Source organism: Sphingobacterium corticibacter, from assembly GCF_003076635.1.
Lineage (GTDB): Bacteria > Bacteroidota > Bacteroidia > Sphingobacteriales > Sphingobacteriaceae > Sphingobacterium > Sphingobacterium corticibacter.
The window spans coordinates 1-57,671 of the sequence record NZ_QDKG01000002.1; the positions used below are offsets into that span (position 1 = coordinate 1).

Sequence of the window (57,671 nt, forward strand, 5' to 3'; positions counted from 1 at the left end):
CACACCTGTTCTTTAACTTGTCTGATGTAAGAGATCTTACCGATGAATGGATTCAGGAGTATAACAATCATAGGCCACACGAAGGGCTGGGTAATCGTACGCCGATTGAAGCAGCAAGAAAAATATCTAAAAAAGAAGCTGAAGAAGTACTAAAATAAATTAGAAAATAGCAGATTTTGCTGTCTGAAAAACGGGGTACTTACAATATTTAAAAATAATTACTACAAATCACAGAAAACAAACATTAAGAATCGAACAATCATACATAGATTGTATGTAGCGAGAAAAATAAACAAATCCGAATAAACAGTAAACTAGAGTATACAGGTAAGGCTAACCACATAGGAATAATGATCATTATTAAGCTTTATACCTTTAGCTCCGGTATGATGTTATTAAACTTTATTTCATTTTCAAAATATCTTATTCCTAAGAGATCTATCGGTTAGATTTACGCGCTATGATAACCTTAAATAATAGAAAAAGCTATCATTGGATTAAGTCTGTATTATTGCATCTTTCGAATCAATACTACATGTGAATCTGTAAATCGAATATAAAACCCTTACTGCTCGAACTTCAACCTTCATCGACTTATCCAGCTCCTAAACTGAGCATAATGACGTGCGCAAAAGCATGGGCAATCATGGCTGACTCCAATCCCTTCTTCCAATACAACCATCCAAATATTGATCCGCCAACCATATTTCCAAAAACGATATACAATATTACCGCGAGAGAAGGATCTGCCATAGCATTAAAAACTACTGGCAAATGACCCAACCCAAATAATAGCCCCGCCAAGAGTATTCCTGCCCAATAAATCCAATTAGGCTTACTCTTAAATAACAAGCTTAGCAGCCAAATGAATAGACTCATTACACCAAATCTTAACAAAACTTCCTCTGTAACACCTCCGTAAAACAGGCGATTTAAAATGTTTGGCGTAAAGTAATCAATTTCGAGTGTAATATATTTGGACGAATAGAATGAGAAAAAAACCAAGAATAGTCCCGTTGCGATACCACCTTTGACACCATATACCACTAAACTCCGATAATCAATATTTTTACTCTCTTTGTAAACTAGTTTTTCAAAAATGGGTATTGGAAGACCAACTCGCTTGTAAGTTAAGGTACCTATCACTACCATAATTAATAGTAAGACAGTCGGATTTATAAGAGCAATCAATTTAAACTCCCTCAGCGTAAGCGAACGGCCTGTTTTTTCTAAAACAGAGGGAGGGATAGACATCTCCATGGTTAGCAGAGTAAGGATTCCAATAAATCCCAAGCCGAAAATCAAGAGGCCTAGTTTGAATGTATTCGACATTTTCATCACAATGAGCGTTTAGGTTAAATCATTTTGTGGAATATTCGATGCGAAGGCTACGCTATTCATATTTATTTTCGAGAGAATGATAGTTTCAATAACATGTGGCCTACAACTATTCTCCAGAGAAAGATTAAAAAAGAAATTACATCCAAAAGTTCTAAAGCGGAGGTAATAGAAAACCTTTTAAAAGATTGCCGCACCTTCGTGCCTCAGGTGCGCAATAATGACGCGTTTCAATGAAAGTGAACTTCAATCATAACGTCCTCAGGGAGTCAATACGACGTGATCTGATTTGACAGACTGCCTCTTCGTACGAATATGATTCTCCGGACCATTGCAATTATTTGAGCTTCATCAACTTATTGAAAACCCCAATAACTTCACTTAATCATAGCAACAAATGTAATAAAAATTAAATATAAGTTTAATAATTAAACTTAACAATCTCGCAGATTTGGTCGTAAGTATCTACTCTGCCGAATCGCCTTCCTTCCAATCATCTTGCAAATCATCAATTTCCCGACGATCTTTCTTGGTTGGACGTCCCGTTCCGCGATCTCGCTTCAACACTGGCGCGTGGAAAGCCGATTTGTACGCGTACGTTTCTTCTTCTGGCGTATGATCTTCGTAATGTTTCTGTGCGGTAGTGGCATCAGCGCGTCGTTCCAGTAATCCGGTCACGAGGATGACCTTGCGTTCGATTCCTTTTTGGATAGAAAACGTTTCTCCTACTTTCACTACGTACGAAGGTTTCACATTTTGCCCTTTCAGCTTCACGCGCCCAGCCTTACAAGCCTCTGTCGCCAAACTTCTGGTTTTGAAAATGCGAATCGCCCACAGGTATTTATCAATACGTAATTTTTCGGATGCTTCTGCCATATGCAAACTTACTTATCCTATGATTTAAATGCAAGCAAGCCATTACCTCTTCCCAATCACAGCACAACAAGCGTAAAATGAGAGGATCGTTTAACCTATTTTGACAGATCGCTTAGCACAATTTTTCGCTAAAATTTGACATCTTTGTAGTACAAGTAATAATATAGTTTTAGAATACGACAATCCATGTTAGAGAATTACAAAAAATTAGTTGAGGAGGCTTGGGAAAACAGACAGCTTCTGGAGTATAAAGAATATTTTGAAGCCATTCATACCGTGATTCAGCGTTTGGATTTGGGTGAATTGCGCGTGGCAGAACCAATTGGTACGCGTTGGCATGTGAATGACTGGATCAAGAAAGCCGTGATTTTGTACTTCCCGATTCGTGAAATGAGCGTGATCGAAAACACTCCATTTATCTACCACGATAAAATGGCGTTGAAAACGAACTACAAAGAATTAGGCGTGCGCGTCGTACCTGGAGCTTCAGCTCGTTATGGTGCTTACTTAGCCAAAGGTGTGATCATGATGCCTTCATATGTGAACATTGGTGCTTATGTAGATGAAGGTACAATGGTCGATACGTGGGCAACGGTTGGTTCTTGTGCTCAAATCGGTAAAAATGTACACTTATCGGGTGGTGTTGGTATTGGTGGCGTATTAGAGCCGGTACAAGCTGCGCCAGTTGTGATTGAAGACAACGTGTTTATTGGATCTCGCGCCATCGTAGTAGAAGGTATTCGCGTAGAAACGGAAGCCGTATTAGGTGCTAATGTGGTATTGACCGCATCAACTAAAATCATTGATGTATCTGGCGATGAGCCAGTAGAATACAAAGGTTTCGTTCCTGCGCGTTCAGTGGTGATTCCAGGATCGTACACCAAGAAATTCCCAGCAGGAGAATATCAAGTGCCTTGTGCTTTGATTATTGGAAAGCGTAAGGAATCTACAGACAAGAAAACTTCGTTGAACGACGCTTTACGCGATCACAACGTAGCGGTATAGGTAATACATGCGACAAAATAATACATATTTAGATCGGGATGATGTCTCCAAAGCATTGGAAACTTTGCAGGCTGGCGGCATCATCCTGTATCCTACAGATACCATTTGGGGAATCGGTTGTGATGCGACCAATCCAGAAGCGGTAGAAAAGGTCTTTGCGCTGAAAGGACGCGATCAAGCCAAAAGCATGATCTTGCTATTGCACAATGACAACCAATTGGCGGGATATGTCAATGATATTCCAGATGTAGCCTACCAACTGATCGAGGTGACGGATCGTCCGCTCACGATCATCTATTCCTTGGCAAAGAACTTGCCGGCGAATGTAATGGCTGCCGATGGCACGGTTGGTATTCGGGTTGTAGATCATCCATTTTGCCAACAATTATTACAGCGCTTTCGCAAACCCATCATTTCCACCTCTGCAAACCTGAGTGGACAGCCTTCACCACGTAATTTCTTGGATATATCTCCCGAAATTACCGAAGGAGCAGATTATGTGGTGCAGTTTGGCCAACAAGATACGGAAGAACGAGAGCCTTCCATGATTATTAAACTGGATCCCAGTGGCAAATTTGAGTTTATTCGCAAATAGTACTTTTTAACATCACGAAATATGAAAAAGTTATTCACCTTATTATTCAGCGTCGTGGCATTCGCCACGATCGGATCTGCACAACAAGCCGATATTCCGGCTGCACAGCCAGGCGTGCAATATGGTCAAAAAGTGGATGCGCAGGGCGCCATTTCTGTAAAAGCTTTGGAAACTGCGCTGACCAAATCCAATGATTTCACAGGAAAAGTGCAAGGCGAAGTCGTGCAGGTATGCAAGAAAAAAGGCTGCTTTATCACGTTGAAACGCGAAGGCAATGCTGAACCCATCATGGTGCGTTTCACGGATTATGGTTATTTTATGCCGCAGGATATCGTCGGCAAGACCGTCGTATTAGAGGGTAAAGGCAAAGTAAAAGAAACCACCGTAGCGAAGTTGCAACACGATGCGAAAGATCTGGGCAAAAGTGAAAAAGAAATCGCTGCGATCAAAAAACCAAAACGCGACATCACGTTTATCGCAGATGGCGTCGTCGTGGTAAAATAATCCATGAAGCATTTCTCCACGCATTCCGCACCGAGCATTCGTTTGGGAGGTAAACTGATGAGTTTTGAACTTCCCAAAATTATGGGAATCCTCAACCTCACGGCGGATTCCTTTTACGATGGCGGACAAAACACGACCATAGACGCGGCATTGCGCCATGCTGAAAAGCTCTTAAAAGATGGCGCGGATATCCTGGATATAGGTGGACAATCCACGCGCCCCGGTGCAGCGCTCTCGCTCGAAGAGGAAGAATTGGAACGCGTAGTTCCAGTAGTTTCGGCTATTTGCCAAGCCTTTCCACAAGCAATAATGTCGGTAGATACTTATCGTGCGCGCGTTGCCGAAGAAGCGATCGGCGCGGGCGCGCATATTATCAATGACGTATCGGGCGGACAATTGGATGAGCACATGTTTGCCACGGTAGCCAAATTGCAAGTGCCTTATATATTAATGCACATGCGTGGCACACCGGATACCATGCAGCAGCACACCGATTATAAAGACATCGTGAATGATGTTGCTGTGGAATTAGGACATGCCATTGCATCTTTACGCGCTTTGGGCGTGCGAGACATTATTCTCGATCCAGGTTTTGGCTTCGCCAAAACAAGTGCTCAGAATTATGAATTGCTGTTGCGCGTGGCCGAATTGCATTACCATGGATTGCCGATTTTGGGTGGTATTTCTAGAAAATCAATGATCTATCGCAAATTAGGTCTTTCACCAGCGGAAGCACTTACCGGCACCATTGCACTCAACACCTTACTATTGGAGCGCGGCGTACAATTGCTCCGCGTACACGATGTGCAGGAAGCCAAACAATTAGTCGACCTGCTGTATTCGTAAAAAGAAAAGACTATCTAAAGTTGAAATTATAACGTCCTTGCGAGAAGGAGGAACGACGACGAAGCAATCTAAACTTGACAAACCTAAGATTGGTTTCCTTCGGAGCTGCCTTCGGCGGTCGTCATGCTTCCTCGCAATGACGTATGTTCGATCTTTCATGACCATCGAGTAGGTCACATTTTGCTTTACTTTAATCTATCAACCGATTCTCGTCGGATGATTTTAAGATGTGTGCTTTTAAGTCGTTTTCAGCTTGCACCAATTCGCCTTCGGCGACTTTACGTTTCTCGCGGCCTTCGCGCTGAATGCGCAATACCTCGTCGATCGTAGCAATAATATCCTGATTTGCTTTCTTGATGGTATCGATATCTACAATACCGCGCTCTGTTTCCCGAGCGATCTGGATCGTCGATTCTTTGAGCATCTCGCTATTACGACGCAATAATTCATTGGTGGCATCGGTCACCGCCTTTTGTGCTTCCAAAGCGCGCTGCGAATGCGCAATACCTAACGTTAACACCATTTGGTTCTTCCACAATGGCAAGGTATTGACCAAACTAGACTGAATTTTTTCCATCAAAGCGCTACTATTACTTTGAATCATGCGGATCTGCGGTGCATTTTGCAATACCACCATACGTGTCAGTTTCAGATCGTGTACTTTGCGTTCGAAGCGCACGATATGCTGCTCCATATCCTTATATTCTTGGATCTTGTGCTGGTCGTTGCTACTCTCCGCTTCTTGGCGCAATCTCGGCAAGATCACCTCATGTGCTTCTTGCAACTTTTCCGTTCCGGCTTGAATATGCAAAGAAAGATCTTTGAAATATTGCTGGTTTTGGGTGAACAGTTTATCGAAGATTACCACATCTTTGGCTACATTCTTATAATGCCCTTCCAGTTTCAATTCGATCTGGTGAATATTCTTCTCCACCGATGCATATTCTGTCTTGATCCGGCTGATACGCTTTTTCAAGTTGTCGAAAAAAGGAATCAATGGCTTTTTGCGCGTTCCTTCATCAAACGAACGAATATCCGACCGCAGGTTGATCAATATATCTTCCGCGCCGCCCATATCTTTGGTGCGCACTTGTTTTAGTATTTCGCTCGAGAAATTACCCACTTGCGACTGACTGCCCACACCAAATTGGATGATATCCATGGTGGATGTCAGGTTAATTTTATCCTTATACTGTGCTATTTTGGTGCGTTCTTCGTCCGAAAAGTTCACCGACATATCCATCGACGTGTCTTTCGGCTTTTCGCTATCACCGCCGTACTGTGCTAAATCCAATTCTGCCATAATTATACTTTTTTAATCTTTTAATAGATTTCTGCTTTTCAATGTTTGTAGATACACATCCGTTTCGGCGGATATTTCCAGCATGCCCATTCGGAACTGCTCAGTTACTTCTTGTTCGATGGCTACTGCAGCCTGCCGCACTACATGCACCAGTTTTTCTTTCGATTTATCGGTTACTGCATTTCGCAGATTCGAGTTTTCCAATTCATCGTATTGTATCAATACATTCACCACGGTCGAGTGCCTGACCAGAAATTTTTCCGCTTCGCGAATGTCTTTCTTTTCCATCAGGTGAAACAGACGAATGATCTTGTCAATATCCTGATGCAGCACACGGTTATTGATCTGCTTGCGCCAATGCAACAAGCGTTCGATGAACAACTGCGGCGTATCAAGCACCGGAGCTTTCAACTCGCGTTGCTTTTGCCCGTTCGGGCTACTGATCCACTTTAGTGGCCGCACCTCACCCAGCTCTAATCGCTGTAGAAAAGGTTTTGCCTGATTCAGCAACATCCCATTCCCCACAATATAAGAAACAGAAGATCCTGCAATCGTGAGCAACATGCCTCGGCTAAACGAACCGAAGAAATAAATGAAAGAACCAAATAGCGCCACTTCGACGGCCAAAAGCACCCATGCCATCACATACCAAAGGCGTACTTTACTTTTGGAAGCCTGGCTCATCATCACAAACGGATGGATGTGTAAGAACGGTACAAACATCAGGATAGACAGAAAGGTCAACGTAAGTTGCCTTAGCTCCCATACCCTACTTTTTTTTGTCGCCCATCCCATAGTATTTGCTGTTATTTTTATATAAATATACTGGGTAAATATCCAAGTCTAAAATTTATGTTGATGCAAGATACGGGCTGTTGCTGATTTTCGAGAAACCGAATCGGTCACGCGATAGAAAAGATCGGTGAAGCACCCAAAAAAAAAGGCGAATATCGTGGGATATTCGCCTTTTTATCAATCTGCATTCTTTAGAATGGCAAATCATCATCGTCCGAACCGGAAGAAGAAATGTCTACTGGAGGCATATCACCTACATTGTGCTGAGGTGCAGCGGCTGCTGTTCCTGCCAATTTGGTTACGCGCCATGCGACCAAGGAGTTAAAATAGGTTGTTACGCCTTCTTTATTTGTCCAAGGACGTCCACGTAGATTAAATGATATCTCAATATCCTCTCCCACTGTCAGGTTATCAAAGATGTTTACCCGATCTTGTGTCGCCTCAAAGCGGATGTATTCCACAAACTGTGGATTTTCCGCATGTGCAACGATCAGATCTCTCTTCTTAAACGACTCCGTTACTTGCTGAATGCCACCAATTTCGTGAACTTTTCCTCTTATTTCCATAGTCAAAATTATTAAACCCTAAAATTACACATTTTTTACGTCTTAGAATCCCTAACTTTGCACAAATATGATGGAAGTTTTCAACACACCGGCCAAGATAATCATTACCTGTAACAGAAGATTATCGCCTTATTTGCAAGAAGAAGTAGAAGAATTGGGCTTTAAAGTAGTACGCCCGTTCAACACCGGCGTGGAGATCAAAGCCTCTATCAATGAGTGCATTAAACTCAATCTCAACTTGCGCGCTGCCAGCCAAGTGCTGTACCAATTGCGCTCGTTCAAAGCCAACGATCCGAAGGAATTGTATGATGAGTTGGTGAAGATTGCCTGGGAAGAAATCCTGCCTTTCGACGGCTATTTTACCGTCACATCGCACGTGCATAATGAGACCGTTACGACACCATTATTTGCCAATGTAAAAGTAAAAGACGCGATCGTAGATCGTATCAAAGATAAGAAAGGTATGCGCCCTAATTCTGGGCCAGGCTTGGACAAAGCCGTGATCCACTTACACTGGATGGAAGAGCGCGCAGAAATATTTATTGACACCTCTGGTGAAACATTAGCGAAGCACGCTTACCGTAAAATCCCCGGAAAAGCTCCGATGTTGGAAGCCTTGGCTTATTCAACCATTGCCGCCAGTAAATGGGATGGCAAATCACCTTTCATCAATCCGATGTGCGGATCAGGCACTTTAGCTATTGAAGCTGCGCTAATCGCGCAAAATCGCAGACCGGGATTGTTGCGCATGAACTACGCATTCATGCACCTGATTGGTTATAACGAAGAAGTATTTTTCCAAGAACGCCGCGTGCTAAAGGAGCAATCCGACAGAGCTATTATGCCGGTAATTGTAGCTTCTGATATCTCGGCCGAAGCCGTGGAAGTATCGCGGCAGAATGCGCGCACCGCTGGTGTGGAGCACTTAATTCAGTTCGAAACAGGCGATTTTGAAAAAACCACCGTGCCGGAAGAAAAAGGCGTGATCATGTTCAATCCTGAATACGGCGAACGTTTAGGAACACATTTTAAACTGGAAGCAACATACAAACGTATTGGCGATTTCTTGAAACAATCGTGCAAAGGATACCGCGGTTATGTATTTACTGGAAATCCTGATCTGGCCAAAAAGATTGGCTTGAAAGCTTCCCGCAGATTCGAATTCTTCAACGGAAAGTTGGATTGCCGTTTATTGCAGTACGAATTGTACGACGGGTCTAAAGATTAATACGCAACTCACCGTTATATGGATATCATCGAAAGAACGGTTGCCTTCGTGCAACACACCTTATCGGGTGCAGAATCTGGACACGATTGGTGGCATATATTGCGCGTGTGGAACAATACCAAATTGATTCTGCAAACGGAGCAAGCTGATCCGCTGATCTGCGAATTGGCGGCGTTGCTACATGATATTGCGGACAGCAAATTTCATAATGGCGATGAAAGCATCGGCCCGCGCATTGCGGGTGAATTCCTTGCTAAAGAAGGTGTGGATGCGGCGATTATCGAGCATGTGCAGCAGATTATTCTGAATATGTCTTTCAAAGCTTCATTAGGTGAGGTCACTTTTGATTCTCCTGAGCTGCGTGTGGTACGCGATGCAGATCGCTTGGATGCGATCGGTGCAATTGGCATCGCTCGTGCATTTAATTATGGCGGCTTCAAGAATCGGGAAATCTATAATCCCACGATTCCGGTAGAGCAAAACATGAGCAAAGAGGCGTACAAAAATACGACTGCGCCGACGATCAATCACTTCTACGAAAAATTGCTTCTACTGCAAGATAAAATGCATACGGAAACTGCCAAACGCATTGCCGCCCAACGGCATCAGTATATGGAAGGATTTTTGCAACAATTTTATGCAGAATGGGACGGTTTGGCTTAAAATTGTTTAGATCCATGATTTCAGTGCTCAAGCCGCACGGGCTTATACTTTTTTTCCGCAAAAAAGTATACAAAAAACTCCTCGCTTAAAATTTTTGCAACAACGGATTTCTATTTGTGCAATTTGCAAAAATTTGGAGGCGAGAATTGATGTAGAACAACGAGTATTGCATCCTTATAAAAATTAGACTGACGGTACATTCTCAAATTCAAATAAATTGCATCTGAATTGCTACTAAGAAATTAATATGCTTTTAATATGGGATTGTTATCTTAGCGATCATCAGGATGCCAAATCCTGATCCATAAAACACAATCACATGAGAAAACACTTTTTATCCTTATTGGTCATGACGGTAATGGGATTATCAGCGATCGCGCAAACAAAAGTAATTGCCCATCGCGGAGCTTGGAAACAAAATAATTTGCCTCACAACTCGATCGCTTCTTTATTACAAGCTTCAGAATTGAAAGTATGGGGATCAGAGTTTGATGTACACATCACTAAAGATGATGTATTGGTAGTAAACCACGATGCGGATTTCTACGGGACGGACATCGCCACGGCTACGCTCGAAGAGCTTGCTACAAAACTTCATCCTAATGGAGAGTATATTCCAACGTTAGAAGAGTTCCTCAACATCGGATTGCAGTTAAAAGATCTAAAACTGATTTTGGAATTGAAATCTAGCGGAGCTGGCAAAGAACGTACGATAGAAGCTACATCTATGGTGATAGATTTAATCAAAAAGCTGAATGCCGAGCAACAAGTGGAAATTATCTCGTTTGACTACGATGCTTGCTTAAAAGCACGCGAATTGAACGCTACGATCCCAGTGCATTATCTGATGGGCGACAAATCTCCGCAGCAAATCAAAGACGCAAAACTAACAGGCGTAGATTATCACTACAGCTTATTCCAAAAGAATCCAACTTGGATTCAGGAATTCAAAGCGTTGGGACTGAAAACCAATGCGTGGACAGCTAATAAAAAAGAGGATATCCAATTCTTGATTGATCAAAAAATCGACTTCATCACTACCGACGAGCCTGAATTGGCGTTGAAATTGGTGAAGTAAGCGAATATACATTAATGGGAAGGCTGCCAGAGGAAAAGACTCCGGCAGCCTTTTTCATTTCGCGGCAGATGACCTGTTTTCCGTTATAAAATCTTAATTTTGAAAGCAGCGCGCTTCTCCTGCCGATAGCTATTATCGGTGGCAAAACAGGGATTGACTGAACAGCATTTTGCTTTCGCTGAAAGCGCTCATCATACAACAAAAACACATGACGATAAACGACATCACCACCTATGAAGTTGCGGATCGCTTCACGCGATACGTACAGATAGATACGCAATCAGATCCCTATGCAACTAGCTTTCCTTCTACGGAAAAGCAGAAAGATTTGAGTAGAATATTAGTGCAAGAACTGTTAGATCTCGGCATTAGCGATGCGCATTTGGACGAGTTTGGTTACGTGTACGCAACTATTCCAAGCAATACCGATAAGCAAGTGCCCGTGATTTGTTTCTGCTCGCACGTAGATACTTCGCCAGATAGTTCAGGCACACATGTAAAACCCCTGATTCATCACAATTATCAAGGTACGGATTTGGTATTGCCCGAAGATCCGAGCGTAGTGATTCGCTTTGCGGATCATCCGGATTTGGCGAATCAGATTGGCAACGATGTGATTACGGCCAGCGGCAAAACCTTGTTGGGTGCCGATGATAAAGCCGGCGTAGCCGAAATAATGGATGCGGCGCGATTGCTCATGCAAAACCCAGAAATCAAGCACGGCACGATCAAAATCTTATTTACGCCCGATGAAGAGATTGGCCGCGGTGTCAACCACGTAGATATTGCCAAGCTGGGCGCAGATTTTGGTTACACGATGGATGGCGAACGCGCTGGTACAATTGAAGATGAAACATTTAGCGCGAACGCGCTGACGGTAACGATTCAAGGCGTATCGGTACATCCTGGCTTCGCCAAAGGAAAGATGCAAAGTGCGGTGAAGATCGCGACGGATATTGTAGCGGCCTTGCCGAATGATCGCTTATCGCCGGAAACGACCCGCGGAAAAGAAGGCTTTGTGCATCCCAACAGAATCAGCGGAACGGTGGAAGAAGCGACGATTGAGTTTATCATTCGCGATCATAATACGGCCTTGTTGGACAGTCACCAGAGAGAGGTGGAAGATATCGTAAAATCGGTGATCGCCAACTATCCAAAATCCACCTACCAAATCGAAGTGCAGGAACAATACCGCAACATGAAAGAAGTGCTCGATCAGCATCCACAAATTATGGAAATCGGTATGGAGGCGATTCGTCGCGCCGGCATGGAACCTGAGCGCCGTAGCATTCGTGGCGGCACGGATGGTTCACGCTTGTCGTTTATGGGATTGCCGTGCCCGAATGTGTTCGCCGGCGGACATGCTTTTCATGGCAAACAGGAATGGGTATCGCGCCAAGATATGGAGCAGGCCGTGAAAACGATTTTACATATTGTCGCACTTTGGGAAGAGCGCGCGTAATCGATAACATTATATTTAAACATACATACAACAACATACGATGAGTAAAACCAATGAGGTGTTGCAGGCGATCCAGAACAGAAGATCCTTGATGCAACCTAGTTTTTTAGATAAAGAAGTAAGCCGCGAAGATATCGAGCTATTGCTCGAAGCTGCGAATGCAGCACCAACGCACAAGAGAACGCAACCTTGGCGCTTTGTGGTATTCAAAGGCGCTGGATTGGAGCGTTTAGGTACAGAGCTAGCACGTATTTACAAACAAGTAACGCCTACGGAGAAATATGCTGAGCAAACGGAAGTAAACATGGCTAAAAAAGCGACTACTGCTCAGGTGGCAATCGCGATCGTGGTGAACTACACCGGCGAATTGCCAGAATGGGAAGAATTAGCTGCAACAGCCTGTGCGGTGCAAAACCTTTGGTTGGCTGGTCATTCGATCGGCATCGGCGGTTACTGGGCTTCTCCAGGTTTGATCAACCACATGGGTGATTTTCTACAACTAGAAGAAAAACAAAAATGTATTGGTCTGTTTTACCTTGGCTATGCCGATACGGCACACGAACGTGAGCCAGTACGCTCTCCTATCGCAGAAAAAGTTCGCTGGGAAGAGTAAGGTTTTATTGGCTGCGACTGATTTGTAGATACTAGAAAAAGAGACGCTGAAAGGTGTCTCTATTTTGTTTGAGGAGGGGCGGAAATGTGCAATCATCGCTAACTTTGTGTTATATTAGTTAATATATTTTACAACAAAACGCAAAAGTTCGGTTTATATCATAACTTTAAAATGTATGACAGGGAATTAGAGGATAATGAAAACACATTTTGCCACAGAAAAAATAGTGGAAAAAGGCGTAATTAACAATGAGTTGGATTACGATAGAGCGCTTATTGCCGATCGAAAACTGCGTTTGCTTTCTAAAGAAAATCCTCCGCTTAAAAACTTACGCATGAAATTGCGTGAAATCATTGCTAACTATGAAAATCTGGAATGGAGCGATCCCAACAAAATCGATGACAACAAGTTAGCAGAAAGCGAGAAATCGGAAGCGGTAGCTGAGCAGGAAAGAGTGTTTATCGAAAACAGAAAACAAACTATAAGGCCAAAGCTCAAACAACTGGATTTAACGCAAGAAAACTTGGGTTCGATTTTAGGCCATAAAAGCAAAACTCATATGTCTGAATTGATGAACGGCATCAAATCTTTTACTTTAAAAGATCTAATTGTCATCCACACGCTACTTAAAATAGATATTGCTCTCCTGATTCCGGTATTTCTATCTGTGGAAGATCAAGAAAAGATTATCGCCGTGGTGGTAAAGCTCAACAAACCAAATGTAATTAGCACTATTGCTTTGGCAAAGAGGTAATCGGTAAATGGAAATGATGACCTGTTGCTGAGTACTTTAAAAAATCTACAGAATTCATAATACTTAACCATTATTTATATCAATATAGACATCCATCTGGTAGTATTTTGTTGACTACAATAGAACAATAATTTATCTTTACCACTATTTAAGCTTTCAAAATTCCTCAACCAATTAACTACCATGAATGTCAAGAAAAGCGTTTTAGAAAATAAAACAGATCAAGAGTTAGAACAGTATTTAAAAGAAGGAAACAGGTTTGTACCACAAGCCAATCAATATGCTTTGGAGATTCTGAAATTGCGAGGAAGAAACTTCAGTGATGTGGAACTCGAAAAGATCAACACGATGATTACTGAAAAGCGGAAAAGTGAAGAAATCGTCGTAAGCAAAAGTCAAAAAAAATCAGCTAATTTGATGTACTTATCTGCTGGATTAGGTGTGATCAATATTCTTTTATTACCTAATACGCTTAATACGACCGCGGATATCATTACTGTAATTTTTACATTCGCTGTTCTAATAGGAACAGCAGCTTTAATCGGCAAAGGTGTAGATTGGATAAAGTATGTACTTTTAGTTTTAGTACTTTTTGGATTACTAGCTTATTCCTACACCATACAACTGTTTTATATCAACCCTATTGTGGGACTTATTAATATCGTTCAAGCTGTATTGCAAATATATGCGTTGGTGTTGCTGTTTCGAATACCGAATCCAACTGTCGAATAAGCACCATAACAAACTATTAACGACTTGGCAAGAGAAATATACATCTTCAGTGGACTTGGAGCAGACGAACGAGTTTTTCAAAAGCTTGATTTTTCAGGGCATAAGATTGCTTTTATAAAATGGATTGCACCTCAGAAAGATGAAACAATCGAGCAGTATGCCACAAGGCTTCGAGAGCAAATCCCAACGACAAAACCAATCCTAATAGGACTTTCCTTTGGTGGAATTATGGCCGTAGAAGTTGCGAAACAGATAGAAACTGAAAAAGTCATTTTGATCGCATCCGCAAAGACAAAACATGAAATTCCAATTTACTATCGTGTTGCAGGGTCGTTAAGATTACATAAAATTTTGCCAACGGCCTTATTGAAGAAATCAAACGCGATCACCAACTGGCTTTTCGGAGCTGAATCTACATCTGACAAAGCTCTTCTAAAACAGATTGTAATAGACACAGATCCTTTATTCCTACGCTGGGCGATCGACAAAATAGCACTATGGAAAAATCAAGATGAACCACATAATCTCATTCATATTCATGGTACACGCGATAAAATACTTCCTTATCGGTTTATAAAAAATGTGATCAAGGTGAAAGGTGGCGGTCATTTCATGACCTTAAATAAAGAGGATGAACTAAATCGAATATTGAAGCAGGAACTGATGAAAGAATCAGAATAATAAAACCTACTATAAATTTTACAGCAAGTCGCGCTCACTTTGCCTCACATCTAACTAATCGCACTAAAATAACAGCATCTAACCACATGGAGAACTATAAGACTTTAATAGCGCACCTTCCCGTACAAGAGCAATCCTTTACAACAAAGCGAACTACATGGTTAAAGGCCGAGAATCATATTAGCTGGCTGAAAAATCTTAATGACAGACTTTTTGAGAATAATCCTACTTTGACGATTAGCCGTCATGATATATTTGAAACACAAGATATTCGCGAAAAAATCATTCTTACTATCTATTGGGGCTATACTGCAGGTATGCGGGGCAATCATTTTGTCAACATCTTACACGAGATAGAAGTCATTGAAAATAGGTTAATCACATTAAGCCAGACCTCAAATCTTACAACGGCGGACTACGAAGAATTGAGAACTACATTCAAAAAGATTAATGGACTTGGACTATCGACTTACAGCAAGTTGTTATATTTTTTTAAAATATCATTCAACAACGCACCATGCTTAATTCTAGACCAAAGACTCATCGATACTTTTGTAGGCCAAGCTCATATTGAATTCCATTTGCTCCGCAATATAAGGTACGAGAATGCCGAAAAACTATATCTGCAATTCCTTGATCTCACACAAGAGCTGGCGATCAGACTAAGCACGACAGGCGAAAACATCGAGTTATTTTTATTTACGTTTGGTAAAAACCTAAAAACTACCCCTCTACCAACTCCGACACCGAAATTTCTAAAGCTGTAGCGATCTTCAAAAGAGTACTGAGGCAAGGATTGGTTTTACCGTTTTCGATCATGTGCAGTTGGGTTCTGCCGATCTCACAATAGAAGGCAAAAGACTTTTTGTCGAGCCCTTTCCTTCCTTCATTTTTCTCACCTATTTGTAAGCTTTTTATGTATTTTTTTCCACGTGTTCATTATACCGAACACATCACAAAAAATAAAATTGGATATTCGTGTTGACGAACACACTAAATGAAGTCCACACGAAAGTTGAAAATACAGGGTAAATTTCGCAAGAGGCGCTGGGACAGTATCTCCGTTCCAGAAATTAGACTAGAAGGGAAATGGATGGAAGAAGTTGGGTTTAAGCAAGGTCAATACGTTAACATACAAGTAGCCAAAAATAAATTGATCATCCGCATCGACAAAACCTAAAGAGACCTCTTAGTAGAGAACCTCCGTCTCATAATGTGCTTAAGAGTAAATATTTTTATCTTTGTGTAGTCACACCGTTCACCATTCGGCAACCTCATTTATTCAGACATGCACTACGCAACATTTGTATTCATCACTCTCCTACAGCTCGTCTTAATCTCTGGCCAATCAAATCATGAGAAGAATATCGTAGCCATAAACAAAGATCCAAAGGAACTGCTGGACAGCCTAAAAAAGCACGTAGATCAAAGTTGGATAAGTGAAAACCCCAGTTTTCAGCCAACGCAATCGTCATTCTTCAATAAGGAAAACGAGAAGAATTACTATGTAGCGGGACTGCAGATAAGTGGCGTGGGTGTACCATTCATGTGGGATAGCAACCTGTCATTATTAAAACGCTTATTAGAAGCAGACCCACAAATACAAGTAAAACAAAATGCTGATGCCGACCCGATGTATGCCGGAACCAAAGTGCATTGGAATAAACCGATTTCCGCTCTCATTTGGATCGAAGGTGCCGCTCAGGAAGCAACAGTCGATCACTGGTATTTAATTTCGAATACCGACTGCCCAGGAACCATTACTTTCCCAACTATTTCCTTTGACAAGGAAGTAGCCATTCCTGCTCCGCATGAAAATAGCTTAGACGGATTGACCATTTTCCCTTACGACGATCGCATCCATATTACAAGCCATGAGATAGCCCTGACTACGATCGACAATCAATCGATGACAGGCATTGGTTATGATTTAAATGATGATGACATCCTAGATATATTCACCTACACAGAAGAAATCAATGAAACCACGAGCTATATACGGCTATACATCAACGTGAATGGCGTGTGGAAATGCACATGGATACATTTGGATGAGGTTTGCATCTAAAAGCGTTTATCCCTCTTGCCAACACATTTATTAGCTCGAATCGGCATGTGAAAAACAAAGCCATTATTTCGGATGCCATCTTCTTAATCAGGCTAAAAATGAAACTTCCGAAAAAAAATTAAAAAATCTACTAAGATTTCCAGCACAAGGTCGTTATAGCAGTACTAACCCTATAAACCTATGAATGCTACGGAACGAATAGCCGAGCTAATAAAACGATATATCGAAGGCAAGCTAACGCTGGAGGAATCAGAGACCTTAACGCGTTGGCGTAAGCTGGATGATACCAACGAAGCTTTTTTCCAGCAGGTTACGCAGGGCGAAGAGGTTTTTGGGGATGCGTTGCAATGGATCGACATGGAAGACGAGCATGCCGAGCAGCAACTCGATCAGATCAAACAGCTAACGTTCGATAAACTTCATCAAACACAATCCATCCCTTTACGCCGCAATAGGATTCGCCCTTTTATATACAAGGGAGCGGCAGCAGCTCTATTAATTTGTGCTTCCGTATTTGGCTACTTCCAGTTACGTGAGCACGCCACATCATCCGAAAACATCGAAGCAGCCAGCATCCTTCCCGGCGGCAATAAAGCCGAATTGGTCTTGTCTGACGGACAAAAGATCAACCTGCGCAGCGACAAAGACGGTATTGTACTCGATCAAGAATTAAACTATTCTGATGGCACGCCATTACTCGCTATCGACAAAGAAAAGTTGGCACAAACTACCGCTAGCATCACCGTTCCGGTAGGTGGTAAATACCGCGTAACGCTAAGCGACGGCACGCACGTACACCTCAATGCACAGTCGAAATTAACCTATCCACTGTTGTTCAACAGCCAGAAGAGGCAGGTGAGTATAGAAGGCGAAGCTTATTTCGAAGTGGCACAACAATATGTGAATAATCGCCGCGTACCTTTCGAGGTAAACTGCCAAGATCAGATCATCCGCGTAACGGGCACTAGCTTTAATGTATCCGCATATGCCGATGATCCGCAAACGCTCACCACATTGGTGGAGGGTTCTGTAGAAATCGAAACTACCCAAGGTCGGCTATCCTTGCGCCCAAATGAGCAAGCCGTAGTGCAGCACGATCGGATCAATAAAAAGCAAGTGGACGTAGCGTCCTATGTTGCATGGAAAGACAACAATTTCCTGTTTTTTGAAACAGAATTAAAAGACCTCATGAAGCAGATCAGTCGTTGGTACGCTGTGGAAGTCAGCTATCCGAAGGCGATCCCGCCCACCTATTTTTATGGCGAGATTACACGCGAAAAAAATCTTTCCGAAGTACTCCGCATCTTGGAGAAGGCGGGCGTAAAATTTGAACTAAGCAAAGCAGGCGGCAAAGTCCGTCTTCAAGTAAACCAGTAATAAACAAAATCTACACACTATGAAAACATCTGCTAAAAGCTATCCAACATAAGCCGCTGGGCAAGAACAGAAAAACCGAACTGGATTCTCACACCTCAGTTCGGCCAACTGTTTACATGCCAGATAAGCGCTACTGACCACAATAAACCCTTATTCATCAACACATGTAATTGTACAAAAATATGATTTTTATACAACAGGTCGATTATGCCCCGAGTGCGGCTAGATCTAAAATTAAACGTTGGGTAATCATTATGAAATTAACCATACTATTTACCGTTTTAAGCATCCTAAAACTCACTGCCAGTGGATTTGCACAGCCAATCTCCATCAAGGCGGTCAACACGCCGCTGGTCAACATCATGCAATCGGTACAAAAGCAGAGCGGCATGCCATTCTTACTCAATGGCAAAGACATTGCGGCAGCAAAACTCACCGCCGACATCAAGGATGTACAATTGGAAAAAGCCCTCAACTTGTTGTTCGTAGGACAACCGATTGCATGGGAAATCTCCGATGGCACCATTATCTTGCGTCGGCAAGCAGCCGCGAACGCAAAAAACGGGGTTGCGCCCACTGCGCGGCAAGAGCGTAGGATCAGTGGAACAGTGACCGATGAGCGTGGCGTGCCTATCCAAGGTGCTTCCGTACAAGTTGTGGGAAGCAATGTAGGCACGAATACCGACGATCAGGGAAACTTTCAATTGGTGCTACCAAGCGGCAACAGACCTGTACTGCGCGTAAGCTATATTGGTTTTCTAAGTACGGATATCAATGTCGGTGATCAGCAGACCTTGAATGTGACGCTCAAAGCTAGCTTAGGCGACCTTGATGAAGTTGTCGTAGTAGGTTATGGTACACAAAAGAAAAAATTGGTTACCGGTGCCACGGTAGAAATTAAGGGCGAGGATCTGGAAAGATTAAGCACGCCCAACATCTTGGAAGCGATGCAAAGTCAATCTCCCGGAGTGCAGATCACGCAAAACTCTGGTATGCCTGGCGAAAGTTTTAAAGTCACGATCCGTGGTTTAGGAACGATCAACAATTCATCGCCGCTCTACGTGATCGACGGAATTCCGGGTGGCGACATTAATGTTTTAAACCCTTCGGATATCGAACGTATCGACGTACTGAAAGATGCCGCATCTGCTGCGATTTATGGTTCGCGGGCTGCCAATGGCGTTGTGCTCGTGACTACAAAACAGGGACGTGCAGGCAAGCTTTCCTTGCATTTGGACAGCTATGTCGGCTTCCAAAATGTATACAAAATGCCCTCATTGCTGACGGCAAAAGAGTACATGGCTATTCAGGATGAGCGACGCTTTAACGAAGGTGCCGCGCCATTCAACTGGGAACAACTTATTCCAAAACAGTACGAGCAAATCATGAATGGTAGCTGGAATGGTACCAACTGGATGCGGGAAATCCAAAACGAAAATGCGCTATTGCAGAATACTTCACTCAACTTGATGGGTGGCAATGAACAATCGCGCTTCTCAATGGGCTATTCGCACACCAATCGTGATGGTATCTTGGGCGCTCCGGTTCAACCTGACTTTCAGCGCCAAACTGCTCGTATCAACTCCGAACACATCTTATTGAAAAATGATGAGTTTGATATCGTCAAATTTGGTGAAAACCTCAACTACGCGTACACAAAACGTTCGGGAATTGGTATCGGTAATATTTATTGGAACGACATCCACAACATGTTGGTGGGCAATCCACTGCTTCCTATTCGCAATGCGAATGGTGGCTACTATGATCACGCTAGCAAGGTAGCCGATGGTTGGGCACTAGATGGTGCGACTGCCAATCCGGTCGCAGATATGGATTATCGCCGCGGACAAAATTTGAGCAAAAACCACGCGTTATCAATCAATGCTTATCTAGAGGTACAACCTATCAAAGACTTGGTATTCCGCTCCAGCTTTGGCTATCGGCTAACGGCTTCTTCTTACCGCCAATATACGCCTGCCTTTGAGCTGTCGACCACCACGGTTAACGCGATAGATGATATCTCTCAAAACCAAGGTTTAGGCTATAAATACCTATGGGAAAATACGTTGAGCTACAAACTGCATCCTTTCCAGAATCATCAATTAGATGTCGTCGTTGGTCAATCTATCGAGAAGAACGGATTGGGTGAAGATGTGGGCGCTGCCACGGCAAACTCCTCTTTCCCTGGACAATGGGACAAAGCTTGGCTGAGCAATGGACAAGGCTATGATGGCTTTGTACCAACGGTCAACGGTGCACACTGGCCACAGTTCAATATCGCATCCTACTTCGGCCGTTTGAATTACAATATCAACGAGACCTATTTAGCTTCCTTTGTACTACGTGCCGACGGTTCGTCCAACTTTGCCCCCGGGCATCGCTGGGGTTACTTCCCTTCTGCATCGTTGGGCTGGGTTGCCACTAACGAGGACTTCCTGCAAGATCAATCTTGGTTGAATTTCTTGAAGTTTCGTGGGAGCTGGGGCCAGAATGGTAATGCTGAGATTCGTCCATTTCAATACTTAGCGACGGTAGCTATCGACGCGAGAAACGGTTATTACTTTGGCAATAGCAAGAGTACGCTGTTGCGTGGAGCTTATCCTGAAATCTTACCAAATCCTAATGTAAGCTGGGAAACTTCAGAGCAGCTCAACATTGGTTTCGATTCCCGTTTTGCGAATAATAGATTGGCGGTGGTATTCGATTGGTATCGCAAATCTACGATCGACTGGTTGGTGCAGGCACCTATTTTAGCCATCTATGGTACACAAGCACCATTTATCAACGGTGGTGACATTGTGAACAAAGGTTTTGAGTTGGGCTTTAACTGGAATGACACCAAAGGTGATTTCCGCTATGGCATTGGTATTAACGGTGCGTACAACAAGAATGAAGTAACTCGAATTGCCAATAATGAGGGTATCATTCATGGTAATCCAGATGTATTGAGTCAAGGTACGAAAGAAATGTACCGCGCACAGGTGGGCTATCCTATCGGATACTTCTTCGGTTTCAAAACCGATGGGATCTTTCAGACACAAGAGCAAATCGACGCCTTGCGTGCATCCGGTCATGGCGTTCTTCCAGGTGCGCAGCCCGGCGATGTATTCTTTCGTGATACCAATGGTGATGGCGCTATTACCGATGATGACCGGGTGATGATTGGCAATCCGCATCCAGCCTTTAGCGGCGGACTAAACCTTACATTTGGTTACAAAGGGATAGACCTTGCGGTTACGGCTATTGGTTCATTTGGCCATCAAATCGCCAAATCTTACCGTTCCTTCGCGGATAGTCCATTGCAAAATTATACGACGGAGGTTTTTGGCCGTTGGCATGGCGAAGGCACTTCCAATCGTTTGCCTCGCTTAACTAGCGGAAGCCATACCAATAATCAGTATATCTCTGACATCTATATTGAGAATGGTGATTTTGTCAAGATTCAAAACATCACATTGGGCTATGACCTAAAACAGATTTGGAAAAATGCACCATTCAGCCAAACTCGTATTTACGCTACGGTACAAAACTTATTCACCTTCACCAACTATAGCGGTATGGATCCCGAGATCGGCTACGGTTACGACGAGCCTTGGGTAAATGGTATTGACTTAGGTTTCTACCCACAACCGCGTACGGTGATGTTTGGAATGAACTTTAAATTCTAATGAAAGACATGAAAAAGATCTTATTTACCTTACTCGCCGCGGGTCTATTGACCTCCTGCGATAAGTTTCTAGATACGGAAAGCTACGATAAAAAAAATACTGGCAACTTTCCGGTCACGGTGGCAGATGCCAATAGCATGCTTACGGGCATTTATTCGAGCTTGAGTGCCGCCATTTCGAATGTGCAGAACACCCATTTCTACATGGCAGAACTAGCTTCTGACGACCGTTTTGGTGGTGGTGGTGAAAATGACCGCGACATGCAAGGGCTAGATCACCTGATGAATACGCAGCCCGATCGTTTTCTAACGTTCTGGACAGCACGCTACCAAGGAATATTCCGTGCGAACACCGCTTTAGAAACTTTGGATCAAGTGGAGGGCTGGACGAATGAAGCGCAGAAAAATCAGGTTTTGGGGGAAGTTTACTTTCTTCGGGCACTTTATTACTTTGAGCTATCTCAACTCTTTGGGGAAGTGCCTTTGGTAACGAGCACATCCGTCTCCAATATACCGAAAACGCCAGCGGATGAAACTTACGCGCAGATAGCGGCTGATCTTCAACAAGCGATCAACTTAATGCCGGCCACTCCTTACACCAGCGTAGCGTCAGGACACGCCACGAAATGGGCTGCTCAAGCGCTGCTAGCACGTGTGTATCTATTTTATACCGGTTATTATAGCAAGAGCGAGTTGCCTGTTGCATCAGGTGGCAGCATTAACAAAGCACAAGTACAGCAAGGATTGGAAGAATGTATCGCTAATAGTGGTCATGATTTGGTAGCCGATTTTCGCAATCTGTGGCCTTACTCTAATGAGTTTACCAAAAAGGATTATCCCTATGCTCAGGATAACAACCTAAGCTACGCTGGCGATGGTCACAAGGAAACGGTTTTTGCGGTCAAGTTTGGCACCTTGGTCGACTGGGGAGACCAATATATGTTGGGCTATTCCAATCAATACAATCTTCACTTTAGCTTACGCAACAATAATGGGCAAGCAGGCACGTTTCCATTCGGCCAAGGTTGGGGTGCAGGCCCTGTGAATAGCAGTTTGTGGAACGAATGGCGACAAGCTGAACCAACCGATGTTCGTCGTGCAGGTTCGATTATCAATGTAGATACCGATCTTGATAATTATATCTACGGCGCCGATAATCAAATGGAGGAAACTGGTTTTTGGCAAAAGAAATACATTGCCGTTACCGCATACGATGATGGTCGTTTAATCCCGTCCTATGCTATCTTGGCCGATGCGGCAGCAGCCGAATACCAATTGGCACATACACAAGATATGGTGCTTATTCGCTTCGCGGATGTACTATTGATGCACGCCGAGCTTTCGGAAACCAACACCAACCTCAATCGGGTGCGCGCGCGCGCGAATCTTGACCCAGTAGGCTATTCGTTAGCCGCGCTCAAGCGAGAACGCCGATGGGAATTAGCATTTGAAGGATTGCGCTATTTCGATTTGATGCGTTGGCAAGAAGCGGCCACAGCGCTTGGTCGTCAAGAAGGTGTATCTATCCGCAATAAGGGAATTGATACGCAGATGCGCGGATTTGGCGGTGGATATGCGGCTCGATTTGAAGCTACGGGAGGTTTTTGGCCTATTCCAATCTCACAAATCGCACTATCTGACGGTGTCTTAACGCAGAATAAAGGTTGGGGTGAGTCTACACATGAATTCCCAGGTTGGTAATCTTTTAGAAAAACACATTATGAAAAAATTCTGGTATACCCTCTGTATTAGTCTCACGCTACTCACCGTAGGTTGTGACGCGATTGAAGACAGAATGGAATTAGGTTCGGCCATCAGCGCCGAACAACTACAGCTTACCGCAACACCAGTGATCGTTGACGGTAAGAAAAGTAATAAAGTCGTATTAGACAATAAAAGTCCGGTACTCTCTTCGTGGGATTACGGTGTTGGACTGACGCAACGCAAAACCGATACGGTTTTGCTGGTATCTACGGGCGACAATGAAATCATTTTTACAGGTTTAAACCCTGATGGTAGCAAAATCACCAAAACCTTACAGGTTACGGTAGATGAATTGACTTTTCCAGTTCCGCTGGAATGGGGATTCTTAACTGGTGGCTCGGAGAGAACTTGGGTTTGGGACACGACGAAGCCTGCAGTTTGGGGTAATGGTGGTTACATGGGCAACTCCGCTCCAGCGTGGTGGACTTTAAAAGAAGCCGACATCAATGGCCAGGCGGCAGGTGAAGGTGTGGGTGCCAAGATGGAGTTTGCGCTTCGCGGAGCTCGGTTATCGAAGATCAAATCAACTGGGCAGACAGAAGACGGTTCGTTTTCTTTTGATATGACGAAAAAGATTACGTTGGACGATGGCACGGTTTGGGCCAAGGGAAAATTGACGACAAAAGGTGTTACCGTACTTTGTGGCATATCGCCGAATGAAAGCAATGCTCCCGTATACGAATACGATATCTTAATCATCAATGATACTGAAATGGTTCTTTCCTATCCTGAACCCGGAGTAGGCGCATGGGGAACAGCCTGGTTTTGGGTGTTTCGCGCTGAATAAACAGTGATTCGGAATTTAGTACATGAACGCCTGATCTTTCGATCAGGCGTTTTTGTTTTGCATGAGCGTCGGCAGCATCTCAACCGTTAAATTTCCCATCACAAATAAATGAAGACTTGTACTTTTAATTGTATAATATTTACAGTAGATTTGGATATCAACCTAGATAGTACAACCTACTATAAACCGGCTACCTATATGGATAAGTTTGACAAACAGATTTCTGATTTGCAACAGGGCAAAGAGACGGCTTTATGTTTCTTTATGGATCAGTATGCCAGCGCACTTCAGTTCTTTGCTTTCAAACTCATCAAAGACAAGGAAGCTAGCGCCGAGATTGTTTCAGATGCCTTTGTAAAGTTATGGGATCGGCGACTAAATTTCCCAGCAGCCGATGGACTAAAATCTTTTCTATACTTAGTAACCAGAAATGCTTGTCTAGATCACCTCAAGCAAAGCAGAAACAAATTTGCGCACGATGACGCATTGCTGCTCGATATAGCGACGTCTGACAGCGACATTCTTAAGAAGATTATTTACAATGAGTTAGTAGAATTGATCGTGCTTGAAATCAAAAAACTACCTAAACAACAGGCGCAAGTATTTCAACTGGCCATAATGGAAGGTCGAAACACGCAGGAAATATGCGACGAACTACATACCAGCCCAAGTACAGTCTATTTTGCGCGCTCGAAAGCTATTGCTGCCCTGAAAAAAGCTTTTGAACAGAGAAAAATATCTGTGCATTACATTTCTTTATTACCGCTAGCCGCAGCTGGCGGTTCATTTATTGTTTAAAGGCATCTTGAACCTTTAAAGTGACCCTAGCTTTCCTTATTATATTGTGCTATGAAAGCCAATAGCTCGGTAGCACTCTGCACATTCAGTTTCCTGTTGATATTCTTACGATGAGTTTCAATCGTGTACGTACTCAGGTCCAAGTCGGCCGCAATCTGTTTGGTCGCTAACCCTTTTTTTATCAATTTAATAATCTCGACCTCTCGTGGAGTCAATTTAAATTGAGACAAAAATGGATCGATAATTTCGTTTGCTTGTTGAGTCTCAAAATCATTCTCTGGACAAGAAAACACTTTCTTCCCATCTCGTATTTGAAGGAGTATCTCTCGCAGTTCGGGAGCTGTTGTATCTTTCATGATATACGCATGCGCCCCCATCTCCTTGGCTTTCTCCACCAGCTTCATATCTTTATACATAGAAATAAAAACGACACGAATGTTCGGATGATATGTTCGAATGGAAGTAGCAGCTTGCAGACCATCAACTATGGGCATGTTAATATCCATCAGAATAAGATCTGGCAGTTGCGTGTTTATAAGTTGCAGTAATACCCGACCATTGGGTACTTGTGCAATAATATCAAACTCAGGCATAGCACCAACAATTTGCGCCAAACCATCCGCAAATAGCAAGTGATCGTCTGCTATTATAATCCTTGTTTTTTCCATTTTATGCTTTTTGAACATTAGGTATGGTAATAATCACAGTCGTTCCACGCGCATTACTATCCATATTGACCGTACCTCCCCAAAAAGCGACTCGCGATTCAATATTTCGTATTCCCATTCCGAGATGTCTATGATCTACTTTAATACCCTTCCCGTTATCCTCTACTACCAAAATGATTTCATCGCCAATGAAAGAAATATCAATCGATGCCCTTGTGGCCTCGGCGTGCTTTATCACATTGTTCAATAATTCATTGACTACTCGATAAAGGGTTAGAACAAGTTCCTCTCCGATAGCACGATCATCCCCATGAGTATATAGATCCAGGTGTAAAGATGTGATACTACGCAGCGATTGTAATCTTTCATTTAGGGTACCAAACAGCCCATTAACTTGCAAATCACGAGGTAAAAGATCGTGCGCTATATTGCGTAAATCTGCTAAAGCCTTCTTACCAATGGAAAGACTTTTTCGATTATAATTTAATGCAAAATCCGTTTGCCACTCCGGAAGTTCGGGCACGTTGGAAATATGCAGAATCAATGTGCTCAACGTAGCGCCCACATCATCGTGTAAATCCTGCGCTAACCGCCGCCGCTCATCTTCTTGTGCTACAATAACTTGCCGGTTCATATCGAGCTCTTGCTTAGCCAACTGTTGCTTTAGATGAATCCGTTCTCCCTTCATCAGATTGTATCGATATATGATCCCTAAGAAGATGATCGTAGTCTCGACTAATAGGCCAAGCTGCACATTCGTCGGGGTAGAAAAAAGTTCCGTAAGATCTCCATACCTCAGTATCCTATAGCAGGCAAAGAGAATGCTAATCGTAAGATAACACATCGCCGAAAGGTAGAACCACGCAGGTGTGAATCCCTGTCTTATCCTAACAATGGCGACCCATACAATGCCTACTGCTATACCAGCAACCGACAAAAGATAGGAATACAATAAGAATTCTTTTAGGTGACTAAAAGAAGGGAAAAAAGATTCAACCGCTAATTTGACAGGTAATGTAATCAGTAGTAATCCTGTGGCACATTGCAGCACAAACTTTGCTTTGATGCGTAGGTCTTTTAGTTGCAAGAATACGAATGCCAGAAGAGACATTAGTATCATCGTTATCGCGCCAGTGATGCTCTGAGACAACATAAACCATTCTGGATGATTCGGGAATACAAACTGAAATTCAGCACCCACACTACAGAACATCCACGACATAGCAGCTAGCACATAAAGCGAATATAGATAATGTATACGATCACCTAAAGTAACTCCCAAAAAAAGATTCACAAAGACATTGAAGAGCATAAATCCTAAAAAAAGCCCAAAAATGGTGTAGAGCCGCTGCTCTTTCCCTTTAAAATAGTCTTCATCCATTAACTCTGGTTTGATGCTAAAAATCTTTCCTTCTTTTTTTGTGTGAATGATAAAATACTCTGTCGCACCAGCAGTAAGTTTTAAGGGCAAAACGAAATCATGATATGGGTAAGGACGCGTGTCAAACGGAAGTGTCGCACCAGTCTCCCATAACTGCTTCATGCCATCAGGTGTTTGGTAAAATACCCGCACGCTGTCCAAATGCGGATTATTGAGCTGAAAGTAAATCGTGCGATTGTCGGAACCAGAATTTTGAAGCTTCAGGCTCAACCAATAATGATCGTTCCCAAAGGTAGAATGAATGCCAGACGAGGGCGCAAGACTCTTTCCACCCATACCCGAAAATAGAGAAAAAACACTGTCTGGATCTAAAATTTCGGATGTCCGAAACCAGTGTAGGTGGTCGTTAATGACATACCTATCGCCTCCCCCTATCTGCAATACTATGATGCTGTCTCCTGCAGCTTGAGCTCGAGAATAACCCACTATAAATAGTATTATGACAGCGAGGAATATTGATCTATAAGACAATTGCAGGCATTTCATTAAGATAAAGATAACAAAGTATACGACCGCCACGCCATACCCATTACTGGGTATTGTATAACGACAACTCGGGCAATACCTTTACGTAATTTCGTAACGCGATAGATCACATACTTTTTTAGGCGTATCGATAAATCTATGAAAAAACAATCAATATCAACCCTACAATTATGAAATACAAAACACAAAATACCCGATCCACTACTGCCATTTGCACATCTAGGAATTGCTTCTGGAGAACTAAATAATTTGGACCATACCACCAACGACCTTTACATGGATGAATAGTAAAGTCTAGCATGCCAAAATCGTTCTGCTGTGTTATTCCACCAAACTTAAACCACATTTCCAAACAATCCATCCCTACCACTAAGATTATGGTCATGCGTTATATCTGTATATTGTATCTCATTTGTTTTTTACCATTTACCGTGCTAGGCCAAGATGAAGCAAAAACACGAGAGAGCGTATTTTATGGTGGATTACATCTAGGCACGCCCTTATTTTGGGGAGATCTATATTCCATTGGCGACAAAACTCGATTGGGCTATGGAGGAGGTCTTCTTGGGGGCGTGCAGCTCAACCAGTGGGTTGGCGCAGAGCTCAATATAGATTACGCGATCGGTAGATTAGGCACCCGCAGCTGGCAAGTAAACGATCTGTTGGATGAGCACGGTATCATTCGATATAGATCTGGCTCACATCGACTAGGTGATCTATACAGCGAGACGCGATTTTTTCGAACAGGTATCCGGATTCCCATTCAATTGCTAAACTTACTTACGGGTACGGATCAAGCTTTCAATCTGGAATTAGCGCCACACTATTATTTAAACAAGTTCGATCCAAATATTAAGGATAGAGATACGAAGGAAATACTTCCTACTGGAGCAAGGCCTAAAAATTGGAGTCATTCCTTGGGAGGTGATTTTGCCATGAACTACCGAATGTCGCCGAGAAGCCACATTTTCCTGCGCACCTCATTAAGTTGGCTAGCCGACGATCAATTTGAAGGCATCCGTACTATACCGGCTTGGCGCGTCAATCTCAATCTTTACACTTCAATTGGTGTTCGACTTGCTTTTGGAAAAAAGACTGTTAACACCCCTGTTAGTACAGCGACACTGGTCTCACCAAATGGTAACACCTACATTTCTCTACCGAAAACTAATGCAAACGAACAGGAAAGTGTACCGATCACTACACCAATATCAAACGCCGATTCCATCGGCAAAGAATCACTAAACGCGATCACACCCACAACAAAATCATCGGAAAAACTTCCGACAATCTATTTTAAACTTAATAGTTCGGTTTTGGACGTGGAACTGCACAAAACTCAACTTAACCGCGTCATCCAATCTGCCATTAAATCCATAGATTATACAATACAAATCGAAGGCTGGACGGATCCGAGCGGCCCTGCGATATTCAACAAGCGACTTGCGTTGGAACGAGCCAAGAGCGTAGCGAATTACTTAATAAGTGCTGGTATTGATCCTGCGCGAATATATTATGTGGGAATGGGCATAGACCGAAGCCAACGCAACTTTAAAGATGCTCGTCGCGTAGAAATTACCATCATCTTTGATCAAGACAAAAAAGACTAATAGTACCATTATGAAACGATATGCTATACTACTAACCTCTCTTCTGATGCTGCTGGGCGCTTGTGAACGGACCGCATTTGACGAACTACTGCGACGCCAAGAAGATCTGCAATCACAGCTTGATGAACACGCTGCGCGACTCGCTGCATTAGAAAACGCCGTGTTGGCCATTAATAACGATATCACCTCCCTTAGTGCTATCGCGAAGGCATTACAAGAAAACATCAGTATTGTTTCTTATAACACCATTAGTGCGGGCTATCTACTAACAATGAGCGACGGCACTACCATCACCCTCACGAATGGTAAAGATGGAAAGGACGGGCAAAACGGAAATAACGGTACCGATGGTAAGGATGGAAAAGATGGTATAAATGCTCCACAGATCAGTGTGAAGCAAGATACCGATGGTATTTATTATTGGACGCTTGATGGAGAATTTATAATCCATAACGGATCAAAGTTGCGAGTCACGGGAAAAGATGGTGAGGATGGACAGAGCGGCAATAATGGTACAGACGGGAAAGATGGCATTACACCACAACTACGTGTGGACGAAGCCAATAATCAGTGGATGATGAGCTACGACGGTGGAAATTCTTGGCTCATTGTACGTGACAGCAAAGGTATTCCGGTACCTGCTACAGGTCCGCGTGGCGAAACTGGCCCGGGCGGCTCCCAAGGGCCCGCTGGTCCTCCGGGTGCCGAGGGAACTTTTGATTTTGCTATTAGCGAGCAGAATGGATTCATTACGATCACGTATCAAGGCAGTTCCTACAGTTTTCCTGTTGCTCAACTCAAGATCAGTTCTTCATCTTCAGCGACCTTCTTTGTTACCGAAACAGGTGCACTTTTTGGAACTGGGAGTAACGTTTATGGGCAACTGGGAAACGGAGATGGAACAAATCGAAATATACCGTACTTCATCATGTCGGGTGTGAAAGATGTTTCTAATTCCGGCGCATTATCTATTATATTGAAAAGCGACGGCACAGTCTGGGTCGCCGGATATAATTATTCCGGCGAACTCGGCTTGGGATATCCAAATGGCCATGCATACACGTTTACCAGAATCACGGATAATGCAAAAAAGATATATGCTGGCCGCAATGTGTTTGTCATCAAAAATGATAATAGCCTTCATGGCACTGGGCCTAATGAATTCGGGCAATTGGGCCTAGGCGACCGACAAAACCGTCATTCGTTGACCAAGATCATGGATGACGTGTCAGATGTTGTCCAAACCTATGCCCACACGCTCATTTTAAAAACTGACGGTGCAGTATATGGTACAGGAGACAATAATAATCATCAACTAGGACTACCACACGAGCAGACCCCTGAGATAAGTGGTCATGGGACTTTTATAACCACAACCCCGTTAAAATGTATTGAAAATGTTTCTGCGATTGCCGCTGGCTACAGCGCCTTTTCTATCGCCCTGAAAAAAGATGGAACAGTATGGGGGACCGGAAGTAACAGTAACGGGCAACTTGGCACCGGCGATTTGGCCGATAGAAGTACTTGGACAAAGCTGACTGACAATGGAAGAAGCGTGGCTGCTGGAACAGCGAGCACGCAAGTATTGAAACAGGATGGTACATTGTGGGTAGCTGGAAGCAATTATTATGGTGAACTCGGTTTCGAATCTCCTCAAGACCAATCTAGTTTTGTGCAAGTAGCAACCAGCGTGAAAAGCATATTTTCGGGTAGTTATTCTAATTCGACATGGTATATTAGGCAGGATAATACGATATGGGCCACGGGAAGCAACACGTACGGACAGCTAGGTCTTGGAAATACTGTAAACGTAAGATCATTCACACAAGTGCATCTTCGTCAATGATTTACTAGCATCCGCTAAAATCGAAATCGTCTAGTAGTCCTGATTTATTCTAATGGTTGAGGTACCTACAAGCCTAGTGTTTCGATCAGTTCTTTGGCTACGATACGCCCTGCTCTATTCGCTCCGATTGTAGATGCGGAAGGACCATATCCTGCGAGATGAATTCGGTGATCCTTGGCTACCTGGGTCGCTAATTTTCCAGACATCACAATACCACCTTCTTCATTCGTAAGCTGTAAAGGTGCCAGATGATCCAAAGAATGATGAAATCCGGTATTCCAAAAGATCACATCCGCATCTAGTGTGGTACCATCCGCCCATCGTACGCCAGTTTCGGTTAATTCGTCAAACATGGGTTTTCTATCTAAGACACCTTTTTGCATCATGCCACGAATTGCGGGCGTCGTGGGCAAGCCCGTGACAGAAACAACCGATTTAGGAGGTAATCCATCTCTCACGCGGGCCTCTACCATCGCTACCGCTTCGCGACCAAGATCTGGATTGAAATCAAAATCTTTGAATTCGGGCGGTCTGCGTGTGACCCAACTTGTTTGTGTCACTTTAGACACTTCATTTAAAAGTTGAATAGCCGAAATACCCGCCCCGACAATGATCACGTGTTTTCCTTCAAACGCTTGTGCGTTTATATAATTCGCGGTATGCAGTTGCTGACCTTTAAATTTTTCAGAGCCTGGATAGCTTGGAATCCGGGGCGTTTTCCAGGTGCCTGTAGCATTGACTATACCCTTGGCCTTGAACTGAACGCCATCCGTATGAATAAGAAAGTGATCATTTTTCTCCGTTACTCGTTGTACTTTGAGTGGACGTATAATGGGCAGTTCAAACGTTTTTTCGTAAACACCATAATACTGAGGTAGTGCCACACTAGCTTTCAACGTCTTGTCATTCGTATTTACGGTGTCGTCAAAAGCTAATCCCGGCAAATCATTAATGCCGTTAACATTATCTAAAGTCAATGAACTCCAGCGATGCTGCCAAGCTCCGCCCGGGCCAGATTCATCATCGATGATTACAAATCCTTTTCCAGGTTCAATGCCTGCTTTTTTCAGGTAATATGCTGCCGATAAGCCGGCTTGTCCGGCTCCTATCACCACAATATCCACATGGTAAAAAGTGGTGGATTTTATACTGTTCGACTGCGAAGAGCTGCTAGTTACCTCGTTGTTGGTTGCCATACATTTTCACGAAAAAACTGTTTTAAGAGCAAAAGATCCACACTGGATTTTTTCTATCTCAAGGTATGTTTTTTCTATCTTTTGTCGACCATCAAGATGTAAAAATTTAGGTGTTCTTCAAGGGCATTTTGATAGGATTATATTGGCTTATTCTTGATAGGTATAGAAATATATTCGTCGCAAAGATGCTCGGACATCAGGAAAATAGTCTTTAATGGTATTATTATTTCGAATGTACTCTTCCATCTCTTTACACGCTTCCAAATCGCCTTTGTGATAGCGCACAGCCGCTATTTTACCACGATCGTTGCGCATGGATATCACATTTATTCCTTCACGCAGCGGATGTATGTTATCTGTTACAAAAATGTGCTGATGATGCAAATTATGCGCATATTCTTCTATCACAGGATCTCCAAATATGTCATAACCCCAATGTGTCTGGTACAAATGGGAGATCCTTTCGGGAAAACCCAAAGCAACGCGCACACGTACTGGACGTCCGTAATTGATGCGGGGTTTCCAGTTTCTTTCGTTTTTCAGAAACGTAGACAGGATGGAATCTGAGACATCGCTGGCGTTTGGAATAAGTTGGCCATCCAGATCCACATCAAAGCTCGGCCACTGTATTTGACCGATTCTAGTGTATTTTGTCGTGGTATCTACTGGTACAAGCTGCTGTACATAAGCAGCCCAACTTTTTAGAAAACGTCCCATACCTCCGGGAGATTCTGCATCAACTAGATAATAGCCACCAAATATATTTTGTCTGGTAAATACATTCTCCCACGACGTGAAATATAACTCCTCACTGTATTCGTCAAATTGATAAAAAGCTCGGAGATGCAAACTATCTTGATCGTTGTACAAGAACTCGGGCACCGTACCGAAAAGCGGCGTCAAATCAGCTCTAGTGGACATGTATTTGGCTTTATTGGCGATGAGCAAATTACTGGATTCACCCTTTCTAAATTCCAATTCAAGATATCCATTCTTACCTCTTAGATCCGGTTTTAATGCGTGGATTTGCTGTTCTATCCAAGCTGTCAAACTATCCCAAGAGTTAGTGATTTCTTGCGCACTAGTTTGCTGCATCGTCAAACTCCATAAGACGATGAATAATAACATTAGTTTTTTCATAGGTGATCTTTTTACTCAGCCCCAATATGCAGGCGGAAGTTTGCTTTTTCACCTTCCCAAAGCAGTTCTTGTTGAATCGTCTCTTTGATCTTCTCGACAAAATGACTATCGCTTGTCCCGCTGATACGGATGTCGTCTGCGTGCCCATTAACGATATCAAATTGAACATCGACAGAGATCGCATTCGTATACGAGGACAGGTTTTTGTGGAGCTCTTGCGAAAATCGATCCCAACCTTTGAGTGGTCGTGCATCTGAATTTTCTTCTGGCACCACTTGCACACGAAGCGCAGGCGTGATAATCGTGATGCCTTCCACTTGCGCGGAATTAGTCGGTTTTTGCTGTAAATGACGGAACACCAACAGCGAACACACTACCACAAACATGACTGCGGCGACCAGCCCAACAGTCAGCCTTTGCCAGCCGAAGAACCGTCTATTGCGTTCTAGGCCTCTCTGCTCTATGCGCTCCGCCAAACGCTTTTGCAACAGACTCAAGGGAGCGGTTTCTACGCCATTTTGCAACTTATAACCATCGATCGCATCTTGTAAAAAAGGATCGTTGATCGCTTCGCGTTCTAGGGCATGCATATCCTCTCGGCTCATGAGCCCAGCCACATAATTGTGAATTCGAGATAACTGATAATTATTGTCCATTACATTTTTTCCATGCACAGCTTCAGATTGCGTTTCCCATTCTGAATATAGCTTTTCACTTTATTCAGATCGAAACCAGTCATCGCTGCAATTTCTTTATAACATTTCTTCTCCAAGTAAAATAGGCGTACACACTGCTCCTGCTCTGGTATTAAGCCCACTAAGCAAACTTCCAGCTTTTCGAAATCCTGTTCTAGCCATACGACCTCGTCTGGCACGGATAATTGCGCTTCGGCTTCGGTCAGGTGCTGATCGATCGGCACGCTATTTTGTCGTTTATCTTTGCGTAGCTGCATGAGGCAATAGTTGCGGGCATACACATACAGCCAACTTTTAAAATTGTCTACTTCGTGTGTACGCATCTTGCTGATGAGTTCTTCAAAGATTTGCATCACCGCATCCTGACTATGATACTGATCTTGCAGGTACTTGTAGCACACACCGTAAAGCAAAGACATGTAAGGAGTAAATAATTCTCCTAAATCTTGCAGATTTCCGGTCTGTCTATAGCGTATGAGCAATGTGCGTTCGTCCATCTAAAGTATTTTACTTCGCTATCATAATGATGCAGGAAGATACCATTTTCCATAAACTCTCCGTCAAAAAAAATTGCCCGCCACTCCCTTCGTCAGGAGTAAGCGGGCTTCATTCACTTGGTTTGGTTTGTTAGTTTGTATTTTCTATTCTATCGCCAAGCATAGCGTAGCGTGATGCCGTACGTACGTGGGTCGCCAAGCACACCGGCATAATGGCCGGCATTCCCCGCACCGGGGAGTAATTGTTCAAAGTAGTTTTTATCAAAGATATTGCGCGCCCACACCGTGACCGAAACGCCATCTTGTGAGCGAAAACCAATGCGTGGATTGACCAAGGTATAACCCGGTACCACTAAGTAAGCGGATGGCGTCGGGTTAGACGAAAAGGTAGAACGGTAAAACCCGTCGGCCGCGAAGAAATATTCACCGCGCTGTCCTAGGAAACGTGCCGATTTTGATTTTACTTCTGCCCCGAACGAAGTTGCCCATTCTGAAATACCCGGCAATCGGCCGCCTGACACATCGACAAAACTTGGTCCACCCGTACCTTCCAGCGGCGGCGGCGCATTGGTAAATGTAACGTATTTCCCGTCGGTATAGGCTAACGATCCATATACACTAAGCCAATCTTGCACACGCGCATTGGCATCCAACTCTATACCACGGACGCGTACTTTTTCTGCATTGGCCAAATAGCCGCGGTTCACCGAAAGATCTGCCGCTTGCACCTGTGTTTGATAATCGCGCACATCAGTATTATATGCGGTTAAGTTGAGCTGTGTGCTCGGCGTTGGATTAGTTTTGATGCCGACTTCGTAATGCGTAACACGTTCTGGACGGATCACCGCGAGTTCCAACATTGGCTCCCCATTTTGATTCGGCAATCCGCCCAAGTTCAAACCTACTGGCTTGAAACCAGTGGAGAAAGTCGCGAACGTATTGATTTTCTCACTGGCTTTGTAAGCGATTGTAACCTGTCCGGAAAGGTTGGTATCATCTACACTGGCCTCAAAAGCCTGATTAGAATAGAGACCATTTTGCAGGGCAATCAAAGCCGGATCGTCCGTCTGCAAGCCACCAAATACTTCTCTTCTGAAGTTGACCGATTTGTCATCATAATTGAGTCGCAAGCCGGGCAATAAGCGTAGATTAGGCAAGATCGCCCAGTCGAATTGGGTAAATAATGCTCCGCTAAACGAGCGCATACTCGGATAAGAGCGAATGCCCAAGCCATCGAACAATCCCGGTGTTTGCCACAATGGGCTAGTTGAACTTTGAGCAAAGCGCCATTGATCTACTCCAGCCTGTTCGGTATGTGCTGGATCGGCATCCAACTTTTGCCCAAACACATAAACACCAAATACAGCGCTTAAGGTAGACGAAAAATCGCCCGCCCAACGTACCTCTTGCGACCATTGATCGTGGCGCGATGGTGCTTGTGAGAGCGCTAAGGCTTGCAAGCCTGTAAAATCGCGATCGTTGGATGGATCCCAGTTCCAGAAACGCCAAGCGGTAGTCGAAGTCAATGTACCACCACCTAATTTGACATCTACATTGGCAGATAATCCGCCGAGATCCTGACCCGATCGCCAAGGCGTATCGTGATCTATAATACGATCAAATGGATTTCTAGATGGCAAATCATAGTTTAAGTCTGCGATGATATTTTCAAACTGCCGATAATCAGCCCGTAAAGTTGGTGCTACACCCGCAAAAACTTGTGCATAACCATCTGGCCTTTGCCGCGTAAGATCTCCCGCGAATAGTACGTCGACTTTGTCGGATGGTTGGTATAGCACTTGTCCGCGCAAACCTAAGTTATTAAGCTCATTAGTATATTTTTGCGTGGCGACGTTGTAGATCAATCCATCTCTTTGCGTACCGCTGAAAGATAATCTTGCTGCAATTTTGTTTGTAATCGGTCCACTAATCGACCCTTTTGCTTGGACAAAGCCATAGTTCCCGTACGACACTTCAGCATCCGCCGTACTATGAAAAGTCGGCTTGCGCGTGGTGATGTTAAAAGCTCCAGCTACGGTATTTTTACCAAATAAAGTTCCCTGCGGCCCGCGCAATACCTCAATCTGTTCCACATCAATAAAATCCAATGTGGTGACCGCATTGCGCGCATAATACACCCCATCTACATAAAAACCTACACCGGGATCAATACCATCATTCGTCAAGCCGAAGGTAGTTCCCAGACCACGAATGCTGATCCCCGTATTTCGCGGGTTGGATGAGTAAAGCTGCACCGAAGGCACGATTTCTTTGATTCGATTTACGTTGAAAGCACCAGATTCTTCGACAAACTTGCCACTCACGACCGAGATCGGGATAGGCACATCTTGCAATTGTTCTTGCCGACGACGTGAGGTTACAATTACCTCTTGAACTTGATTTTCGGATGCTAAGCGTAATGTAATCTCATCTTCGAAAGATTGATTTTCGAACAATATCTCCGCAGCACGATAGCCGACCGATACAGCCCGGATTCGAAATGGCGGCGCTTCGGTTGGTATCACCGAGAACTTTCCATCGGCATCTGCCGAAAAACGCTGACTGGTCTCGCGAATAGTAATGGTTGCAAAGGGCACAGGTTGATTTTCACTGTCAACAATTTGACCACGTAAAGTTGCCTTTTGTTGTCCGTAGATGGCAGATAAAGTCAGTAAAAAAACTGTTGTAGTTAGTATAATCTTGTGCATGAATCTGGGAATAGCGTATGATAAATAGTGTGTTTAGTATTTCAGGACGTTAACTCCAGACATTCGCATGGGATTGCACAGATGGTAGCACATAACACGATCCATCTCTTCGGGATCTACCTTATAAACTTTTCTTCTTATAAACATCTCTCTTACTTATGATTCTACCGATTGACAAGCGATAGTAGCACAAATATAGAATAATATTTACAAAGACTATAGATTTAATAGACTTTATATTTTAAACTATGTAAGCGTCGCTAAATCACAAAAAAACTCCTTTCTTTTACCGATCAATGATTTGATTGCTAAAAGAAAGGAGTTCAGAACTTATTTTGCTTCGATCTACCGAATGGTACTACCTGCTTGAATTGTGGTTCTTGGTTGTACAAAATCCAAACGGCCATCGGCATCTTCAGCCATCAGAATCATCCCCTGCGACATGATGCCTTTGATTTCTCGCGGCTCTAAGTTGACCAAAATCGAGACTTGCTTTCCGACAATATCTTCCGGTTTGAAGAACTCGGCAATACCCGAAACGACGGTACGCTGATCAATACCGGTATCAATTTTTAGTTTCAATAACTTTTTGGTTTTTGCTACTTTTTCTGCTTCCAGAATAGTTCCAACACGCACATCTAATTTCACAAAATCATCAAAGCTGATGTTTGCTTTTGCCGGCGCAGCCGGAACGACTTTCTTGGCATTGTTAGCCTTCGCTTCTACTAGCTTCTGCAATTGCAACTCCACCTGCTCATCCGTTACCTTCTCGAATAATAAAGCTGCTTCGTTCAAACGATGTCCAGATGAAAGCAAAGATGCTTGGCCGGCATGCTCCCAAGGTTGTGGAGTCAGATTCAGCATATCAAACAATTTATCGGCTGTTTTTGGCAAGAATGGCTGCGCCATGATCGCCAAATTAGCCACGATCTGCGAAGCAACAAATAGCACCGTTTTCACGCGCTCTTCATCTGTTTTTACCACTTTCCAAGGCTCTTCATCCGCTAAGTATTTGTTTCCTAATCGGGCGGCATTCATAAAATGCGTCATCGCTTCGCGGAAACGATATTGTGCAATTGATTGTTGAATCAATGCTGGATATTTTGCCAATTCTTCAAAAACAGCATTATCTTCTGGTGTCAATTTCGTGCCCAAGCTAACTTCGCCATCAAAATACTTGTGCGACAGCACCATGACACGGTTCACAAAGTTACCCAAGATGGCTACCAACTCATTGTTTACACGAGCTTGGAAATCCTTCCAAGTAAATTCACTGTCAGACGTTTCTGGCAGGATCGAAGTCAAGACATAGCGAAGCTCGTCTTGCTTGTCTGGGAATTCCTGCAAATATTCGTGCAACCACACGGCGTGATTACGTGACGTAGATAGCTTCTCCCCTTCTAAATTCAAAAATTCATTAGCAGGCACATTCTCTGGCAGGATATAATCGCCATGCGCGTGCAAGATCGCAGGAAAAATAATACAGTGAAATACGATATTATCTTTGCCGATGAAATGAATCAGCGTGGATTCTTCTTCCTTATTTTCTTTGGTTTTCCAATAATCTTCCCAGTTTTTGCCGTGATCCAAGGCCCACTGTTTCGTAGCCGAGATATATCCAATCGGAGCATCTAGCCACACGTATAATTTTTTGCCTTCGGCTTCTTTTAATGGAACATCCACACCCCAATCCAAATCGCGTGTCATCGAGCGCGGTTGCAAACCCGATTTCAACCAAGATTGACATTGTCCGAATACGTTAGATTTTAAAACATCTTTCTTGCCTTCGATCAGCCACTGCTCCAACCAAGCTTGGTATTTATCCAATGGCAAATACCAGTGTTTGGTTTCTTTCAATATCGGGGTTTTACCGCTGAGCGTAGATTTGGGATTAATCAAATCTGTCGGACTGAGTGACGTACCGCATTTCTCACATTGATCGCCATAGGCACCTTCGTTTTGGCAATGCGGACAAGTACCCGTAATATAGCGGTCGGCTAGAAATTGTTGAAATTCCTCATCGAAATATTGCGCTGAAAAGCGCTCGATAAACTCGCCTTTATTATATAGATTCAGGAAAAAATCCTGCGACAATTCGTGGTGAATCTTCTCGGATGTACGGTGATAGATATCGAATGAAATACCAAATTCTTCAAAACTATCTTTGATTTGCTTGTTGTACTGATCGATGATTTCTTTCGGAGTAACTCCTTCTTTTTTGGCTTTGATGGTAATCGCCGCACCGTGCTCATCCGATCCGCAAACATACACCACATCTTTACCTTGCAACCGCAAAAAACGAACAAAAATATCAGCTGGAATATAGGCTCCCGCCAAATGCCCGATATGCAACGGTCCGTTAGCGTAAGGCAAAGCGGAGGTTATGGTGTAGCGTTTTTTACTTAAAATATCCAATGTATCTCGAAAATAAATGTTAATATTAAACAGCAATTGATGAATTGCTGTGTAAAAGCAAAGATAACTCAAATTGCGCGATTTCATAATTGGTTTGCGCACTATATTTAGATTACAACGTATTCGTAATGAAAACACCTCCTTACCTTAAAAAAGGGGACACCGTCGCGATAGTTTGTACGGCAAGCGCCGTAAAAGGCGGCATAGCGGATGGCATTCGTGTATTAGAAAGCTGGGGATTGCGGGTATTGGTTAGTCCGTCTGTTTCAGCGTCATGGAACACCTTTGCAGGTACGGACGCTTTGCGTCAAGAAGATTTGCAACAAGCACTGGATGATGTCACGGTGAAGGCTGTATTTGCGGCGCGAGGTGGTTATGGTACAGTACGCATTATCGACGCTATTGATTTCACATCATTCGCCAAAAACCCAAAATGGTTGATTGGTTTCAGCGATATTACCGTGTTGCACAGCCATATTCAAAGACAAACGAGCGTAGCATCTATTCACGGACAGATGCCTAAAAGCTTTGAGAAAGGAACAGCGTCCTCGCTGGAATCCCTACGTAAGGCTTTGTTTGGTGAAGAGTCAACGATAGAATATACATCCGCGAATGCCGCACACCGCGATGGCGAAGCCGAAGGTGTGCTGATTGGTGGGAATTTGGCTATTCTGCAAAGTATTTTAGGCTCTGCCTCCGATCCCGAGTACGACGATAAGATTTTGTTTATCGAGGATGTAGGCGAAGCCTTGTACAATACCGATCGCATGCTGCGCACCTTGAAAAGAGCAGGCAAACTGGCAAAACTTCGGGGATTGATCGTGGGCGGATTTACCGCCATCAGAGAAAGCGACCCGCCATTCGGGCAGGATATACCCCAGATTGTGCTAGAAATCGTCGAAGAATACGGGTATCCAGTGGCATTTGATTTTCCAGCAGGTCATATCGAGGATAATCATGCGCTTGTATTTGGCGCCAATACGCGCCTTTCGGTCGCGAATAATAGGATAAAACTTACTTACATTTCATAATATGAGACCTACAAAATCAAAAGATATAGGACTGCTCGTTATACGCTTGGCCATTGGCGCATGCATGCTTATTTTTCACGGCATACCAAAAGTTAGCGGCGGTATAGAAACACTCGAAAAAATTGGTAATGCCATGAAGCACATTGGCATTACCTTTATGCCGATGATCTGGGGCGGCGCGGCGGCAGGTATTGAAGTCATAGGATCTTTGCTATTTATGATCGGATTATGGACCCGACCCGTGAGCTTTTTATTAGCAGGGACAATGCTGGTTGCCACGATCTTTCATTTAGGTGAAGGACATGGCTGGGCAAAATCATCGCATACGATAGAGTTGTTTTTTGTATTTATTGCCTTTGCGTTGATGGGCGCCGGGAAATATAGCGTGGATAAGAAATAAGGAGTTTAAGTTGCTTGCTTTAGCCGACAAACCAATTTAACGCCATCACGCCAAACAATCCGATCAGGGAAACCAAGGTTTCCATCACCGACCAAGAGCGGAAAGTATCGCGCATGCTTAATCCAAAGTACGATTTGAACATCCAAAAGCCGGGATCGTTTACGTGAGAGAACATCAAACTTCCTGCACCTGTAGCCAACACCATCAGCTCAGGGCTCGTTCCAGTTGCTTGCATCACAGGTAGCACGATGCCTGCGGCAGTCAATCCGGCAACCGTGGCTGAGCCAATAGCTAAGCGAATCACGGCGGCAATGGACCAAGCCAATACCAACGGCGATAAAGCTAAGTTGGCCGTACTTTCTGCGATGTAGACCGCTACGCCGCTATCAACGAGCACTTGCTTGAATACCCCCGAAGCGCCAATGATAAATAAGATCATCGTAATGCCTCGAATAGCATCTTCAATGCCTTCGGATTGCTGTTTTAAGCTTCTACCCTGCCGTATCCCCATTGTATACATCGCTAACAGTGCTGCAATCATCAATGCCATCACGGGGTCGCCTAAAAAGCGAAGGGTGGCCAAAGCTGTCGATCCTTCTGGCAAGAACAAATGTGCAAATGAACCAATGGCAATCAGCAAAACCGGAAATAATCCGGTAAACAAACTAATAGCAAAACTAGGCATCGGTCGGCCTTCGGTAGACGTGGGCACGGTAAATAACTCTGGAGGCGGATTGGTGGCAATACCTTTCAACGTACGCCCGAAAAATGGACCGCTAATAATGATCGCAGGGATAGCGACAATAATGCCATAAACCATGGTAAGACCAATATCTGCTTGATACGTAATGGCAATAGCGGTAGCGCCCGGATGTGGTGGCAAATAACCATGCGTAACCGACAGCGCTGCCAACAAAGGAATGGCTACATACAACATCGGCAACCGATTGGCCGCACAAACCATGAATACAAAAGGCACCAAGACGATAAAACCAACATTATAAAACAACGGAATACCGACTAGAAAACCGGTGAGTACCATTGCCCAAGGTAGATTGCGCACACCGAATACGTCAGTCAATACCCGTGTGATGCGTTCGGCTGCGCCGCCATCGGCCATCAGCTTTCCTAATATAGAACCAAAAGCGAGCAGCAAAGCGAGCTGACCCATGGTGGTGCTCACACCTGCTTCGACGGATCGTACAATATCCATACTGTCCATCCCCATCGCAAAACCTACCGCAATGGAGGTGATCAGCAGAGAGATAATGGTATTGAGTTTTACGACGGTTACTAAAAGTAAAAGCAGCAAAACGCCACAAAAGACAATGAGTAAAGGCATACGTTTTTGAGTTATAACGGTTAAAATTCGTCTTTCAACTTATCGTACAAGCGTTCGAATTGTTGAAAGTTTTTCATGTAGATCAGGTGATGTTCTTTATTGGGCACATAGGAATCGTCTTCGCCTTGCACAACAGCATGATCTCCTGCATTCCCTGTTATTCCTAATGCTTCCATGCCGACTAGTACCGCGCCCCAAGCAGAACTTTCTACCGTTTCTTTCACAAAAACCGGCTTGTTGAATACATCGGCTAAAATTTGTACCCATACTGGAGAGCGCGCTAATCCGCCGCTTGCATAAATGGTATGAATCGGGCCAGTGGTTTCTTCCAATGCGAGCGCTACGCTATACAGTGCAAACAGCATTCCTTCGATCATGGCTCGACCGAAATGGCCTTTGGTATGTTGCAATTGTATACCGAAGTAAACGCCTTTGGCATTGGCATCCCAATGTGGTGCACGCTCGCCGGTGAGATACGGCAGAAACACCAAACCATCCGAACCCGGATTTACCGCTTGGATCACTTCATCAAACAAGCGCGAGGTATTGATATCTTCCGGTAGATGCGTCAGCTCGGTCATGAACGTATCGCGAAACCAATTACGTAAGACGCCGCCATTGTTCATCGCGCCACCAACTACAAATTGCCTTGGGTGCAACAAATACCTAAACACACGCTGTTTTTGATCTGCACTGGCGCTGTTGCTAATGACGCGCACCGCGCCACTCGTTCCGACGGTGACGGAGGCAATGCCGGGCTGTGTCGCACCAACGCCTAAATTGGCCAAACAACCATCGCTGCCACCAATGACGAATGGCGTGCCGACAGGAATGCCTAGCTCAGCAGCTCGTTCTGCATCTTGCAATTGCATGGTATGAAGAATCGACACTGGCTCTGAAAGTTGGCTAGCTCGGATGCCTGCAGCCGATAGTGCGGCCTCGTACCAATTTAAATGCTTGATATCAAACAAGCCTGTGGTAGACGCAATCGAATGATCGATCACATAGCTGCCAAAAAGGCGAAAGAATAGGTATTCCTTGATGCCAATATATTTGTGTGCACGCTCAAAGGTATCTTTCGCATGCTGCTTCATCCATCTGATTTTGCAAAGTACCGACATCGGGTGGATCGGCGTACCCGTCTTCAGATAAAGATCCAATCCTTGTGGCGTTTCTTTTAGCGCAGCGGCAATGGCTTCACTTCGTTGATCGGCCCAAATAATGCTATTGGTAATGGCATTTCCTTCTTCATCCATCACGATCAGTGCGTGCATCGCGCTACTTAAGGAAATACCCTGAAGCGTTTCGTCCGGATATTTCTCCAGCAGCACGTTCATCACTTCATTGACAGAATTGATACAAGCTTCATAGATCTCCTTAGGATCTTGCTCGAAATAACCGGCCTGTGGCGTTAGGATCGGATACGTGATGCCGTGTTGCGCAAGTACTTCGCCGTGAACGTCAAAAGCAACTGCTTTAGTAGATGAAGTACCAATATCTAAACCAATGATCATAGTATCTATAATTGCGGAGGCCTTCATTCGTCAAGACAGATGCCTGAAAAAAGCCTTATCGAAATAGCAATATACAGATTTTATCCTACAATCGTTAGCTCATGGCCTTACAATCTAAGATGCCGTAGACATTAGTACTTTGCTGGCGTACCGGCTGCCGGAATACTATTTTTGATGAAGGTGCGGATATCCGCATTCCCTTGTTCCAAATCGGGTTTGCGTAAGTACATCATATGCCCACTGCGATATCCTTTGAAAGACATGCGGTCTTGCAGACGACCCGATGGATCCATTTGCCACATCGTATATTTCGCGTTGAAATAATCACATGCTCCATCATAATAGCCCGATTGCACCATTAGATGCAGAAAAGGATTTTGCGCCATGGCTTGTCGCAAGTTTTCGCCCGTACGATCATTGCTGCGATCCCAAGGATATACCGATCCAAACATATTGTATTTTACGTCGGTAGCAAAGTTGAGTTCATTGCGCATGTAGTGGTTGATGGCTGGCGTAAAGGCATGCAACCAAGCGGTGAGTTCGGCATTGAAATCTGGTCGATCGCCACCATCTTTACGATCTATTCCTCGATAGCGGGAATCAAGACGACCTACAGTGTATCCGCTATCGCGTAATAATTCTTTCCAAAAAAGATTGGTGCTTACATCGAGGTTATTTTGCAGAATCACCTGTTCTGGAAGACCCGAATAGCGCGCCATTTTCGTAGCGGCAGCTTGCCGCTGATCCGAGGTCAATAAACCACCTTTTGCCAAGGTCGGCAACAATTCATTCATCGCAAAAGCTTCTACTTCTGGCAACAATTCTTCCAAATCCCGACGTTGCAGATCGGCTGGTAATTTCTGATGATACCAGGCCGTCGCTGCATAATACGGTAAGCGCAAAGCCATATCTACCGGCCCGCCGCGTTCGATGCCGAGCGTAGTCGGTGATACGAGTACCACACCATTCAGATACATCCAATGAGAACTTTGTAACTCCAGAGCCAAACCTGAAACACGGGTAGTGCCGTAGCTTTCGCCAATCAGGTATTTCGGAGAATTCCAGCGATTGCGACGCGTCACAAAGGTATTGATCCATGAAGCCAAATATTTGACATCAGCATTCACACCGAAAAACGTATTGGTATTGACGTCTTTGTCTAAGATGCGGGAATAGCCGGTATTGACGGGATTGATAAATACAATATCAGCAATGTCTAGAATGGAATAGGGATTTTTACCGATGCCGTACGGCTGAACAGGATAACCTTCGTCATCAATGTTTAATAAGGCTGGCCCAGTATACGCAATCTCCATCCATACGGAAGCAGAACCCGGTCCGCCATTAAATGAAATCACTAAAGGGCGGTTTTCTTTGGCTACGCCATCGCGTTCGTAATAGGTATAATCGAGTGTTGCAATGGCATCACCCTTCTCATTCCACACCGGTTGCGTACCTTTGTGTGCGGTGTATTTGATAGCTTGCCCAAGAATCGTGGTGCTATGTTTAGTAGTGATAATAGAGTCCGCCGGAATGGCTATTTGCGCCAAAGAGGATAAAGCTACGAAGCAAGTCAAGAATAGCGTAGCAGGAAAGTATCGTTTCATAAGATTATGTTAATCGGAATTATCGTTAATAATCCCAATTTACTAAAATCCTAGGTGCTTGCCGCTATGTTGTAATTATATTACAAAGGCTTTTGCATGCCAGCTTTGTTGAAACGGCACTTCCCACTGGTCTGGAAACTCTTCTCCAGAAGCTAATAGATTGTTGAAAACGATGGTATTTGAAGCTATTTCGCCTGCTTTGACCAGTTGCGCAAACTCATTGCGCGAGACCAATTGTACTACACCCGCTGCATCGCGGTACGCCACCATTAAACGATCAAACAAGCCAATGTTGAGCTCTTGCTCGAGCTTTTTCAATAGATGTACCGATTTATCGACCGAGCAACCGGTAGTACTAGCGACAGATTCGTCGACTTCTAACACAATAAAGAGATGGTGATAAATGTGCGCTTTACCTGCTAGCTGATCGCCGTGCGCTGTCCAGCCCGCTACGAATTGCTGTAAAACAGAAAGAGCTTTAGCTTCTTCGGCCTCGGTGAAGAACCGATTGGCCTGATAAATCCATACTTTTTTCATCACCTACTATTTTTAATTTATCCAATAAGATAACAAGGTTTCTTTAGCAACAGCTTTTAAGCGGCCACCATAAGCTTAGTGCGTGTAGTACGGCGAGATCATCAAATAGACAATCACACCTGTAACTGCCACGTACAACCACATGGGATACGTGATTCTCGCCAAACGTTTGTGCCGCTGATATGCTCCAGCTATCCCGCGTACAAAGGTAAACAGTACAAATGGAATGATGATAATGGATAGTAGAATATGACTAATTAGGATAAAAAAGTACACTAATCGGATAAAACCTTCGCCGCCATACGGCGTAGAAACCGACGTCATGTGATAGGCCACGTACATCACCAAGAATAATGAGGAGCACACCATGCAAACCTTGATTAGGTTTTCGTGCAATTTGGCATTACCTTTTTTAATAGCTGATACCGCCCACACCAATAACACGGCCGTTAGGCCATTGATGCTAGCATAGATCGGCGGCAGAAAGCTCAAAGGCTTCACATCGTAACCCAGCTTTTGTAAATTGACCCCAAATAATACCGCTACCGCAATCGGTATCACGATAGATAAGGTCCAGATAATGCCCTTATACTTTTTCTCTTCCGCAGTCATTGCCATAATAACCTAATTTCTTTCTACCCGAACCGGGTTATCTCTTATTTCTTCTACTAGTTGCAGTTTAATTTCATCTTCTAGCCTTTTCAGCTCTGCATGCTGACTCAAGGGATAGAAGCCGCGAATGCGGTGTTTGCCATCAATGAGGATGATTTGGTCATCGATCATATATCTGGTAGAATCTTGTGGATCTCGACTAGCATTGAGCAACATTTGCTCACGCGCATAGGTCAACATATCTACGGAAGGATTTCCAACTATATGCCATTTACGACGATCCAGATCACCAAAGCGATTGGCCATCTTCGCCAAAATAGGTACACTATCTCTCGGATCTACCGTAATAGAAAACAGATGCACACTGGCCTTGCTCGCAAACTTGGTAGCCAAATGATCCATATAATCCAACGCAATATCGGAAAAGGAAGAATCGGCACTATAAATTAAATGCGCTACGCTGATAATAGAATCGTTGCCCATCCAAGCCACGGGACGACCATCCCAATTGGTCAACGGCAAAGGATCTAATTGATGAAATATCGTATCAGGTCGTTCTCTTCCCATAACGCGACGCATCTCGCCAGACAAAGATTTATCTCCGTAAATAGGCAATTTGACGTACTCATGGCGACCCAAGTTCTCCATCAATAAATACAAAAATCCTGGCACAAAGAGTACTATGGCCAGGATTATAATTTTTGAAAACTTCATTGGACGAATGACTGGATTCATCTATGTATATCGTTCTATTAATTGTTCGGATAAACCGGATGCGATTGTAGCGCTCCCGAAAGGTAGCTACCTTCTACCAGCATCAGCACAATAAAATAGGCGATGAATATAAAGACAATGGTGCTACATACAATGAAACTCGATTTCTCGAACTTCAAGTGCATAAAGAAAGCCACAATATAGTATGCTTTCACTAAGGTTAGCATAATATAAATGATATTAACCAACATGCCCTTCTGCAAAATCTGCCAGTGGTGTACAAAACCAAGGGCGATTAAAAACTCTAGTGCCGTCAGTGCCAGCAAGACAAAGAATACGGACCAGATTTGCTTAGCTCCCATGCCTTCATGGTGCTCGTCGTGCGCTGCTGCTGTATGATCGTGATTAGACATCGTATATGTTGTATTACAGGATAATTATTAAATAAATCAGATAAGGTAGAAGAACGTAAATACGAATACCCATACCAAATCCACAAAGTGCCAGTACAAACCTACTTTTTCTACCATCAAATACGTACCACGACGCTCGAACGTATTGTTCAACGTCATACAAAGGATGATGATATTAAGTAAGATACCAATCGATACGTGAAAACCGTGGAAACCAGTGATCGTAAAGAATAAGTTAGAGAACTGCAAAGCAGCGGTATAAGAAATCTCTCCGGTGAAGTACGGTTTCAAGGCTTCTACAATAGCTGTCTCGCCTTCCAATCCTGTTGCTGGGTTGCGACCAAACCAGAAACCTTCATGGTGTAAGTGAGTCCACTCAATAGCCTGACATCCTACGAACATCAAACCACCTAAAATCGTCCACAACATCCATTTGATAACGGCAGCACGATCATTGCGATGACCCGCATCTACGGCTAATACCATCGTAACGGATGACATAATCAAAATAAAGGTCATGATACCGACAAATACCAATGGCTGTCCACTTTCGGCAATACCTGGGATAGATTGAAACACTTTATCAGGATCGATCCAAGTCGCATTAGCGAACTTCTGAGCGCCATAATAAATTAAGAACGCAGAAAAGGTGAACGCATCAGATACTAAGAAAAACCACATCATGATCTTTCCGTATTCCAAGTTCCACGGTGATTTACCACCACTCCAAGGTCCGTCTTTAACCTTATCCAATTGCGATACAGTCGTTGTACTCATTGTTTAGTTTTATTGATTCAAAAGTAAGAAAACATAAATATAAATCCATAATAGATCCAGAAAATGCCAAAAAATAGTGGCTATTTCCATTCTAAATTGGTTTTTATCTGTAGAGATCGGTCTTGCTGCCCCCATGTAGCAGCGTAACAAAACGATCAATCCGGCTATGATATGCATCAAGTGTAACCACGTAAACACATATATAAATGACTGCGAAGCATTGGGATTCTGAAAATAAATGCCCCGATCAATTAATGTAGACCATGCATTGATCTGCGATACAAAGAAGACGATGCCTAAGGCAATCGTGATCAGTAACATTAATTTCTGACGACCAAGTTGCCCGGCTTTTGCCGCCGTGTAGGCTAAGTGCATCGCAGCACTACTCAACACGATCGCTACGGTACTATAAATAAATGCGTAAGGCAATATCGTTTTGATCCCTTTATCGATACCACTAGCGGTGTACACAATGAAACCGCTTGACAGCGCGGCAAACATCATGAACATACCAATCATGCCTAGCCAAAGGTTGAACTTCTTGGCTTTGCGAGATTGTACTAATTGCTCATTGCTATCCATCATCTTATCCATTCCTCGTTAAAAGGGTATAAAATCTAATAATAATGCGATCTGTAAGATCGGTAAATATGCGAAAGACGTAAACATAATCTTACGCGCGGTACTATCTTGTGGCGATTGTATATGTTGGTATCCATACCAAGTGAACAACAATCCGCCCAACAAAGCGATGATGGTAAAAATCCATCCGCCAAAACCATAATACATCGGTAGAAAACCTACCGGAATCATGGCAATACAAGATAAGAATAGCAACCAAGCTGACGCCTTATCTTTTCGTGTGGTGGGCAATAAACGAAATCCCGCTCTTTTGTAGTCCTCATCCGCTACCCAAGCGATCGCCCAGAAATGGGGAAACTGCCAGACAAACTGAATCATAAAAAGAACTAAGGGCGTAATGACTACTGCTGCCTCACTTACTGCACTATAGGCTAAACCAAATCCGGATGCCTCAAATGCTGCATAATAACCGATTAACGGCGGTAAAGCGCCTGGAAAAGCTCCCACAAAAACCGCGATGGGCGACTTCTGCTTGAGCGGCGTATACACAAATGCGTATAAGAAGATGGAAAACACAGACAGTAAACCTGCTATAAAATTCAACTCCACTAACACCAACGTACCGGTAATACCCATGAATACGCTTAATACCAAGGCCTGACCATTGGTCATCCTTCCTGAAGGCAACGGACGATCTTTTGTACGCTCCATCAGCTTATCCAAATCCTTCTCAATGATTTCATTGAAGCCATTTGCTGCACCAGTCACTAAAAAGCCACCTAAGGTCAGCAAGAGCCAATTCGTCCAGATGATGTCTCCTCCTTGTTGAACAGCACCAATCAAAAACGATATCGAGGCCGAAAACACAACGGTTAACGTTAACCTCAACTTGACAAGCTTATTAAAATCCGAAATAAACGTCCCCATGGATCATCATCAAATTAATTCGCCGCAAAAATACCTTAATACATGTAATACACACGTCATACTTTTGCTTTCGTCATCAACAACATCAAGTAGTACTGAGCTCCGAAAAACAAGCTCGCTACCACCAAATGCGTTGTCTGCATATACGGCGGTAAAGCAAACCGAGCAAGGATAATACCTGAACCCATTTGTACAACCGCCAATATTATTACGATCAAAGCATACTTGCTTTGAATACTTTCTTTGTTAAACCTGTTTTTGATCATCCAACACATGACCAAGGTCAATCCAAAAGTGATATACCCGAGAATGCGGTGATAATCATACGAGGCACCAATCGCCTCTATCCATCCGCTACGCGGAATATCTTGTCCACGCAATACATCCACCAATTCGCGAACCTCTGTACCCATGATGATTTGTATAAACAAAACCAACAATGAAGACGCGGCCAGCCATTTAATACCAACAGATGATTGGTTGACCAGCAAACTCTTATTGCGTTTGGTGGTGGCCAAATAGAAGGTGTAAATAGCAATTGCCAGTATCACTAATGCCAGCACCATGTGAATGGTAATAATCCAAGGCATTAAGTTGGTAGATACCACAATAGAACCTAGCCAAGCTTGAATAACAACAACAAAAAGATTAAGAACGCTCCATATGGTGATGGCAGGAATACTTTTCTTATACTGAAAGGAGAAATATGCCGTCGCCAACAAACAGAATCCAACGATAACACCTACCAGACGATTAATATACTCCGTCCAAGTCTTGGCCGCATTGAATTCTTCGTGCACTAAGATAGAAGGATCAGTACGGATTTGTTCCGCTTCTTTCTGAAAACCAAAACGCTGTACTATCTTGGCAAAACGCTCGTTTTTCTTTTGTCTTCCCTCGACATATTGCTGCTCATACCCTTCTGGTAATTGCGATATATCGGTTGGCGGAATCACACGATTGAAACATTTTGGCCAATCCGGACAACCCATTCCTGAGCCCGTGCTTCTGACAATACCACCGGCCGCAATCACCAAAAACAAAAAGATTATTGTAATCCTATTGGCAATGACAAATCGTTTTTCAGTGGCAGGATACATGGGTAGATGCAATCAATACAATTAATTTAGCCTGAAGGCAAGTATGACTTCAGGCTAAACAAATATTAATGAAATGTTACGTCTTCGCGGTCATTCTCCTTATTCCAAGCTTTCTGTATGCGGATAGCTTCTTCGTCTCCTTCGAAATCATGCAAATGATTCGAACTCATCGTTTGTGAATACGGAATATGTTGAGGAATGAAATCTTCGTCGTGACCTGGCTTAGAGTAATCGTATGGCCAACGGTGTACTTCAGGAATCTCTCCTGGCCAGTTACCGTGGAAATGCTCTACTGGTGTAGTCCACTCCAAAGTATTCGAATTCCAAGGATTCTGAGGAGCACGTTTACCTAACCAAATCGATGAAAAGAAGTTCCACAAGAAGGCTACTTGCGCTAATGCAGAGATGATCGCTGCCCAAGTGACCAAGATATTGACAGACACCCATTTTTCCATGAATGGAAAATCAGTAAAAGAGTAATAACGACGTGGAACACCATCGATACCCATAAAGTGCATCGGGAAGAATACTAGGTAAGCACCGATAAACGTCATCCAGAAGTGTAAGTAACCCAATCGCTCGTCCATCATACGGCCAAACATTTTAGGATACCAGTGGTACACACCACAAAGCATTCCGAAGATCGAAGCAGAACCCATTACCAAGTGGAAGTGAGCTACTACGAAATAGGTATCGTGCAAGTTGATATCTAATGCCGCATTACCTAAGAAGATACCGGTAACACCACCAGACACGAAGAAGGAAACCATACCAATGGCAAACATCATCGCTGGCGTAAAGCGGATATTACCGCGCCACAATGTCGCGATGTAGTTGAAAGCCTTTACTGCTGATGGCACCGCAATGATCAACGTCGTGATCATAAACACACCACCTAAGAATGGACTCATACCTGTTACAAACATATGGTGACCCCATACGATAAAGGAAAGTACCGTAATACCTACTAATGAATAAACCATCGCGTGGTAACCAAAGATTGGTTTACGTGCATTGGTTGAGATCACTTCCGAAGTCAAACCTAAAGCTGGCATAACTACGATATATACCTCTGGGTGACCTAAGAACCAGAATAAGTGTTGGAACAAGATCGGAGAACCACCTTCATTCGGTAGGATCTGACCACCTACTACTAAATCAGATAAGTAGAAAGAGGTACCAGCCGATCTATCAAAAATCAATAAGACCACGGCAGAAACCAAAACTGGGAACGAAAGCAAACCAACGATAGCAGTTAAGAAGAATGCCCAGATAGTCAAAGGCATTTTCCAAAGATCCATCCCTTTTGTACGCATGTTCAAGATTGTACTCACATAGTTAGTACCACCTAATACTTGTGAAGCAATGAATAGCACCATACTCGCTAACCACAAAGTCATCCCCAAACCTGAACCTGCGATAGCAGTTGGCACGGCCGACAATGGTGGATAGATCGTCCAACCAGCAGAAGCTGGGCCAGACTCAATGAAGAATGATGCAATCATGATGATACAAGCTACAAAGAAGAACCAGTATGAAAGCATGTTCATCAATGGAGACGCCATATCGCGCGCTCCGATTTGATAAGGAATCAATAAGTTACTAAATGTACCTGATAATCCGGCTGTCAATACAAAGAACACCATCATCGTACCGTGAATAGTCACTAATGACAAGAAGAACTCTGGTTTAATACGACCTCCCTCAGCCCATTTTCCTAAGAAAACTTCTAAGATTGGAAATTCAGCATCTGGCCACGCAATTTGGATACGGAACAAGATGGATAAAACCATAGCAAATACGGCCATGATAATACCTGTGATCAAGAATTGCTTCGCGATCATCTTGTGATCCTGGCTAAATACATATTTAGTCAGGAATGTCTCATGATGGTGGTGATGATCGTGAGAATCGTGATCTGCTGCGCCGTGCGATATAACTGTAGTTGACATATCTAAAATTAAAACTCTTTAAAAAATTAATTTAATGAAGCTGTTTTCAACGTTTCTTCACCTTTCTCTGCCTGAGCGTATTCTTGCTGCAATGCTTCTGTGAAGAATTTCGGTTGTTTAGCAAGCCATTCTTTATATTCTGCTTCAGTTACCACTACTACCTTTTTCTGCATGTTGAAGTGACTTGATCCACAGATCTTAGCACACAACATCACGAAGTCATACGATTGATCGTTCAACTTATCACGCATATCACGTGTCGTAGTCGTTGGTGTAAACTGGAAGTAGTTCGTCATACCCGGTACAGCATTGATCTGTACTCTGAAATCTGGCATGTAGAAAGAGTGAATAATATCTTTAGAGATAATGTGGAAACGTACCGGCTGATTTACTGGCAACACAATCTCTGCACCTTGTACATCATCCCAAGCGGTTTTGTCGGTGAAGTCGATACCATACGCATTGGTAGGTGATGTCAATTTGTAATTACGTTTACCAATTACCCCATCAGCACCTGGATAACGTACTGTCCACATAAACTGCTCGCCCATCACTTCTACTTGAAGTGCTGAATCTTGCAATTCTTGAGGAACGTTAGTAATCTTTCTCCAAGTAAAGAAACCGAACAATACCAATACGGTCAATACAATAGCTGGAACGATAGTCCACAAACGCTCGATCGAATCGTTGTGTGGGTAGAAATAAGCTTTGCGGTTTAGACGCATACGGTACAAGTACGCGAATACCAACAATAGGATGTGCACTACAATCATCACAAACGTGGTAATGATCAACGTGATGATAAACATCTGATCAATGTCTTTACCATGCTCGGTAACTGCTGCTCTCCAAGACCATACTCCCCATACGGCGTAAGAATAATAAGTACCAACTAGGAAAAACACCAAGAAAACCAAAAATAAGGCTGCCTGTAGGTTGTTATTCGCTAATGGATTGTACTTACCATTGATACGGCGAGATAAGGTATAGATGTGTTGTATCTTGCCAATGACTGCTACGATGATACAGATCAACAAGAAATACATCAAGTAATACGTGATGTCCTTATACACCTGTGCATCGATCTGCTTATCTGCCTCTACCGATGCAGTTGCTCCGTCTGTTGTTGCTTGCTCATCTGGAGAAACTACCGCTGAAGCCGTGGTATCACCAGAAGCATCATCCGTAGCTACGGTAACACTATCTACCTGCGCTTCGTCACCTGGCGTAGCGGTTTCATCCATTTGGACATTACTTACAACCGAATCTTGTAAAGATGCGGAAGCAGGCAAAGCCACCATTAAATTCAACAGGAGCAAACAGCCTATTATCGTCTTGAACTTGTTATATTTTGTAAACTTCATTTTCTATAAAAACGTTTATACGTAATGCGCTACTTAACCTTTAAATCTGATGATGTAAACTCTCATCCAAGAATGGATGATGTTTCGGTGCCAATGCATGCTTGCTCAATTTACTAAGCACTAGAAAGGTGAACAATCCGGCAAAGCCAATCGCTGTACCTACCTCAATGATACCAAAACCGCGGTGAGCTTCTACTGTACCTGGCATAATCATAATGTAGTAATCTAACCAGTGACCTAAAAGAAGCAAGATAGCTACACACATCATGAATGTTTCTTTACGTTTTGCATCACGATCTACTAACAATAGCAATGGTGCTACGAAGTTAATCACGATACTCAACCAGAACCAAGGTTTGTACTCAGGCTCCCATCTTTTGTAAAAGTATACGGTTTCTTCTGGGATATTAGAGTACCAGATCAACATAAACTGTGCAAACCAGACGTAAGTCCAGAAGATCGAGAAACCAAACATCAATTTACCTAAATCATGTAGGTGGTTTTCATTCACCCATGACATATATCCTGCTTTCTTTAATAAGATCAAGATCAATGTGATCGCAGAGATACCACTTACCCACATTGCTGCGAAGTTATACCAACCAAACATCGTAGAGAACCAGTGTGCCTCTAAAGACATGATGGTATCGAATGACCAGATTGGTGTAGTAAAACCGAAGATTACTAAGAATAAAGCTGAAAGCTTAAAGCTCTTTTTGTATCCATTCAATCCACCGTTCAAATCTTCGTTGTATGATAATTTTGCTAAGATAAAAGCGAAAATACTATACGAGCCCATGAATAATACTTGACGGATCAAGAATCCAGGTACATTCAAGAACGCTGCCTTACCAGCAACTAGCGCATCGTAGTTAGGACTTGTTGGATCTGTAAGACCATCTGCATGCCAGTGGTGATATAGATTGTGTGTGTATAATCCTAGACCAACGATGATCAATAAAATTAAAGATGCAATCGGTAATACACTTGCCATTGCCTGAGGTATGCGTAATAAACCTGCAGACCAGCCAGACTGAGTGACTAATTGTAGCGCCACGAAGAATGCGCCAGCGGCACATACACAAGTGAAATAATAGCCCATCAATAATAAATTGGCGTAAGTACGCTCATGGATGATGTGATCATGCGACAACAAACCCCATGCAATACTTGCTATACCAATTACAACAGCGACTATGCTCAAAATTTTGGCTACGCCACCAAATTGAAACTGCTCGCTAAAATTATAATCGTGATGATGATTGTGAGTTCCCATTTATTAACTTGATGTTTAATTATTTCTTTTGTAATTCTTGCACATACATAACAACTTTCCACCGATCTTCTGGTGAGATTTGTGATGCGTGTGGTCCCATAGAGTTCCATCCGTAGGTGATCGTGTGAAAGATCTTACCTGCTGTCAATTCAGACATTTGTCCACCACGTGAAGATGGCGTGCCAGCTGACTTTTGGTAAGAAGGTGGCTCAGGGAAATTTTCCAAAGCACGTTTACCTCTAGAATCTTCTACTTCTCTGTCTTTCGTGATCGTACCGTCACCATTTCCTTCTGGCCCGTGGCATACTGCACAGTAAGTGACATACAATGCATGTCCTTCCTTCAAGTTTTGCTCTGTAACCGTTAATGGATTGACGGTAATCTCCGCACCTGCCAACTCATATCCTTCCACACTATTTTCGTAATCGAAACGCGTGAAACCAATCGGTGTAGTACCTGTTGGAGGAGTCTGAGCGGTGATTCCGTTCTTAAAGTTTTTATTCGGTTGATCCGGATTGAAAGCAATCGGATCATACATATTGCGAGAAAATTCCAAACCTGTACTACGAGTAGTACCGTCTCCGCAAGCAGAAACTACAGCAGCTAACGCAACCGCCGCACATACAGTTCCAAGAAAGTTCTTCTTATTCATAGCTAACATATTTCCTTTCGTTGTATTTAACCTCTACTGCACCAGCGTCTTTCAACAAACCGTCAATAAGGTTGTGATCTGTATTTTCTTTCGCATCAATAGCAATGATAAATCTATCATCAGATGCACGTAAGTCCATCACACGAGGTGCACGACCTGGAAACAAGTGATTGCGGTAGAAAAATGTAGCCACCATACCCAATGCACATAATAGGATCGTTACCTCAAAAGTAACTGGTACAAAGTTGGGCAAAGGTAATGATGGTTTACCACCTACGTTCATTGGCCAATCGTATGCCGTTGTGTAAAACAACAAGCTAAAACCTAAGATCGTTCCGGTAGCACCTGCAATGAAAGCTGCAATCGGCAAGCGAGAAGGCTTTACGCCTAACTTCGCTTCAATACCGTGAATTGGCATCGGTGTATAGCAATCGTAAATGCTGATATTGTTCTCTTGCAATTTCTCGATCCCGTGCATCATCTCGTCGGGATCTGCAAAACTACCTAGTATATATTTTGTGTTGCTCATTGCTATTATTTTTTACGTAAAGCATTAATATCCTCTTCCGATACGGAATCATACTTTGTCAACGAATCTCTAAAGTATTGTACTTGTTCCTCTGGGAATGCACCTTCTTGAACCAATTTCGTTTTCTGTTGTAGTGAAGC

Annotated in this window: 56 protein-coding genes (1 of these 56 running past the window's edge); 25 read left to right on the forward strand and 31 right to left on the reverse strand. The window is 43.4% G+C overall.

Annotation, left to right across the window (positions count from 1 at the left end; all coding sequences use genetic code 11):
- Window positions 1-5: 5 nt before the first annotated feature.
- Window positions 6-158: an integrase core domain-containing protein gene (locus DC487_RS17400; RefSeq protein ID WP_394341835.1), complete on the forward strand. Its 153-nt coding sequence runs from the start codon at window positions 6-8 to the stop codon at window positions 156-158.
- A gap of 436 nt (window positions 159-594) precedes the next feature.
- On the opposite strand, the gene DC487_RS05920 is transcribed toward DC487_RS17400, so the two are convergent.
- Both DC487_RS05920 and DC487_RS05925 read right to left on the reverse strand, forming a co-directional pair.
- Window positions 595-1,338, reverse strand: a complete 744-nt coding sequence (locus DC487_RS05920; RefSeq protein ID WP_116775056.1) for a CPBP family glutamic-type intramembrane protease — start codon at window positions 1,336-1,338, stop codon at window positions 595-597.
- Window positions 1,339-1,803: 465 nt separating this feature from the next.
- Complete coding sequence (locus tag DC487_RS05925; protein ID WP_116775057.1) at window positions 1,804-2,214, reverse strand: RNA-binding S4 domain-containing protein; 411 nt, start codon at window positions 2,212-2,214, stop codon at window positions 1,804-1,806.
- 186 nt (window positions 2,215-2,400) lie between these two features.
- Between DC487_RS05925 and DC487_RS05930 the strand changes: the two genes are divergently transcribed.
- From DC487_RS05930 to folP, 4 genes are read left to right on the forward strand one after another with little or no spacing between them, the layout of a single operon-like run.
- Complete coding sequence (locus DC487_RS05930) at window positions 2,401-3,219, forward strand: 2,3,4,5-tetrahydropyridine-2,6-dicarboxylate N-succinyltransferase (RefSeq protein ID WP_116775058.1); 819 nt, start codon at window positions 2,401-2,403, stop codon at window positions 3,217-3,219.
- 7 nt (window positions 3,220-3,226) lie between these two features.
- On the forward strand, window positions 3,227-3,814 hold the full coding sequence (locus DC487_RS05935; protein WP_116775059.1) for an L-threonylcarbamoyladenylate synthase: 588 nt from the start codon (window positions 3,227-3,229) through the stop codon (window positions 3,812-3,814).
- 21 nt (window positions 3,815-3,835) lie between these two features.
- Complete coding sequence (locus DC487_RS05940; RefSeq protein WP_116775060.1) at window positions 3,836-4,318, forward strand: DUF4920 domain-containing protein; 483 nt, start codon at window positions 3,836-3,838, stop codon at window positions 4,316-4,318.
- Window positions 4,319-4,321: 3 nt separating this feature from the next.
- Window positions 4,322-5,164 (forward strand): dihydropteroate synthase, encoded by an 843-nt coding sequence (gene folP / locus DC487_RS05945; RefSeq protein WP_116775061.1) that lies wholly within the window; start codon window positions 4,322-4,324, stop codon window positions 5,162-5,164.
- Between the two features lie 190 nt (window positions 5,165-5,354).
- Here folP and DC487_RS05950 read toward each other — a convergent pair whose 3' ends face one another.
- The 3 genes from DC487_RS05950 to DC487_RS05960 form a co-directional block, all read right to left on the reverse strand.
- On the reverse strand, window positions 5,355-6,467 hold the full coding sequence (locus DC487_RS05950; protein ID WP_116775062.1) for a toxic anion resistance protein: 1,113 nt from the start codon (window positions 6,465-6,467) through the stop codon (window positions 5,355-5,357).
- A gap of 12 nt (window positions 6,468-6,479) precedes the next feature.
- The gene (locus tag DC487_RS05955; protein WP_133228425.1) at window positions 6,480-7,262 is read right to left on the reverse strand and encodes a hypothetical protein; all 783 of its coding nucleotides are present in this window, start codon (window positions 7,260-7,262) and stop codon (window positions 6,480-6,482) included.
- 191 nt (window positions 7,263-7,453) lie between these two features.
- Entirely contained in the window at window positions 7,454-7,828 is a 375-nt protein-coding gene (locus tag DC487_RS05960) for a DUF3127 domain-containing protein (protein WP_116775064.1), read from the reverse strand.
- 70 nt (window positions 7,829-7,898) lie between these two features.
- Between DC487_RS05960 and DC487_RS05965 the strand changes: the two genes are divergently transcribed.
- The 9 genes from DC487_RS05965 (at window position 7,899) to DC487_RS06005 (ending at window position 15,806) form a co-directional block, all read left to right on the forward strand.
- Window positions 7,899-9,056 carry a THUMP domain-containing class I SAM-dependent RNA methyltransferase gene (locus DC487_RS05965; RefSeq protein ID WP_116775567.1) on the forward strand — a complete coding sequence of 386 codons (1,158 nt, stop codon included), beginning with the start codon at window positions 7,899-7,901 and terminating at the stop codon, window positions 9,054-9,056.
- Window positions 9,057-9,074: 18 nt separating this feature from the next.
- On the forward strand, window positions 9,075-9,719 hold the full coding sequence (locus DC487_RS05970; RefSeq protein ID WP_116775065.1) for an HD domain-containing protein: 645 nt from the start codon (window positions 9,075-9,077) through the stop codon (window positions 9,717-9,719).
- A gap of 319 nt (window positions 9,720-10,038) precedes the next feature.
- Window positions 10,039-10,797, forward strand: coding sequence for a glycerophosphodiester phosphodiesterase (locus tag DC487_RS05975; protein ID WP_116775066.1), 759 nt, complete (start codon window positions 10,039-10,041; stop codon window positions 10,795-10,797).
- A gap of 208 nt (window positions 10,798-11,005) precedes the next feature.
- A complete protein-coding gene (gene pepT, locus DC487_RS05980; protein WP_116775067.1) occupies window positions 11,006-12,259 on the forward strand; it encodes a peptidase T in 1,254 nt (417 codons plus the stop codon).
- A 40-nt stretch (window positions 12,260-12,299) separates the two neighbouring features.
- A complete protein-coding gene (locus DC487_RS05985; RefSeq protein ID WP_116775068.1) occupies window positions 12,300-12,872 on the forward strand; it encodes a nitroreductase family protein in 573 nt (190 codons plus the stop codon).
- A gap of 196 nt (window positions 12,873-13,068) precedes the next feature.
- Window positions 13,069-13,626: a transcriptional regulator gene (locus tag DC487_RS05990; protein WP_116775069.1), complete on the forward strand. Its 558-nt coding sequence runs from the start codon at window positions 13,069-13,071 to the stop codon at window positions 13,624-13,626.
- Window positions 13,627-13,809: 183 nt separating this feature from the next.
- A complete protein-coding gene (locus DC487_RS05995; protein WP_116775070.1) occupies window positions 13,810-14,358 on the forward strand; it encodes a hypothetical protein in 549 nt (182 codons plus the stop codon).
- 24 nt (window positions 14,359-14,382) lie between these two features.
- Window positions 14,383-15,039, forward strand: coding sequence for an alpha/beta fold hydrolase (locus tag DC487_RS06000; RefSeq protein WP_116775071.1), 657 nt, complete (start codon window positions 14,383-14,385; stop codon window positions 15,037-15,039).
- 86 nt (window positions 15,040-15,125) lie between these two features.
- Complete coding sequence (locus DC487_RS06005) at window positions 15,126-15,806, forward strand: 8-oxoguanine DNA glycosylase OGG fold protein (RefSeq protein WP_116775072.1); 681 nt, start codon at window positions 15,126-15,128, stop codon at window positions 15,804-15,806.
- Here the strand turns inward: DC487_RS06005 and DC487_RS17405 are convergent.
- Window positions 15,763-15,957 carry a helix-turn-helix domain-containing protein gene (locus tag DC487_RS17405; RefSeq protein WP_116775073.1) on the reverse strand — a complete coding sequence of 65 codons (195 nt, stop codon included), beginning with the start codon at window positions 15,955-15,957 and terminating at the stop codon, window positions 15,763-15,765. The genes DC487_RS06005 and DC487_RS17405 overlap by 44 nt on opposite strands.
- A 79-nt stretch (window positions 15,958-16,036) precedes the next feature.
- Between DC487_RS17405 and DC487_RS06015 the strand changes: the two genes are divergently transcribed.
- The 7 genes from DC487_RS06015 (at window position 16,037) to DC487_RS06045 (ending at window position 25,500) form a co-directional block, all read left to right on the forward strand.
- The gene (locus DC487_RS06015) at window positions 16,037-16,219 is read left to right on the forward strand and encodes a SymE family type I addiction module toxin (protein ID WP_116775074.1); all 183 of its coding nucleotides are present in this window, start codon (window positions 16,037-16,039) and stop codon (window positions 16,217-16,219) included.
- Between the two features lie 108 nt (window positions 16,220-16,327).
- Entirely contained in the window at window positions 16,328-17,107 is a 780-nt protein-coding gene (locus DC487_RS06020) for a hypothetical protein (protein WP_116775075.1), read from the forward strand.
- Between the two features lie 180 nt (window positions 17,108-17,287).
- Window positions 17,288-18,484, forward strand: a complete 1,197-nt coding sequence (locus DC487_RS06025; protein ID WP_116775076.1) for a FecR family protein — start codon at window positions 17,288-17,290, stop codon at window positions 18,482-18,484.
- 182 nt (window positions 18,485-18,666) lie between these two features.
- The gene (locus DC487_RS06030) at window positions 18,667-22,152 is read left to right on the forward strand and encodes a TonB-dependent receptor (protein ID WP_116775077.1); all 3,486 of its coding nucleotides are present in this window, start codon (window positions 18,667-18,669) and stop codon (window positions 22,150-22,152) included.
- 8 nt (window positions 22,153-22,160) lie between these two features.
- Window positions 22,161-23,852: a RagB/SusD family nutrient uptake outer membrane protein gene (locus DC487_RS06035; protein ID WP_116775568.1), complete on the forward strand. Its 1,692-nt coding sequence runs from the start codon at window positions 22,161-22,163 to the stop codon at window positions 23,850-23,852.
- Between the two features lie 19 nt (window positions 23,853-23,871).
- Window positions 23,872-24,702: a hypothetical protein gene (locus DC487_RS06040; RefSeq protein ID WP_116775569.1), complete on the forward strand. Its 831-nt coding sequence runs from the start codon at window positions 23,872-23,874 to the stop codon at window positions 24,700-24,702.
- Between the two features lie 198 nt (window positions 24,703-24,900).
- Complete coding sequence (locus DC487_RS06045; RefSeq protein WP_165799028.1) at window positions 24,901-25,500, forward strand: RNA polymerase sigma factor; 600 nt, start codon at window positions 24,901-24,903, stop codon at window positions 25,498-25,500.
- Window positions 25,501-25,526: 26 nt separating this feature from the next.
- Here the strand turns inward: DC487_RS06045 and DC487_RS06050 are convergent, their stop codons facing one another.
- Both DC487_RS06050 and DC487_RS06055 read right to left on the reverse strand, forming a co-directional pair.
- Window positions 25,527-26,168: a response regulator transcription factor gene (locus DC487_RS06050; RefSeq protein WP_165799029.1), complete on the reverse strand. Its 642-nt coding sequence runs from the start codon at window positions 26,166-26,168 to the stop codon at window positions 25,527-25,529.
- Window position 26,169: 1 nt separating this feature from the next.
- Entirely contained in the window at window positions 26,170-27,885 is a 1,716-nt protein-coding gene (locus DC487_RS06055) for a sensor histidine kinase (protein WP_165799030.1), read from the reverse strand.
- Between the two features lie 509 nt (window positions 27,886-28,394).
- On the opposite strand from DC487_RS06055, the gene DC487_RS06060 reads away from it, so the two are divergent.
- Together DC487_RS06060 and DC487_RS06065 are read left to right on the forward strand one after the other, a co-directional pair.
- Window positions 28,395-29,705 carry an OmpA family protein gene (locus DC487_RS06060; protein ID WP_116775081.1) on the forward strand — a complete coding sequence of 437 codons (1,311 nt, stop codon included), beginning with the start codon at window positions 28,395-28,397 and terminating at the stop codon, window positions 29,703-29,705.
- Between the two features lie 10 nt (window positions 29,706-29,715).
- A complete protein-coding gene (locus tag DC487_RS06065; RefSeq protein WP_116775082.1) occupies window positions 29,716-31,551 on the forward strand; it encodes a PL29 family lyase N-terminal domain-containing protein in 1,836 nt (611 codons plus the stop codon).
- Window positions 31,552-31,616: 65 nt separating this feature from the next.
- Here the strand turns inward: DC487_RS06065 and DC487_RS06070 are convergent, their stop codons facing one another.
- From DC487_RS06070 to metG, 6 genes are all read right to left on the reverse strand, one after another.
- Complete coding sequence (locus DC487_RS06070; protein ID WP_116775083.1) at window positions 31,617-32,747, reverse strand: NAD(P)-binding domain-containing protein; 1,131 nt, start codon at window positions 32,745-32,747, stop codon at window positions 31,617-31,619.
- Window positions 32,748-32,894: 147 nt separating this feature from the next.
- The gene (locus DC487_RS06075) at window positions 32,895-33,887 is read right to left on the reverse strand and encodes a hypothetical protein (RefSeq protein WP_116775084.1); all 993 of its coding nucleotides are present in this window, start codon (window positions 33,885-33,887) and stop codon (window positions 32,895-32,897) included.
- 11 nt (window positions 33,888-33,898) lie between these two features.
- A complete protein-coding gene (locus DC487_RS06080) occupies window positions 33,899-34,543 on the reverse strand; it encodes a hypothetical protein (protein ID WP_116775085.1) in 645 nt (214 codons plus the stop codon).
- Entirely contained in the window at window positions 34,543-35,079 is a 537-nt protein-coding gene (locus tag DC487_RS06085; RefSeq protein ID WP_116775086.1) for an RNA polymerase sigma factor, read from the reverse strand. Before DC487_RS06085 ends, DC487_RS06080 begins: the two co-directional genes overlap by 1 nt.
- Before the next feature lie 149 nt (window positions 35,080-35,228).
- Window positions 35,229-37,787 (reverse strand): TonB-dependent receptor, encoded by a 2,559-nt coding sequence (locus DC487_RS06090; protein ID WP_116775087.1) that lies wholly within the window; start codon window positions 37,785-37,787, stop codon window positions 35,229-35,231.
- Between the two features lie 345 nt (window positions 37,788-38,132).
- Complete coding sequence (metG, locus tag DC487_RS06095) at window positions 38,133-40,202, reverse strand: methionine--tRNA ligase (protein WP_116775570.1); 2,070 nt, start codon at window positions 40,200-40,202, stop codon at window positions 38,133-38,135.
- Between the two features lie 128 nt (window positions 40,203-40,330).
- Between metG and DC487_RS06100 the strand changes: the two genes are divergently transcribed.
- Both DC487_RS06100 and DC487_RS06105 read left to right on the forward strand, forming a co-directional pair.
- The gene (locus DC487_RS06100) at window positions 40,331-41,233 is read left to right on the forward strand and encodes a S66 peptidase family protein (RefSeq protein WP_116775088.1); all 903 of its coding nucleotides are present in this window, start codon (window positions 40,331-40,333) and stop codon (window positions 41,231-41,233) included.
- A 1-nt stretch (window position 41,234) separates the two neighbouring features.
- On the forward strand, window positions 41,235-41,633 hold the full coding sequence (locus DC487_RS06105; protein ID WP_116775089.1) for a DoxX family protein: 399 nt from the start codon (window positions 41,235-41,237) through the stop codon (window positions 41,631-41,633).
- A gap of 19 nt (window positions 41,634-41,652) precedes the next feature.
- Here the strand turns inward: DC487_RS06105 and DC487_RS06110 are convergent, their stop codons facing one another.
- The 17 genes from DC487_RS06110 to nrfD form a co-directional block, all read right to left on the reverse strand.
- Window positions 41,653-43,002, reverse strand: coding sequence for a gluconate:H+ symporter (locus DC487_RS06110; RefSeq protein ID WP_394341836.1), 1,350 nt, complete (start codon window positions 43,000-43,002; stop codon window positions 41,653-41,655).
- Entirely contained in the window at window positions 42,996-44,489 is a 1,494-nt protein-coding gene (locus tag DC487_RS06115) for a gluconokinase (protein ID WP_116775571.1), read from the reverse strand. Before DC487_RS06115 ends, DC487_RS06110 begins: the two co-directional genes overlap by 7 nt.
- A 131-nt stretch (window positions 44,490-44,620) precedes the next feature.
- Window positions 44,621-46,096 carry a S10 family peptidase gene (locus DC487_RS06120; RefSeq protein ID WP_116775091.1) on the reverse strand — a complete coding sequence of 492 codons (1,476 nt, stop codon included), beginning with the start codon at window positions 46,094-46,096 and terminating at the stop codon, window positions 44,621-44,623.
- 75 nt (window positions 46,097-46,171) lie between these two features.
- Window positions 46,172-46,633 (reverse strand): ABC transporter ATPase, encoded by a 462-nt coding sequence (locus DC487_RS06125; protein ID WP_116775092.1) that lies wholly within the window; start codon window positions 46,631-46,633, stop codon window positions 46,172-46,174.
- A 75-nt stretch (window positions 46,634-46,708) separates the two neighbouring features.
- Window positions 46,709-47,251 (reverse strand): DUF420 domain-containing protein, encoded by a 543-nt coding sequence (locus tag DC487_RS06130; RefSeq protein WP_116775093.1) that lies wholly within the window; start codon window positions 47,249-47,251, stop codon window positions 46,709-46,711.
- A 6-nt stretch (window positions 47,252-47,257) separates the two neighbouring features.
- Complete coding sequence (locus DC487_RS06135; protein ID WP_116775094.1) at window positions 47,258-47,980, reverse strand: thioredoxin domain-containing protein; 723 nt, start codon at window positions 47,978-47,980, stop codon at window positions 47,258-47,260.
- A gap of 17 nt (window positions 47,981-47,997) precedes the next feature.
- Window positions 47,998-48,372: a cytochrome C oxidase subunit IV family protein gene (locus tag DC487_RS06140; protein WP_116775095.1), complete on the reverse strand. Its 375-nt coding sequence runs from the start codon at window positions 48,370-48,372 to the stop codon at window positions 47,998-48,000.
- A 36-nt stretch (window positions 48,373-48,408) separates the two neighbouring features.
- Complete coding sequence (locus tag DC487_RS06145; RefSeq protein ID WP_116775096.1) at window positions 48,409-49,149, reverse strand: cytochrome c oxidase subunit 3; 741 nt, start codon at window positions 49,147-49,149, stop codon at window positions 48,409-48,411.
- A 9-nt stretch (window positions 49,150-49,158) separates the two neighbouring features.
- Window positions 49,159-49,743 carry a cytochrome c oxidase subunit 3 gene (locus DC487_RS06150; protein ID WP_116775097.1) on the reverse strand — a complete coding sequence of 195 codons (585 nt, stop codon included), beginning with the start codon at window positions 49,741-49,743 and terminating at the stop codon, window positions 49,159-49,161.
- Between the two features lie 6 nt (window positions 49,744-49,749).
- Window positions 49,750-50,658 (reverse strand): heme o synthase, encoded by a 909-nt coding sequence (cyoE, locus tag DC487_RS06155; protein ID WP_116775098.1) that lies wholly within the window; start codon window positions 50,656-50,658, stop codon window positions 49,750-49,752.
- Between the two features lie 56 nt (window positions 50,659-50,714).
- Window positions 50,715-51,758 carry a COX15/CtaA family protein gene (locus tag DC487_RS06160; RefSeq protein WP_116775099.1) on the reverse strand — a complete coding sequence of 348 codons (1,044 nt, stop codon included), beginning with the start codon at window positions 51,756-51,758 and terminating at the stop codon, window positions 50,715-50,717.
- Window positions 51,759-51,823: 65 nt separating this feature from the next.
- Complete coding sequence (locus DC487_RS06165; RefSeq protein ID WP_239016328.1) at window positions 51,824-53,710, reverse strand: cytochrome c oxidase subunit I; 1,887 nt, start codon at window positions 53,708-53,710, stop codon at window positions 51,824-51,826.
- 26 nt (window positions 53,711-53,736) lie between these two features.
- The gene (locus DC487_RS06170; protein ID WP_239016329.1) at window positions 53,737-55,074 is read right to left on the reverse strand and encodes a cytochrome c oxidase subunit II; all 1,338 of its coding nucleotides are present in this window, start codon (window positions 55,072-55,074) and stop codon (window positions 53,737-53,739) included.
- A 40-nt stretch (window positions 55,075-55,114) separates the two neighbouring features.
- Window positions 55,115-56,350 carry a quinol:cytochrome C oxidoreductase gene (locus tag DC487_RS06175; protein WP_116775101.1) on the reverse strand — a complete coding sequence of 412 codons (1,236 nt, stop codon included), beginning with the start codon at window positions 56,348-56,350 and terminating at the stop codon, window positions 55,115-55,117.
- A gap of 19 nt (window positions 56,351-56,369) precedes the next feature.
- Window positions 56,370-57,002 (reverse strand): c-type cytochrome, encoded by a 633-nt coding sequence (locus tag DC487_RS06180; RefSeq protein ID WP_317046324.1) that lies wholly within the window; start codon window positions 57,000-57,002, stop codon window positions 56,370-56,372.
- Window positions 56,995-57,531, reverse strand: a complete 537-nt coding sequence (locus DC487_RS06185; protein WP_116775103.1) for a DUF3341 domain-containing protein — start codon at window positions 57,529-57,531, stop codon at window positions 56,995-56,997. The genes DC487_RS06180 and DC487_RS06185 overlap by 8 nt, the downstream gene beginning before the upstream one ends.
- Window positions 57,532-57,536: 5 nt before the next feature.
- Window positions 57,537-57,671, reverse strand: the end of a protein-coding gene (gene nrfD / locus DC487_RS06190) for an NrfD/PsrC family molybdoenzyme membrane anchor subunit (RefSeq protein ID WP_116775104.1). The gene runs 1,347 nt beyond the window's last position; only the last 135 of its 1,482 coding nucleotides appear in the window; its start codon lies off the right edge, out of view — the gene reads right to left on this strand; it ends in the stop codon at window positions 57,537-57,539.

Excerpts from the sequence above, each read along its gene's own strand:
- DC487_RS05920 (WP_116775056.1), bottom strand. The coding sequence starts at position 1,338 with ATGAAAATGTCGAATACATTCAAACTAGGCCTCTTGATTTTCGGCTTG.
- DC487_RS05925 (WP_116775057.1), bottom strand. The coding sequence starts at position 2,214 with ATGGCAGAAGCATCCGAAAAATTACGTATTGATAAATACCTGTGGGCG.
- DC487_RS05930 (WP_116775058.1), top strand. The coding sequence starts at position 2,401 with ATGTTAGAGAATTACAAAAAATTAGTTGAGGAGGCTTGGGAAAACAGA.
- DC487_RS05935 (WP_116775059.1), top strand. The coding sequence starts at position 3,227 with ATGCGACAAAATAATACATATTTAGATCGGGATGATGTCTCCAAAGCA.
- DC487_RS05940 (WP_116775060.1), top strand. The coding sequence starts at position 3,836 with ATGAAAAAGTTATTCACCTTATTATTCAGCGTCGTGGCATTCGCCACG.
- folP (WP_116775061.1), top strand. The coding sequence starts at position 4,322 with ATGAAGCATTTCTCCACGCATTCCGCACCGAGCATTCGTTTGGGAGGT.
- DC487_RS05950 (WP_116775062.1), bottom strand. The coding sequence starts at position 6,467 with ATGGCAGAATTGGATTTAGCACAGTACGGCGGTGATAGCGAAAAGCCG.
- DC487_RS05955 (WP_133228425.1), bottom strand. The coding sequence starts at position 7,262 with ATGGGATGGGCGACAAAAAAAAGTAGGGTATGGGAGCTAAGGCAACTT.
- DC487_RS05960 (WP_116775064.1), bottom strand. The coding sequence starts at position 7,828 with ATGGAAATAAGAGGAAAAGTTCACGAAATTGGTGGCATTCAGCAAGTA.
- DC487_RS05965 (WP_116775567.1), top strand. The coding sequence starts at position 7,899 with ATGGAAGTTTTCAACACACCGGCCAAGATAATCATTACCTGTAACAGA.
- DC487_RS05970 (WP_116775065.1), top strand. The coding sequence starts at position 9,075 with ATGGATATCATCGAAAGAACGGTTGCCTTCGTGCAACACACCTTATCG.
- DC487_RS05975 (WP_116775066.1), top strand. The coding sequence starts at position 10,039 with ATGAGAAAACACTTTTTATCCTTATTGGTCATGACGGTAATGGGATTA.
- pepT (WP_116775067.1), top strand. The coding sequence starts at position 11,006 with ATGACGATAAACGACATCACCACCTATGAAGTTGCGGATCGCTTCACG.
- DC487_RS05985 (WP_116775068.1), top strand. The coding sequence starts at position 12,300 with ATGAGTAAAACCAATGAGGTGTTGCAGGCGATCCAGAACAGAAGATCC.
- DC487_RS05990 (WP_116775069.1), top strand. The coding sequence starts at position 13,069 with ATGAAAACACATTTTGCCACAGAAAAAATAGTGGAAAAAGGCGTAATT.
- DC487_RS05995 (WP_116775070.1), top strand. The coding sequence starts at position 13,810 with ATGAATGTCAAGAAAAGCGTTTTAGAAAATAAAACAGATCAAGAGTTA.
- DC487_RS06005 (WP_116775072.1), top strand. The coding sequence starts at position 15,126 with ATGGAGAACTATAAGACTTTAATAGCGCACCTTCCCGTACAAGAGCAA.
- DC487_RS06015 (WP_116775074.1), top strand. The coding sequence starts at position 16,037 with ATGAAGTCCACACGAAAGTTGAAAATACAGGGTAAATTTCGCAAGAGG.
- DC487_RS06020 (WP_116775075.1), top strand. The coding sequence starts at position 16,328 with ATGCACTACGCAACATTTGTATTCATCACTCTCCTACAGCTCGTCTTA.
- DC487_RS06025 (WP_116775076.1), top strand. The coding sequence starts at position 17,288 with ATGAATGCTACGGAACGAATAGCCGAGCTAATAAAACGATATATCGAA.
- DC487_RS06030 (WP_116775077.1), top strand. The coding sequence starts at position 18,667 with ATGATTTTTATACAACAGGTCGATTATGCCCCGAGTGCGGCTAGATCT.
- DC487_RS06035 (WP_116775568.1), top strand. The coding sequence starts at position 22,161 with ATGAAAAAGATCTTATTTACCTTACTCGCCGCGGGTCTATTGACCTCC.
- DC487_RS06040 (WP_116775569.1), top strand. The coding sequence starts at position 23,872 with ATGAAAAAATTCTGGTATACCCTCTGTATTAGTCTCACGCTACTCACC.
- DC487_RS06045 (WP_165799028.1), top strand. The coding sequence starts at position 24,901 with ATGGATAAGTTTGACAAACAGATTTCTGATTTGCAACAGGGCAAAGAG.
- DC487_RS06050 (WP_165799029.1), bottom strand. The coding sequence starts at position 26,168 with ATGGAAAAAACAAGGATTATAATAGCAGACGATCACTTGCTATTTGCG.
- DC487_RS06055 (WP_165799030.1), bottom strand. The coding sequence starts at position 27,885 with ATGGGTGGAAAGAGTCTTGCGCCCTCGTCTGGCATTCATTCTACCTTT.
- DC487_RS06060 (WP_116775081.1), top strand. The coding sequence starts at position 28,395 with ATGCCAAAATCGTTCTGCTGTGTTATTCCACCAAACTTAAACCACATT.
- DC487_RS06065 (WP_116775082.1), top strand. The coding sequence starts at position 29,716 with ATGAAACGATATGCTATACTACTAACCTCTCTTCTGATGCTGCTGGGC.
- DC487_RS06070 (WP_116775083.1), bottom strand. The coding sequence starts at position 32,747 with ATGGCAACCAACAACGAGGTAACTAGCAGCTCTTCGCAGTCGAACAGT.
- DC487_RS06075 (WP_116775084.1), bottom strand. The coding sequence starts at position 33,887 with ATGAAAAAACTAATGTTATTATTCATCGTCTTATGGAGTTTGACGATG.
- DC487_RS06080 (WP_116775085.1), bottom strand. The coding sequence starts at position 34,543 with ATGGACAATAATTATCAGTTATCTCGAATTCACAATTATGTGGCTGGG.
- DC487_RS06085 (WP_116775086.1), bottom strand. The coding sequence starts at position 35,079 with ATGGACGAACGCACATTGCTCATACGCTATAGACAGACCGGAAATCTG.
- DC487_RS06090 (WP_116775087.1), bottom strand. The coding sequence starts at position 37,787 with ATGCACAAGATTATACTAACTACAACAGTTTTTTTACTGACTTTATCT.
- DC487_RS06100 (WP_116775088.1), top strand. The coding sequence starts at position 40,331 with ATGAAAACACCTCCTTACCTTAAAAAAGGGGACACCGTCGCGATAGTT.
- DC487_RS06105 (WP_116775089.1), top strand. The coding sequence starts at position 41,235 with ATGAGACCTACAAAATCAAAAGATATAGGACTGCTCGTTATACGCTTG.
- DC487_RS06115 (WP_116775571.1), bottom strand. The coding sequence starts at position 44,489 with ATGATCATTGGTTTAGATATTGGTACTTCATCTACTAAAGCAGTTGCT.
- DC487_RS06120 (WP_116775091.1), bottom strand. The coding sequence starts at position 46,096 with ATGAAACGATACTTTCCTGCTACGCTATTCTTGACTTGCTTCGTAGCT.
- DC487_RS06125 (WP_116775092.1), bottom strand. The coding sequence starts at position 46,633 with ATGAAAAAAGTATGGATTTATCAGGCCAATCGGTTCTTCACCGAGGCC.
- DC487_RS06130 (WP_116775093.1), bottom strand. The coding sequence starts at position 47,251 with ATGGCAATGACTGCGGAAGAGAAAAAGTATAAGGGCATTATCTGGACC.
- DC487_RS06135 (WP_116775094.1), bottom strand. The coding sequence starts at position 47,980 with ATGAATCCAGTCATTCGTCCAATGAAGTTTTCAAAAATTATAATCCTG.
- DC487_RS06140 (WP_116775095.1), bottom strand. The coding sequence starts at position 48,372 with ATGTCTAATCACGATCATACAGCAGCAGCGCACGACGAGCACCATGAA.
- DC487_RS06145 (WP_116775096.1), bottom strand. The coding sequence starts at position 49,149 with ATGAGTACAACGACTGTATCGCAATTGGATAAGGTTAAAGACGGACCT.
- DC487_RS06150 (WP_116775097.1), bottom strand. The coding sequence starts at position 49,743 with ATGGATAAGATGATGGATAGCAATGAGCAATTAGTACAATCTCGCAAA.
- cyoE (WP_116775098.1), bottom strand. The coding sequence starts at position 50,658 with ATGGGGACGTTTATTTCGGATTTTAATAAGCTTGTCAAGTTGAGGTTA.
- DC487_RS06160 (WP_116775099.1), bottom strand. The coding sequence starts at position 51,758 with ATGTATCCTGCCACTGAAAAACGATTTGTCATTGCCAATAGGATTACA.
- DC487_RS06165 (WP_239016328.1), bottom strand. The coding sequence starts at position 53,710 with ATGTCAACTACAGTTATATCGCACGGCGCAGCAGATCACGATTCTCAC.
- DC487_RS06170 (WP_239016329.1), bottom strand. The coding sequence starts at position 55,074 with ATGAAGTTTACAAAATATAACAAGTTCAAGACGATAATAGGCTGTTTG.
- DC487_RS06175 (WP_116775101.1), bottom strand. The coding sequence starts at position 56,350 with ATGGGAACTCACAATCATCATCACGATTATAATTTTAGCGAGCAGTTT.
- DC487_RS06180 (WP_317046324.1), bottom strand. The coding sequence starts at position 57,002 with ATGAATAAGAAGAACTTTCTTGGAACTGTATGTGCGGCGGTTGCGTTA.
- DC487_RS06185 (WP_116775103.1), bottom strand. The coding sequence starts at position 57,531 with ATGAGCAACACAAAATATATACTAGGTAGTTTTGCAGATCCCGACGAG.